At 66.1% G+C, this 57,214-nt stretch carries 55 protein-coding genes and 2 tRNA genes (2 of these 57 only partly in view); 47 read left to right on the top strand and 10 right to left on the bottom strand.

The window, feature by feature from the left end; all coding sequences use genetic code 11:
• The 8 genes from sufB to C8J46_RS13785 form a co-directional block, all read left to right on the top strand.
• Positions 1–471, top strand: the final stretch of a protein-coding gene (gene sufB, locus C8J46_RS13820) for a Fe-S cluster assembly protein SufB (RefSeq protein ID WP_132740234.1). 1,020 nt of this gene lie to the left of the window's left edge; the window shows 471 of its 1,491 coding nt (coding positions 1,021–1,491); the start codon falls outside the window, past its left edge; its stop codon occupies positions 469–471.
• A 151-nt stretch (positions 472–622) separates the two neighbouring features.
• On the top strand, positions 623–1,366 hold the full coding sequence (gene sufC / locus C8J46_RS13815) for a Fe-S cluster assembly ATPase SufC (protein WP_132740232.1): 744 nt from the start codon (positions 623–625) through the stop codon (positions 1,364–1,366).
• Positions 1,367–1,512: 146 nt separating this feature from the next.
• Positions 1,513–2,586 (top strand): SufD family Fe-S cluster assembly protein, encoded by a 1,074-nt coding sequence (locus C8J46_RS13810; RefSeq protein WP_132740229.1) that lies wholly within the window; start codon positions 1,513–1,515, stop codon positions 2,584–2,586.
• A 158-nt stretch (positions 2,587–2,744) separates the two neighbouring features.
• Complete coding sequence (locus tag C8J46_RS13805; RefSeq protein ID WP_243643424.1) at positions 2,745–3,923, top strand: cysteine desulfurase; 1,179 nt, start codon at positions 2,745–2,747, stop codon at positions 3,921–3,923.
• The gene (locus tag C8J46_RS13800; RefSeq protein WP_132740224.1) at positions 3,920–4,381 is read left to right on the top strand and encodes an SUF system Fe-S cluster assembly protein; all 462 of its coding nucleotides are present in this window, start codon (positions 3,920–3,922) and stop codon (positions 4,379–4,381) included. Before C8J46_RS13805 ends, C8J46_RS13800 begins: the two co-directional genes overlap by 4 nt.
• 134 nt (positions 4,382–4,515) lie before the next feature.
• Positions 4,516–4,869 (top strand): iron-sulfur cluster assembly accessory protein, encoded by a 354-nt coding sequence (locus C8J46_RS13795; protein ID WP_132740222.1) that lies wholly within the window; start codon positions 4,516–4,518, stop codon positions 4,867–4,869.
• Between the two features lie 306 nt (positions 4,870–5,175).
• Positions 5,176–6,567 carry an amino acid permease gene (locus C8J46_RS13790; protein WP_132740219.1) on the top strand — a complete coding sequence of 464 codons (1,392 nt, stop codon included), beginning with the start codon at positions 5,176–5,178 and terminating at the stop codon, positions 6,565–6,567.
• On the top strand, positions 6,564–7,427 hold the full coding sequence (locus tag C8J46_RS13785) for an S-methyl-5'-thioadenosine phosphorylase (protein WP_132740217.1): 864 nt from the start codon (positions 6,564–6,566) through the stop codon (positions 7,425–7,427). Before C8J46_RS13790 ends, C8J46_RS13785 begins: the two co-directional genes overlap by 4 nt.
• Before the next feature lie 36 nt (positions 7,428–7,463).
• Here C8J46_RS13785 and C8J46_RS13780 read toward each other — a convergent pair whose 3' ends face one another.
• Positions 7,464–7,799, bottom strand: coding sequence for a DUF6481 family protein (locus C8J46_RS13780; protein ID WP_132740214.1), 336 nt, complete (start codon positions 7,797–7,799; stop codon positions 7,464–7,466).
• Between the two features lie 298 nt (positions 7,800–8,097).
• Between C8J46_RS13780 and C8J46_RS13775 the strand changes: the two genes are divergently transcribed.
• Both C8J46_RS13775 and C8J46_RS13770 read left to right on the top strand, forming a co-directional pair.
• On the top strand, positions 8,098–9,696 hold the full coding sequence (locus C8J46_RS13775) for a hypothetical protein (RefSeq protein WP_132740212.1): 1,599 nt from the start codon (positions 8,098–8,100) through the stop codon (positions 9,694–9,696).
• Positions 9,697–9,785: 89 nt separating this feature from the next.
• Positions 9,786–12,506, top strand: a complete 2,721-nt coding sequence (locus C8J46_RS13770; protein WP_132740209.1) for a TonB-dependent receptor — start codon at positions 9,786–9,788, stop codon at positions 12,504–12,506.
• 160 nt (positions 12,507–12,666) lie between these two features.
• Here C8J46_RS13770 and C8J46_RS13765 read toward each other — a convergent pair whose 3' ends face one another.
• Complete coding sequence (locus tag C8J46_RS13765) at positions 12,667–13,323, bottom strand: 2OG-Fe(II) oxygenase (RefSeq protein ID WP_132740821.1); 657 nt, start codon at positions 13,321–13,323, stop codon at positions 12,667–12,669.
• A 157-nt stretch (positions 13,324–13,480) separates the two neighbouring features.
• On the opposite strand from C8J46_RS13765, the gene C8J46_RS13760 reads away from it, so the two are divergent.
• The 20 genes from C8J46_RS13760 to C8J46_RS13665 all read left to right on the top strand — a co-directional run bounded on the left by C8J46_RS13760 (position 13,481) and on the right by C8J46_RS13665 (position 31,198).
• Entirely contained in the window at positions 13,481–14,299 is an 819-nt protein-coding gene (locus C8J46_RS13760) for a type II secretion system protein N (RefSeq protein ID WP_132740207.1), read from the top strand.
• On the top strand, positions 14,296–16,503 hold the full coding sequence (gene gspD / locus C8J46_RS13755; protein WP_132740204.1) for a type II secretion system secretin GspD: 2,208 nt from the start codon (positions 14,296–14,298) through the stop codon (positions 16,501–16,503). Before C8J46_RS13760 ends, gspD begins: the two co-directional genes overlap by 4 nt.
• On the top strand, positions 16,500–18,164 hold the full coding sequence (locus tag C8J46_RS13750; protein ID WP_132740201.1) for an ATPase, T2SS/T4P/T4SS family: 1,665 nt from the start codon (positions 16,500–16,502) through the stop codon (positions 18,162–18,164). Before gspD ends, C8J46_RS13750 begins: the two co-directional genes overlap by 4 nt.
• A gap of 189 nt (positions 18,165–18,353) precedes the next feature.
• Positions 18,354–19,580, top strand: coding sequence for a type II secretion system inner membrane protein GspF (gene gspF / locus C8J46_RS13745; RefSeq protein WP_132740198.1), 1,227 nt, complete (start codon positions 18,354–18,356; stop codon positions 19,578–19,580).
• A gap of 8 nt (positions 19,581–19,588) precedes the next feature.
• Entirely contained in the window at positions 19,589–20,029 is a 441-nt protein-coding gene (gspG, locus tag C8J46_RS13740) for a type II secretion system major pseudopilin GspG (protein WP_243643388.1), read from the top strand.
• The gene (locus C8J46_RS13735) at positions 20,004–20,474 is read left to right on the top strand and encodes a GspH/FimT family pseudopilin (RefSeq protein ID WP_132740192.1); all 471 of its coding nucleotides are present in this window, start codon (positions 20,004–20,006) and stop codon (positions 20,472–20,474) included. Before gspG ends, C8J46_RS13735 begins: the two co-directional genes overlap by 26 nt.
• Positions 20,464–20,835: a type II secretion system minor pseudopilin GspI gene (gene gspI / locus C8J46_RS13730; RefSeq protein WP_132740189.1), complete on the top strand. Its 372-nt coding sequence runs from the start codon at positions 20,464–20,466 to the stop codon at positions 20,833–20,835. Before C8J46_RS13735 ends, gspI begins: the two co-directional genes overlap by 11 nt.
• Complete coding sequence (gspJ, locus tag C8J46_RS13725; protein WP_132740186.1) at positions 20,832–21,515, top strand: type II secretion system minor pseudopilin GspJ; 684 nt, start codon at positions 20,832–20,834, stop codon at positions 21,513–21,515. The genes gspI and gspJ overlap by 4 nt, the downstream gene beginning before the upstream one ends.
• Positions 21,502–22,527, top strand: coding sequence for a type II secretion system minor pseudopilin GspK (gene gspK, locus C8J46_RS13720; RefSeq protein WP_279388904.1), 1,026 nt, complete (start codon positions 21,502–21,504; stop codon positions 22,525–22,527). The genes gspJ and gspK overlap by 14 nt, the downstream gene beginning before the upstream one ends.
• Positions 22,524–23,609 carry a type II secretion system protein GspL gene (gene gspL / locus C8J46_RS13715; RefSeq protein ID WP_132740180.1) on the top strand — a complete coding sequence of 362 codons (1,086 nt, stop codon included), beginning with the start codon at positions 22,524–22,526 and terminating at the stop codon, positions 23,607–23,609. The genes gspK and gspL overlap by 4 nt, the downstream gene beginning before the upstream one ends.
• Positions 23,606–24,082, top strand: a complete 477-nt coding sequence (gspM, locus tag C8J46_RS13710; RefSeq protein WP_132740177.1) for a type II secretion system protein GspM — start codon at positions 23,606–23,608, stop codon at positions 24,080–24,082. Before gspL ends, gspM begins: the two co-directional genes overlap by 4 nt.
• Positions 24,079–24,804, top strand: a complete 726-nt coding sequence (gspN, locus tag C8J46_RS13705) for a type II secretion system protein N (RefSeq protein ID WP_132740174.1) — start codon at positions 24,079–24,081, stop codon at positions 24,802–24,804. Before gspM ends, gspN begins: the two co-directional genes overlap by 4 nt.
• A gap of 66 nt (positions 24,805–24,870) precedes the next feature.
• A tRNA-His gene (locus tag C8J46_RS13700) sits at positions 24,871–24,947 on the top strand.
• A 111-nt stretch (positions 24,948–25,058) separates the two neighbouring features.
• Positions 25,059–26,108: a Glu/Leu/Phe/Val dehydrogenase dimerization domain-containing protein gene (locus C8J46_RS13695; protein WP_132740171.1), complete on the top strand. Its 1,050-nt coding sequence runs from the start codon at positions 25,059–25,061 to the stop codon at positions 26,106–26,108.
• A gap of 224 nt (positions 26,109–26,332) precedes the next feature.
• On the top strand, positions 26,333–27,058 hold the full coding sequence (gene ccmC, locus C8J46_RS13690) for a heme ABC transporter permease CcmC (protein WP_132740168.1): 726 nt from the start codon (positions 26,333–26,335) through the stop codon (positions 27,056–27,058).
• A gap of 97 nt (positions 27,059–27,155) precedes the next feature.
• Positions 27,156–27,602, top strand: a complete 447-nt coding sequence (gene ccmE, locus C8J46_RS13685) for a cytochrome c maturation protein CcmE (RefSeq protein ID WP_132740165.1) — start codon at positions 27,156–27,158, stop codon at positions 27,600–27,602.
• The gene (locus C8J46_RS13680; RefSeq protein ID WP_132740162.1) at positions 27,599–29,512 is read left to right on the top strand and encodes a heme lyase CcmF/NrfE family subunit; all 1,914 of its coding nucleotides are present in this window, start codon (positions 27,599–27,601) and stop codon (positions 29,510–29,512) included. The genes ccmE and C8J46_RS13680 overlap by 4 nt, the downstream gene beginning before the upstream one ends.
• Entirely contained in the window at positions 29,509–30,036 is a 528-nt protein-coding gene (locus tag C8J46_RS13675) for a DsbE family thiol:disulfide interchange protein (RefSeq protein ID WP_132740159.1), read from the top strand. Before C8J46_RS13680 ends, C8J46_RS13675 begins: the two co-directional genes overlap by 4 nt.
• A 146-nt stretch (positions 30,037–30,182) precedes the next feature.
• Positions 30,183–30,554, top strand: coding sequence for a cytochrome c-type biogenesis protein (locus C8J46_RS13670; RefSeq protein ID WP_243643422.1), 372 nt, complete (start codon positions 30,183–30,185; stop codon positions 30,552–30,554).
• Complete coding sequence (locus C8J46_RS13665; RefSeq protein WP_243643386.1) at positions 30,470–31,198, top strand: hypothetical protein; 729 nt, start codon at positions 30,470–30,472, stop codon at positions 31,196–31,198. The genes C8J46_RS13670 and C8J46_RS13665 overlap by 85 nt, the downstream gene beginning before the upstream one ends.
• A 112-nt stretch (positions 31,199–31,310) precedes the next feature.
• Here C8J46_RS13665 and C8J46_RS13660 read toward each other — a convergent pair whose 3' ends face one another.
• Both C8J46_RS13660 and ald read right to left on the bottom strand, forming a co-directional pair.
• A complete protein-coding gene (locus C8J46_RS13660; protein ID WP_056058060.1) occupies positions 31,311–31,529 on the bottom strand; it encodes a DUF3072 domain-containing protein in 219 nt (72 codons plus the stop codon).
• Between the two features lie 51 nt (positions 31,530–31,580).
• Positions 31,581–32,687: an alanine dehydrogenase gene (gene ald / locus C8J46_RS13655; RefSeq protein ID WP_132740815.1), complete on the bottom strand. Its 1,107-nt coding sequence runs from the start codon at positions 32,685–32,687 to the stop codon at positions 31,581–31,583.
• 127 nt (positions 32,688–32,814) lie between these two features.
• Between ald and C8J46_RS13650 the strand changes: the two genes are divergently transcribed.
• From C8J46_RS13650 to C8J46_RS13635, 4 genes are all read left to right on the top strand, one after another.
• The gene (locus tag C8J46_RS13650) at positions 32,815–33,258 is read left to right on the top strand and encodes an Lrp/AsnC family transcriptional regulator (protein WP_132740153.1); all 444 of its coding nucleotides are present in this window, start codon (positions 32,815–32,817) and stop codon (positions 33,256–33,258) included.
• Positions 33,259–33,494: 236 nt separating this feature from the next.
• Positions 33,495–35,342, top strand: a complete 1,848-nt coding sequence (locus C8J46_RS13645; RefSeq protein ID WP_132740812.1) for a potassium transporter Kup — start codon at positions 33,495–33,497, stop codon at positions 35,340–35,342.
• A 2-nt stretch (positions 35,343–35,344) separates the two neighbouring features.
• Positions 35,345–35,860: a 2'-5' RNA ligase family protein gene (locus C8J46_RS13640; RefSeq protein ID WP_243643385.1), complete on the top strand. Its 516-nt coding sequence runs from the start codon at positions 35,345–35,347 to the stop codon at positions 35,858–35,860.
• 66 nt (positions 35,861–35,926) lie between these two features.
• Positions 35,927–36,003: transfer RNA gene (locus C8J46_RS13635), tRNA-Met, on the top strand.
• Here the strand turns inward: C8J46_RS13635 and fdhD are convergent.
• Genes fdhD through C8J46_RS13620 form a run of 3 tightly spaced genes read right to left on the bottom strand, consistent with a single transcriptional unit; the run spans position 35,982 to position 39,588 of the window.
• Positions 35,982–36,791, bottom strand: coding sequence for a formate dehydrogenase accessory sulfurtransferase FdhD (gene fdhD / locus C8J46_RS13630; RefSeq protein ID WP_132740150.1), 810 nt, complete (start codon positions 36,789–36,791; stop codon positions 35,982–35,984). The genes C8J46_RS13635 and fdhD overlap by 22 nt on opposite strands.
• A complete protein-coding gene (locus C8J46_RS13625; RefSeq protein ID WP_279388903.1) occupies positions 36,788–37,393 on the bottom strand; it encodes a molybdenum cofactor guanylyltransferase in 606 nt (201 codons plus the stop codon). The genes fdhD and C8J46_RS13625 overlap by 4 nt, the downstream gene beginning before the upstream one ends.
• Complete coding sequence (locus tag C8J46_RS13620) at positions 37,300–39,588, bottom strand: FdhF/YdeP family oxidoreductase (protein ID WP_132740147.1); 2,289 nt, start codon at positions 39,586–39,588, stop codon at positions 37,300–37,302. Before C8J46_RS13620 ends, C8J46_RS13625 begins: the two co-directional genes overlap by 94 nt.
• A gap of 126 nt (positions 39,589–39,714) precedes the next feature.
• On the opposite strand from C8J46_RS13620, the gene trxB reads away from it, so the two are divergent.
• Positions 39,715–40,683, top strand: coding sequence for a thioredoxin-disulfide reductase (gene trxB, locus C8J46_RS13615; RefSeq protein WP_132740144.1), 969 nt, complete (start codon positions 39,715–39,717; stop codon positions 40,681–40,683).
• Positions 40,684–40,798: 115 nt separating this feature from the next.
• On the opposite strand, the gene C8J46_RS13610 is transcribed toward trxB, so the two are convergent.
• Genes C8J46_RS13610 through C8J46_RS13600 form a run of 3 tightly spaced genes read right to left on the bottom strand, consistent with a single transcriptional unit; the run spans position 40,799 to position 42,542 of the window.
• Positions 40,799–41,575: a hydrolase 1, exosortase A system-associated gene (locus tag C8J46_RS13610; protein WP_132740141.1), complete on the bottom strand. Its 777-nt coding sequence runs from the start codon at positions 41,573–41,575 to the stop codon at positions 40,799–40,801.
• Complete coding sequence (locus tag C8J46_RS13605) at positions 41,563–42,234, bottom strand: hypothetical protein (RefSeq protein WP_132740138.1); 672 nt, start codon at positions 42,232–42,234, stop codon at positions 41,563–41,565. The genes C8J46_RS13610 and C8J46_RS13605 overlap by 13 nt, the downstream gene beginning before the upstream one ends.
• Before the next feature lie 29 nt (positions 42,235–42,263).
• Complete coding sequence (locus C8J46_RS13600; RefSeq protein ID WP_132740135.1) at positions 42,264–42,542, bottom strand: acyl carrier protein; 279 nt, start codon at positions 42,540–42,542, stop codon at positions 42,264–42,266.
• Positions 42,543–42,635: 93 nt separating this feature from the next.
• Here C8J46_RS13600 and C8J46_RS13595 point away from each other — a divergent pair, with 93 nt between their 5' ends.
• From C8J46_RS13595 to C8J46_RS13540, 12 genes are all read left to right on the top strand, one after another.
• Positions 42,636–44,276, top strand: a complete 1,641-nt coding sequence (locus C8J46_RS13595) for an acyl-CoA ligase (AMP-forming), exosortase A system-associated (protein WP_207894180.1) — start codon at positions 42,636–42,638, stop codon at positions 44,274–44,276.
• On the top strand, positions 44,273–45,499 hold the full coding sequence (locus C8J46_RS13590) for a pyridoxal-dependent decarboxylase, exosortase A system-associated (RefSeq protein WP_132740131.1): 1,227 nt from the start codon (positions 44,273–44,275) through the stop codon (positions 45,497–45,499). Before C8J46_RS13595 ends, C8J46_RS13590 begins: the two co-directional genes overlap by 4 nt.
• Before the next feature lie 140 nt (positions 45,500–45,639).
• Entirely contained in the window at positions 45,640–46,284 is a 645-nt protein-coding gene (locus C8J46_RS13585) for an XrtA/PEP-CTERM system exopolysaccharide export protein (RefSeq protein ID WP_132740128.1), read from the top strand.
• Positions 46,285–46,295: 11 nt separating this feature from the next.
• Complete coding sequence (locus C8J46_RS13580; protein WP_132740125.1) at positions 46,296–47,819, top strand: XrtA system polysaccharide chain length determinant; 1,524 nt, start codon at positions 46,296–46,298, stop codon at positions 47,817–47,819.
• Between the two features lie 5 nt (positions 47,820–47,824).
• Positions 47,825–48,865: an AAA family ATPase gene (locus tag C8J46_RS13575; RefSeq protein WP_132740122.1), complete on the top strand. Its 1,041-nt coding sequence runs from the start codon at positions 47,825–47,827 to the stop codon at positions 48,863–48,865.
• The gene (locus C8J46_RS13570) at positions 48,865–50,496 is read left to right on the top strand and encodes a hypothetical protein (protein ID WP_132740119.1); all 1,632 of its coding nucleotides are present in this window, start codon (positions 48,865–48,867) and stop codon (positions 50,494–50,496) included. Before C8J46_RS13575 ends, C8J46_RS13570 begins: the two co-directional genes overlap by 1 nt.
• 12 nt (positions 50,497–50,508) lie before the next feature.
• On the top strand, positions 50,509–51,588 hold the full coding sequence (locus C8J46_RS13565; protein WP_132740116.1) for an AAA family ATPase: 1,080 nt from the start codon (positions 50,509–50,511) through the stop codon (positions 51,586–51,588).
• 1 nt (position 51,589) lies between these two features.
• Positions 51,590–52,435 carry an XrtA system polysaccharide deacetylase gene (locus C8J46_RS13560; RefSeq protein ID WP_243643383.1) on the top strand — a complete coding sequence of 282 codons (846 nt, stop codon included), beginning with the start codon at positions 51,590–51,592 and terminating at the stop codon, positions 52,433–52,435.
• A complete protein-coding gene (locus tag C8J46_RS13555; RefSeq protein WP_132740113.1) occupies positions 52,432–53,472 on the top strand; it encodes a FemAB family XrtA/PEP-CTERM system-associated protein in 1,041 nt (346 codons plus the stop codon). Before C8J46_RS13560 ends, C8J46_RS13555 begins: the two co-directional genes overlap by 4 nt.
• Positions 53,469–54,755 carry a glycosyltransferase gene (locus C8J46_RS13550; protein WP_243643382.1) on the top strand — a complete coding sequence of 429 codons (1,287 nt, stop codon included), beginning with the start codon at positions 53,469–53,471 and terminating at the stop codon, positions 54,753–54,755. The genes C8J46_RS13555 and C8J46_RS13550 overlap by 4 nt, the downstream gene beginning before the upstream one ends.
• Positions 54,752–56,227 (top strand): exosortase A, encoded by a 1,476-nt coding sequence (xrtA, locus tag C8J46_RS13545; RefSeq protein WP_132740110.1) that lies wholly within the window; start codon positions 54,752–54,754, stop codon positions 56,225–56,227. The genes C8J46_RS13550 and xrtA overlap by 4 nt, the downstream gene beginning before the upstream one ends.
• Positions 56,228–57,214, top strand: partial view of an XrtA/PEP-CTERM system amidotransferase gene (locus C8J46_RS13540; protein WP_132740107.1) — the 5' portion only. Its footprint extends 900 nt past the window's final position; 987 of the gene's 1,887 nt are visible here — the first part of the coding sequence; the start codon lies at positions 56,228–56,230; its stop codon lies off the right edge, out of view.

The following is a 57,214-nucleotide window of genomic DNA, read 5'->3' as shown; positions in this document are numbered from 1 at the left end:
GTCGGCGAATTCTATTCGGTCGCGGTGACGAACAATCGCCAGCAGGCCGATACCGGCACGAAGATGATCCACCTCGGCAAGAACACGCGATCGACGATCGTGTCGAAGGGGATTTCGGCGGGGCGTTCGGACAACACCTATCGCGGGTTGGTGCGCGTTGCGCCGACCGCAGAGGGCGTGCGGAACTTTACGCAGTGCGACAGCCTGTTGCTCGGCGACCAGTGCGGCGCGCATACCGTGCCGTATATCGAGGTCCGCAACCCGTCCGCGCAGATCGAGCATGAGGCGACGACGTCGAAGATCTCCGAGGACCAGCTGTTCTACGCGATGTCGCGCGGGCTGGACCAGGAGGCGGCGGTCGCGCTGATCGTGAACGGCTTTGCACGGGAGGTGTTGCAGCAGCTGCCGATGGAGTTCGCGGTCGAAGCGCAGAAGCTGCTGGGGATTTCGTTGGAAGGCTCCGTGGGGTGAGCCCCCCGTTCCGTCATTCCCGCGAAGGCGGGAATCCACTCCGCCTTTCGCGCATGCGGATGGGTGGATTCCCGCCTTCGCGGGAATGACGGGGTAGGGTTGGCGTAATTGACGCCTCGCATTTTAGAGATTTGGAATTGGGCTACATTCGATGCTGAAAATTGAAAACCTCCACGCCGAGATCGACGGCAAGGAAATCCTCAAGGGCCTGTCGCTCGAAGTGAGCGCGGGCGAGGTGCACGCGATCATGGGGCCGAACGGCGCGGGCAAGTCGACGCTGGGCTATGTGCTCGGCGGGCGGCCCGGTTATGAGGTCACGGCGGGTTCGGTGACGTTCGACGGTGTCGATCTGCTCGAGCTGGAGGCGCATGAGCGCGCCGCGGCGGGCGTGTTCCTCGGCTTCCAGTATCCGGTCGAGATCCCCGGCGTGTCGAACGTCCAGTTCCTTCGCGAGGCGCTCAACGCCCAGCGCGCGACGCGGGACGAGAAGCCGCTGTCGGGGGGCGAGTTCCTCAAGCTCGCGCGTGGGCAGGCGGATCTGCTCGGCATGGACTACGACATGCTCAAGCGGCCGGTGAACGTCGGCTTTTCGGGCGGCGAGAAGAAGCGCAACGAGATGGTCCAGATGGGCATCGTCAACCCGAAATTCGCGATCCTCGACGAAACCGATTCGGGTCTCGACATCGATGCGCTGCGCGTCGTTGGCGATGGCATCAACCGCATCATGCGCGCGCCCGACAAGGCGGTGCTGCTGATCACGCATTACCAGCGGCTGCTCGATTACGTGGAGCCGGACTTCGTCCACGTGCTGGCGGACGGCAAGATCGTCCGCTCGGGCGGCAAGGACCTCGCCAAGCAGCTCGAGAGCGAAGGCTATGTGGGGATCGCCGCGTGAGTAGCTTGTCGCAAATCCTCCCCGGTACGGGGAGGGGGACCAGCGAAGCTGGCGGAGGGGGTTCTCCGCTGGACGTAGCGTCTGTGGAAGCCCCCCTCCACCCCGCCGCTACGCGTCGCGGTCCCCCTCCCCGTGCCGGGGAGGATTTGAGGGCCGAACTTCCCTCGACGCGTGAAGAGGCGTGGCGCTGGGGTGATCCGGCGGCGATTGCGGCGGCGGCTGAACTGCCGCGCGGTGTTGCGCTGGATGCTCGCGAGTGGTTTCTCGATCTGCCGGGTGCGCGGGCGGTGTTCGTCGATGGCGTGCTCGACGAGGGGCGCAGCGATCTGCGGCACGTCACGATCGTACCGATCGACGGCGGATCGCACGCGCTCGGACGTCGGACGACCGGCCTGGGCTGGTCCTTGCGCGTCGACGCGGATGCGACGACCGAACTGATCCAGATCGTCCACATCGCGACGGGTGGCGATAACCAGCTTCCCGCGGAGATCGTTCTCGTCGCTGGAGCGAGCGCGTCGGTGGTCGAGACCTATGTCGGGGCTGGCTGGTCGAACCGGTCGACGCGGATGATGCTTGGCAAAAGTGCGAAGCTGACGCGCGCGGTGCGGTTGCTTCAGGCCGGTGGTTTCGTGTCGTTGCGCGACGAGGTCGAGATCGGTGCCGAGGCGAGCCTGATCGTCACTGTGTTGGGCGCGGGCGATGCCGGGACGCGGATCGATGGGTCTATCACGGTGACGGGCGACGACGCGTTTGCCGAATATGGCGGGGCGTTGCTGACGCGGAACGACCAGCGGCAGGAGTGCGCGGTGTCGGTGCGACATGCGGCGCTGAACGGGCAGAGCAAGCAGATCTGGCGTGCGGTCGCGGCGGACAAGTCGACCGCGAGCCTTGCGGCGCGGGTCGAGGTCGCGCGCGATGCGCAGAAGACCGACGGGGTGCAGTCGCTCCGCGGGTTGCTGTTGCAGCGCACCGCGACGGTGAACCTGAAGCCCGAGCTGGAGATCTTCGCTGACGACGTGAAGTGCGCGCATGGCGCGACGGTCGGCGAACTCGACCAGCGTGCGCTGTTCTACATGCAGAGCCGCGGCATCCCGCATGCCAAGGCGCAGGCGCTGCTTACGCGCGCGTTCGTCGGCGATGCGTTCGTGCAGATCGCGGACGAGATGGTGCGCGAGGCTTTCGTGGCGGATGCGGACGCGTGGCTGGAGCGGGCGTTGTGAATGACGTGACAGAAATCCTCCCCGGCACGGGGAGGGGGACCAGCGCAGCTGGTGGAGGGGGTTCTCCACTGGGCGTAGCGTCTGTGGAAGCCCCCCTCCACCCCGCCGCTGCGCGTCGCGGTCCCCCTCCCCGTTCCGGGGAGGACGCGCTCAACCGCCTGTCGGACTTCCCCGCGATCCCAGAAGGTTGGGCGTATCTCGATACCGCCGCGACTGCGCAGAAGCCGCAGGTCGTGGTCGACGCGATTACGCGCGCGTATGGTGAGACCTACGCGACTGTGCATCGCGGCGTGTACCAGCGCTCGGCCGACATGACGGTCGCCTATGAGGCTGCGCGGAAGGCCGTTGCGCGCTTCATCGGCGCAGGTTCGTCGGACGAGATCGTGTTCGTGCGCGGTGCTACCGAGGCGATCAATCTGGTTGCGACCTGCTGGGCCGGAACGCAGTTAAAGGCTGGTGACCGCATCCTGCTCTCGATGCTCGAGCATCATTCGAACATCGTGCCGTGGCAGATGATCGCCGAGCGCCTCGGCGTCGCGATCGACGTGTTGCCGTTGACCCCCGACCACCGCATCGATCTCGACGCGATGGAGCGGATGATCACGCCGGCGCACAAGCTGGTCGCGCTCGGGCATGTCTCGAACGTGCTCGGGTCGGTGCTCGACGCCAAGCGCGCTACCGAGATCGCGCATTCGGTCGGGGCGAAGATTTTGCTCGACGGATGCCAGTCGGTGCCGCGGATCGCGGTCGACGTGAAGGCGATCGGCTGTGATTTCTATGTGTTCTCCGGGCACAAGCTCTACGGGCCGACCGGGATCGGCGTGTTGTGGGCCAAGCCCGAGCTGCTCGACGCGATGCCTCCCTACCAGGGCGGCGGGTCGATGATCGACAAGGTGTCGTTCGCCCGGACCACCTACGCGCCGCCGCCGGGTCGGTTCGAGGCGGGGACGCCGCATATCGTCGGCGCGCTCGGGTTGCATGCGGCGATCGACTATGTCGAGAGCATCGGCCTCGACGCGATCCACGCGCACGAGACCGCGCTGGTGACGGCGACGCGCGACGCGCTGTCGGGAATCAATTCGGTGCGCCTCTATGGCCCGGCGGACTCCGCTGGCATCGTGAGCTTCACGATCGAGGGGGTTCATCCGCACGACATCGGCACCATATTGGACGAGGAGCGCGTCGCGATCCGTGCCGGCCATCACTGCGCGCAGCCGCTGATGGAGGCGCTGGGCGTCGAGGCGACGGCACGCGCGAGCTTTGGCGTGTATAACGGGCCGGCGGACGTCGAGGCGCTGGTGCGCGGTATCGAGCGAGTAACGAGGATTTTTGGATGAGCGATCGGTTCGAGATCGAGGAAGTGGACTCTGTCGCATCGCCGCCCAAGGCGCGCGTCGTGATGGAGACGGACTCCGACGCAGACCGGAAGCGGGATTACCTGGCCGGTTTCCTGGCGCAGAAGCCGCAGGTGGACTCGCCGGTCGAGCCCGGCGGCGCTGTGTACGATGCGATCATCGAGGCGCTGAAGGAAATCTACGACCCTGAGATTCCGGTGAACATCTACGATCTGGGGCTGATCTACGGCGTCGAGGTGACCGAGGACGGGCATGCGGTGGTGGCGATGACGCTGACCACGCCGAACTGCCCGGTCGCGGAGTCGATGCCGGCGGAGGTGGAGATGCGGGTCGGGTCGGTGCCGGGGGTCGGGTTTGCGGAAGTGAACCTGGTCTGGGATCCGCCCTGGGATCCGCAGAAGATGTCGGATGAGGCTAAGTTAGAGCTCGGGATGCTTTGACTTTTCCCCTCCCGCAAGCGGGAGGGGGCAGGGGGTGGGCACGCGCTCACCTCGCGACCGACGGTTATGAGTGGCTGGCCGGGAGCCCACCCCCGGCCCCTCCCGCTTACGGGAGGGGGGAAGGAAGGACGATCATGGCGACGACATTGCGAGCACGGCCGGCGGCGCTGAACCTCACCGAGACGGCGCATGCGCGGATCGCCGACCTTATGGCGCGGGCTCCGGAAGATGCGATCGGGGTCAAGCTGTCGACGCCCAAGCGTGGGTGTTCGGGGCTGGCCTATTCGGTGGATTACGTCACCGAGACCAAGCCTTTCGACGAACGGATCGATACGCCAGGGGGGACCTTGTTCGTCGATGGTGGGTCGATCCTGTATCTGATCGGGTCGACGATGGATTGGGTCGAGGACGACTTCACCGCTGGGTTCGTGTTCCAGAACCCCAACGCCAAGGGCGCGTGCGGGTGTGGGGAAAGCTTTACCGTCTGAGAGCTGCCGTAAGGTAGCGTGTTTCCCCGCGAAGGCGGGGACCCAGACTGGGCTCCCGCCTTCGCGGGAGAACAAGGACGAGCGGATTGCCTTTCAATTTTGTCACCCCTTCTACCACCCCGGCGAAGGCCGGGGCCCAGTTGGTAAACGCTGCTGACATAGCGCTGCGCATCGTCACGATGGCCTTACCAACTGGACCCCGGCCTCCGCCGGGGAGGATATTGGCGCTCGGGTAGGTGGTTGGCTACTGGCCTTGCCCCCCGGTCCCGTCCTGTGCCACTTCCCGCGCAACAAAAGGGGATATCCGTGGCCAGTCTGTTTCGCCGAAAAATCGTCACCGAGCAGCCGCCCGAGCATCAACTCGCGCGCACTCTGTCGTGGCCGCATCTGGTGGCGATGGGGGTTGGCGGGATCGTCGGCACCGGCATTCTCACGCTGATCGGCGTGGGGGCAGGGCTCGCGGGGCCGGCGGTGATCCTCTCCTTCATCATCGCCGGTGGGATCTGCGCCTGCGCGGCGCTCGCCTATGCCGAGATGGCGACGATGATCCCGGCGTCGGGCAGCGCCTACACCTACAGCTATGTCGTGCTCGGCGAACTGATCGCCTGGGTGATCGGCTGGAGCCTCATCCTCGAATACTCGCTCGTCGTGTCGACCGTCGCGGTAGGCTGGTCGGGCTATGCCGCGCCATTGTTGCGCGGTGCGTTCGGCTTTCCCGAGGCGCTGACGCTCAGCCCCGAACTTGGCGGCATCCTCAACGTCCCCGCCATCTTCATCATCGCGGTCGTCGCTGGCGTGTTGTCGTTCGGCACGCGCGAAAGTGCGACGCTCAACGCGGTGCTGGTGGCTGTGAAGATGATCGCGCTGACCGTGTTCGTGTTCATCGCGTTGCATTATTTCAACAGCGCCAACCTCCACCCGTTCATGCCCTATGGCTTCCCCAAGGCGGTCCAGCCCGACGGCGCCGAGCGCGGCGTCATGGCGGCGGCGGCGATCATCTTCTTTGCGTTCTATGGGTTCGACGCGATCTCGACCGCGGCGGAGGAGACCAAGAACCCCGGCCGCGATCTTGCGATCGGGATCGTCGGGTCGATGGTCGCGTGCATCGCGATCTACATCCTCGTCGCGGTCGCCGCGGTCGGCGCGCTGTCGCACACCAAGTTCGCCGGCAGCGCCGAGCCGCTCGCGCTGATCCTGCGCGAGATCGGCCGGCCGGGGTTCGCGACCTTCCTCGGCGCCTCAGCCGTGATCGCGTTGCCGACGGTGCTGCTCGCGTTCCTGTTCGGCCAGAGCCGGATCTTCTTCACGATGGCACGCGACGGGTTGCTCCCGCTGAGCCTCGCCAAGGTCTCCAGGCGAGGTGCCCCCGTCCGCATCACCTGGATCACCGCGGCGATCGTCGCGGTGATCGCAGGCCTTTTGCCGCTCGCCGAGATCGCCGCGCTGGCCAACGCGGGCACACTCGCGGCGTTCGTCGCGGTCTGCGCCTGCATGCTCGTGATGCGCCGCCGTGCGCCCGACGCGCTCCGCACCTTCCGCGCGCCGGCCGCGACGCTGGTCGGTACGATCGGGATCCTCGGCTGCCTGTACCTGTTCTTCAGCTTGCCTTCGAAGACGCAGCTGTATTTCGGGCTGTGGAACCTGCTCGGCCTCGCGATCTACTTCGTCTACGCACGGCCGAGGGCGCTCGCTAAGTGAGCGGCTGGACGATTGGCATCATCGGCGGCTCCGGACTGTACGCGGTCGACGGTATCGAGGATGGGCGCTGGCAGACCGTCGAGACCCCGTGGGGCGAACCGTCGGACGCGATCTATACCGGTCGCGTCGGCCATGTCGGTGTCGCGTTCCTGCCGCGGCACGGCCGAGGGCATCGCATTTCCCCCTCGGAGCTCAACGCGCGCGCAAACATCGACGCGCTGAAGCGGCTCGGGGTCACCGACGTTCTTGCAGTATCGTCGGTAGGCTCGCTGGTCGAGGCCCGCCCGCCCGGCAGCTTCACTGTCGTCGACCAGTTCATCGACCGCACCAAGCGGCGACCGTCGAGCTTCTTCGGTACCGGCTTGGTCGCGCACGTCTCGATGGCCGTCCCGGTCTGCCCGCGGCTGTCGCGTTATGCCGCCGACGCCGCGCGAGAAGCCGGCGTGCAGGTCGACGACCGCGGCACCTATCTCGCGATGGAGGGCCCGCAATTCTCGACCCGCGCGGAAAGCCGGCTCTACCGGCAATGGGGCTGCGACGTGATCGGCATGACCGCGATGCCCGAGGCGAAGCTCGCGCGGGAGGCGGAGCTTCCCTACGCGCTGGTCGGGATGGTGACGGATTACGATTGCTGGCGCGACGACGAGGCCGGCGTCGACGTCGCACAGGTCGTGGCGCAACTCGGCGCGAATGCGGCAAAGGCCCGCGCGATGGTGATCGCGCTGCTGCGCAATTTGCCGATGGAGCGCGAGGCTTCGCCGATCGACACGTGTCTCGACACCGCGATCATCACCGCGCGCGATGCCCGCGATCCGTCGCTGGTGGCGAAACTCAGCGCGGTAGCAGGGCGCGCGCTGTAGTGGGCGGATCCGCCGAGACGGATCCGCGCACGCGACTTACTTCTTCTTATTCTTCCGCGCGGCATACTTCGCGTCGCGAATCGCCTTCTTCTCGGCGTCGGTTAGCTCGACCTTGGCTTCGGCCTCGCGCTTCTTTGCAGCAGCCGCTTCGGCCTCGGCCTTCTTGGCAGCCTTGGCTTCGTCCTCGGCGGCACGCTTGGCGGCGCGCTTCTCGCGCTCGGCCAGTTCCTTGGCTTCACGCGCGGCGAGGCGCTCGGCAACGACCGCCTCGTCGATCGGCGGCTTGGCCTTCAGCGCTTCGAGCGCTTTCTGCTTGGCGGCGGCTGCGCTGCTTGTGCGGTCCTGGAAGCTGGGGTCCTTGAAAGAGGCCATTGTCGTAGAATAATCCTGTAATATCGGTCTGACCGCCCCGACGCAGGAATGCGCGGGCAGTGACGCTGACGGCGCCTGTAAATCATCGCGCGCCGGATCGGAAGAGATGTGTTCGAAAGCGTAGGTTTCAACCCACGCTGCGCAAACGATGTCATCGATTCGTCACATCATGGTCATGCAAGCGTCATCCAAATCGCATCGTAACGTCACGCGCTCCGCATAGTCGCCTAATCGAGGTCGGCAGGGGGGAGCCTGAGTCGATCCATCAGATCAACGATTTCGACCGGGAGTCTCTCGAATGACCATCTTCAAGCGCACGAGTCTTGTTCTGCTCGCCGGCACTGCCTGCATGGCCCTCTCGGCCTGCGATGGCGCGGACAGCGTCGCGTCGCCGGGCGAAGGCGTGATCGTCGTACCGGGTACGCCGACGCCGAGCCCGACGCCCACGCCGACTCCTACCCCAACCGCAGGCACGCCCGCGACGTCGTGCCCGACCGGCACCACCGATGTCGGCATCCTCGGCAACTACCGCTCGTGCCGCCTGCCGTCGCTGATCACGTCAGCCTTGAGCCTGCCAAAGGCCGCGGGCGTCGCCTATGAAATCAACGGACGCGTCGACGTCGGCGTCGACATCGGCGGCGCAGGCAGCGCACCGGGCGGGATCGCGACCACGCTGACGATCGCAGCCGGCTCGCTGGTTTATGCCAACACGACCAATGCGGATAATGACTATATGGTCGTTAACCGCGGCTCGAAGCTGATCGCCGAGGGCACCGAGACGCAGCCGATCATCTTCACTGCGCAGGCGAACATCACCGGCGGAGTCACCGACGAATCGCAGGGCCTGTGGGGCGGCATCATCCTGGCCGGTCGTGCACCGATCTCGAACTGCAACAATACTGTCCCCGGTGGCAACGTGGCCTGCGAGAACGTCGTCGAGGGCACCAGCACCGCGCTGTACGGCGGCGCGACGCCGACCGACAGCAGCGGCAGCATCCGCTATGTCCAGATCCGCTATTCGGGCACCGTCATCAGCCCGAACAACGAGCTTCAGGGCCTGACGCTCGGCGGCACCGGCTCGGGCACGACGCTCGATCACATCCAGGTCCACAACAGCTCGGACGACGGCATCGAGATCTTCGGCGGCCGCAGCAATCTGCGCTATCTGGTGCTGACGGGTTCGGATGATGACGGCCTGGATACCGATGTCGGCTGGCAGGGTTTCGTCCAGTTCGTGCTGGCGATCCAAAAGCCGACCAACACGCAGACCGACAACTATTCGACCGAGATCGATTCGAACGGCTCGGAAGACGCGCTGCCGCGCCAGGCTTACACGCTCGCCAACTTCACCTTCATCGAGACGTCGACCGCGACCAACGCGGCGATCCGTCTGCGCGGTGGTGCCGATGCGACCTTCGTCAACGGCATCGTCAGCAACCCGAACAGCGCGTGCCTCAACGTCATCGCTGGCGCCGATGCGGGCGGCAAGACGACCATCCGTCCTGCCGACACGACGTTGCAGGACAAGGGCCCGCCGGTGTTCAACTCGGTCGTGTTCAGCTGCCTGACGCCGTATGCGACGACCACCGTCAACGGCATCACCGTGACGGTAGAAGAGCAGCAGGCGCTCTTCCGCGCCGGTACCAACAACACCGATAGCGCCGCGGTCGGCTCGGCCGTCACGGGCACCTTCCTCCCCGCGGGCGCATCGAGCACGACCACCGCGTTCAACGCCGCGACGCTCAACCCGACCGGGACGTCGTTCCTCGTCAACACCAACTATGTCGGCGCGGTCAACGGCAGCACCGACACCTGGTATCGCGGTTGGACCTGCAACTCGAACCGCGCGAGCTTCGGGACGACGAGCAGCGCCTGCACCGCGCTGCCGACCAGCTGACACCGACGCCAAGCCTGAGGCTGCGCGGGGGGCGGGGGCCCGCCGCGCAGCCTTGTACCTACCGAATTCCTCTTGTTGCCGGGGCAGCCATGAAGTCATCCGTTCTCGTCTCCGTCCTGCTCGCGACGACGACGTTCGTCCCGGCGCAGTCGTTCGCGCAAAGCGCTCCCGCCGGCAGCGTCGTCTCGCCGCAGGCAGGGACGCCGGTCGAACAGCGCACCGACCCCGCTGCTCAGGCCGAACAACAGCAGGAGCAGGTCGAGATTTCGACGCCTGGCGGCAGTGGCACCGGTGAGGACATCGTCGTCGTCGGCCGCAACGTCCCGAACGCGGTTCGCGCCACCGCTGCCGTCGTCAACGTGCTGTCCTCGGCGGATATCGCGCGGACCGGCGAAGGCGATATCGCCGGTGCGCTCCAGCGCGTCACCGGCCTGTCGGTCGTCGGCAACGGCCTGGTCTATGTCCGTGGTCTCGGCGATCGGTATTCGTCGTCGCTGCTCAACGGCTCGCCGCTACCGTCGCCGGAGCCACTGCGCCGCGTCGTCCCGCTCGATATCTTCCCGACCAACGTGATCGCCTCGGCGGTCGTCCAGAAGAGCTATTCGGTCAATTACTCGGGCGAATTCGGCGGCGGCGTCATCAATCTGACGACCAAGGCGGTCCCCGAAAAGACCTTCTTCCAGTTCGGCGGATCGGTCGGCGCGGACACCGTCACGACCAGCGAACTCGGCTATGTCTATGACGGCGGCAAGCACGACTGGACCGGTTTCGACAGTGGCGAGCGCAAGGTGCCCGGTTTCATCAAGTCGGCGGGCGCGAACGGCACGTCGCTGACTGGCGCGCAGATCACCGCATTGTCGAACGCCAAGACGACCTTGCTCCAGCAGAACAACCAGATCCCGGCCAACCTCTCGGGCGAGACGAGCTTCGGCACCTCGGCCGATATCGGCAGCACGCGCGTCGGCGTAATCGCTGCGGCGGGGATCAGCAACACGTGGCGGACGCGCGATACGCTGCAGCAGTCTACCGACGACGTCGGCGGCATCCTGACGCGCGATTTCCGCACCGTGCTGACCGACAACCGCTCGATCATCAACGGCCTGCTCGGCTTTGGCGCGGAGTTCGGCGAGAACAAGATCCGCTGGACCAACCTCTACATCCACGACACGCTGAAGCAGGGCCGCCTCAGCACCGGCTCGACCTCGAACATCGGCGATGTCGACGGCATCCAGCCGTTCATCGTCCAGAACACGAGCTGGTTCGAACGCCAGTTGATCGATACGCAGCTGGTCGGCGAGTTCAAGTTTGGCGATTTCGCGCTCGATACGCGCGGCAGCTACGCGAAAACCGAGCGCAACTCGCCCTACGAACGCCAGTTCACCTATCAGTACAATGCGAATGTCGGTGACTATACCAACAACCTCAGCGGCTTGCAGAGCGCGGCGGTGGCGTTCAGCGAACTCGACGAGACGCTCTGGTCGGGTCAGGCGAACCTCACCTGGAACGTGCCGTTCGACCGCCCGTTCGCGCTGTCGGTTGGCTATGCGTATAGCGACACCGATCGCACATCGAGCCGCTATACCTTCCGTTATCAGACCGCGGGCAACGTCGCGCTGAACGATGCGGTCGCGCAGGAACGCCCCGACTATCTGTTGTCGGACTTCAACCTCCAGACCTATGGCATCGGCCTCGCCAACACGTGCGTCGCGCCAAACTGCGCGCCGACCTACGACGCGTCGCTGCGCGTCCATGGTGCCTATGCGCAGGTCGAGGGCGAGATCCTCGACGGTCTGCGCGCCAATGTCGGCATTCGTTACGAGGACGCGCTGGAGACGGTGCTGCCGGGTGGCGGTGCCGGCGTCTCGTTCGCGCAGACCAATCTGTCGCGCGCGTATTGGCTTCCGGCGGTTACGGTGACGTGGAACTTCGCGTCCGACATGCAGCTGCGCGGGCATATGTCGAAGACGCTGGCCCGGCCGCAGTTCCGCGAACTCGCGCCGCAGCTGTATCAGGATTTCGAGAGCGATCGCCTGTTCTTCGGCAACCCGTTCCTGACCGACTCGCAGCTATATAACGGCGAGCTGCGCTACGAATGGTATTTCGCGCGCGACCAGAAGTTCAATCTGGCGGGCTTTTACAAGCGCATCGACAACCCGATCGAGGCGGTCGCGTTCTTCCCGGCGGGCAGCGACACGCTCCAGACCGGCTTCGCCAACGCACCGCGCGCAAACCTGTACGGCGGCGAGGTCGAGCTGCAGAAGTACATCCCGCTCGACGGCCTCGGCGGGGATTTCTTCGCGACCCGTCGTCTCGTCGCGATCGCCAACTACACCTACACGCACTCCGAGCTGCAGGTCGGCGACGAACTGATCGCCAGCCCGATCCAGAGCAACGGCACCACCGCCAGCCTGCGTCCCGCCAACGTGCTGTTCCAGGACGGCGCGGCGCTGACCGGGCAATCGGATCACCTCGTCAACCTGCAGCTCGGGATCGAAGACAAGGCGAGCCTGTCGCAGCTGACGTTGCTGTTCAATTACGCCAGCGACCGCGTGACGAACCGCGGTCCGGTCGGCGGCGGTGGTGGCGTTCGCCTGCCCGATCTGATCGAGAAACCCGGCATCCGCTTCGACGTCGTCGCGCGGCAGGGCATCGCCGTCTCGGGCAAGCAGATCGAGGTGAAGTTCGAAGCGCGCAACCTGACGGGGACGGGCTACCGAGAGTACCAGACCTTCTCGAACGGTGCCGAAGTCGATATCAACCGCTACAAGCTCGGTCGGGTGTTCACACTGGGAGCGAGCGTGCAGTTCTAAGGGCCGAAATACCTCTGCATGCTGCCACCCCGGCGAAGGCCGGGGCCCAATTGGCAAGGTGGACGTAATGGAGCGATGTGCCTCATTATCGCCGTCCCCCAATTGGGCCCCGGCCCCCGCCGGGGTGGTATGAGTTCATGAGGCTCGCCGACCTCAGCGCTCACCCCCAAGCCTTCTCCCGAAACCATTTGGTGATCACGTACTTGACCCCCGCGCGCACCTTCATCCCGTGATGCAGCGTCGCCGCATTCAAGCTCCCGTCCACGCGTCGGTTGTTCCATGCGAGCAGCTTGCCCGTCTCCGCCTGGACGATTTTGTCGACCACCTTGAACCGCGTCGCACCACCCGCCTCGGGCTGGTTGAGATAGATCATGACGGTCCACGTCCGGTTGCCGGCCACGCCGCAATAGCGATGATAATCGACGCCGTTCGGCTCGAAATAGTCGGTGTGCCCTTTGAACTCCTGCCCGACCGCATAGCGCTGTCCCTGCAACGGTTCGCCGTGCACCGGGTCGAGTCCGGTCAGCGCCGCGATCCGTGCCTCGACCTCGATCACGACCGGATCGTCCGCCGACAGATCGCCCGTCTCGCTCGTCCGATAACTTGCATCACCGTTCGAATCGGAGATCGTCGACGGACGCCGCACCGCATCGATCCGCTCGATCAACGCCGTGCACAATTCGGGCGGCAGGAAGTCGCGCCGTACGAACAAATCGAGCTTTGCGCTCGGCACGCGTTGCACGCCGGGCGCGGACAGTCGTGCGATGACCGGTTCGGGGGGCAGGCCGCAGCCACTGGACGGAAGAGGATCGGACATCTGCGTCTTCTGCCCATCGGCGACGTAATGCGCTACCCCAGCTGTCACGCGCATGGCCGGCATCAGATTTCGTATGTTTGACGCACAAGCCATTGACGCGGAATTGTAACATGGCATGCCTACGCGGCGAGATGCGGGAAATTGGGGTGGGTCGCGCATGCGATTGAAGCTGGACGCGAGGGCGCGCCGTATCTTGCGGCGTATGCCGGTCGTGAATGTCTATAGTGTCGTCGAGCTTGCGCTGCTGGCGGGGCTTGCGGTCCAGTGCGCGCGGCTGGCCTGGACCATCGTGACGCCGATCACGCCGCTCGGCGACTGGCGCCCGGCCGCGCCGATGGTAGTCGGTTCGCCCGCCGACATCTTGCGCGGCTTCGATCCGTTCTTCCGGCTCGGCGGTGTGCCCGGAGCCCCTGCGACGGTAACGTCGCTCCAGCTCACCCTGTTCGGCACGCGCATGGACGAGGCGATGGGGCGCAGTTCAGCGATCATCGCCGGTCCTGATGGCGTTCAGCAGAGCGTTGCGATCGGCGATGAAATCCAGCCGGGCGTTCGCCTGAAGGCGGTCGCGTTCGATCACGTCACAATCGATCGGGGTGGTGTCGACGAGGATCTCTTTCTCGACCAGTCGGGTGCGGTAGCGCCGGTCGTGCCGGGCGCCACTTCGGCCGGCGCGTCGTCCGATGCTGCCGGCATCCCGATCGCACAATTGCGGACCGAGATTGGCTTCATCCCGAGGATCGATGGTGGTCGGATCAGCGGGCTGACGCTCCGGTCGCAAGGGTCCGGTGCAGCGTTTCGCGCGGCCGGGCTGAAAGACGGCGACGTGCTCACGTCGATCGGTGGACGACCTGTCGCTGGGCTTGGCGATCTTGACCGGATCACCAAGGATTTCGCGGGCGGCGGCAACGTCCCCATCACTGTAGAGCGCGGACAGGATACTCTGTCGCTCGCCATCACGATTGCGCCTCCTCAATGAAAAAGCTTCTTCTCGGACCCGTCGTGGCCTTGGTCCTCGTGGCTAGCGCGCATGCGCAGACTACGCTGAACGTTCGCGATGCCGATATCCGCGCGTTCATCGCCGATGCCGCCAAGGTTACCGGGCGCACGTTCATCATCGACAACCGCGTCGCCGGCAAGGTGACGGTGGTGACCGATCGCCCGCTGTCGCGCTCCGAGTATTTCGAGGTCTTCCTCTCGACGCTTCGCGCCAACGGACTCGTCGCGGTGCCGACCTCGAATGGCGCCTTCCGCGTCCAACCGCTCGACAACGCCGCGTCGCAACCCAGCCGGATCGGCGTCGCGGGCGCCGCGCGCAACAGCTACGTGACAGAGATCGTTCGCCTCCGCGCGATCGACGCGCAGTCTGCGGTCGAAACCGTCCGCCCCTTGGTCAGCGCACAAGGCTCGGTCAGCGCGAACCGCGGGGGCAACAGCCTCGTCGTCGTCGATTTCGCCGACAACATCCGCCGCATCCGCGAAGTCCTTCGCCGGATCGACACCGACACCTCGTCCACCCGCGTCGTCGCGCTCAAGAACGCCAGCGCCAAGGAGATCGCGACCGCACTGCAGGGCCTGATCGGGACCGGCACCGGCGGCGGGCAGGGCGGTGCTCCCGCGACTGGGCCGAGCGCCTCGGTCGTCGCCGTCGAGGGCTCGAATGCAGTCGCCCTCCGCGGCGATCCGACCACCGTCGCCCGTCTTGCGCAGGTCGCGGTCGACCTTGATCAGAAGGCGCGCAACGGTACCGAGATCAAAGTCGTGTTCCTCGAAAACGCGGATGCCGAGCAGCTGTTGCCGGTGTTGCAGGAACTCGTTGGCCAGACCCCGACCCAGCCCGTCCAAACCGCGCTTTCCCGCTCCAACTTCGGATCGAGCAGCACCAACGGCGCGTCCGGCGGCCAGTCGAATATCTCGCAGCCACAGGTCAACCAGTCGGTACCGACGTCCGGTGGCTCAGCAGGCTCCGGACAGCCCGCGATCACCGCAGCCGGCGGCAAAACTGCCGCGGTCGTCACGCGCTTTGCCGGCGCCAACGCAATCGTCATCGCCGCGCCCGCCGAAATCCAGCGCCAGCTGAACGACGTCGTCCGCCAACTCGATACGCGCCGCGAACAGGTGCTGGTCGAGGCGATCGTCGCCGAAGTCTCTGACACGACCGCGCGCACGCTCGGTGCGCAGTTCATCGTTGGTGATCCCAGCGGCGGCGCGTTCGGCGCCTCGACTTTCTCGAACTCTGCGCCGAACATCCTGCAGATCGCCGGCGCGATCGGCGCGACGCAGCTCAACACGTCGAGCACTACGACGGTCAATACCGACGGCAGCACGACGACCACCAACACCACCAGCGACGCCGCGAACACGCTGCAACAGTCGGCGATCAGCTCGATCCTGGCCGCGACCGGCGGGTTCGGCGGGTTCGGCGGCAAGATCGGCAGCACCTTCTTCGGCGCGATCATCAACGCGGTGAAGAGCGATACCACCTCGAACCTGCTCCAGGTCCCGCACCTCGTCACGCTCGACAATCAGGAGGCGCACAGCCTCGTCGGCCAGGAGATTCCGATCACCACGGGGCAGGCGCTGAGTACCAATTTCGACAACGCCTTCCGCACCACGCAGCGCCAGAATGTCGGTATCGAACTGACCGTTCGGCCACAGGTGAACTCAAGCGGCACGGTGAAATTGAACCTGCGCCTGGAGGTCAGCTCGATCGCCGGCCCGGTATCGAGCGACAACAGCGACCTGATCCTCAACAAGCGCGAGGTCGAGACCGTCCGCACCGTCGACGACGGCCAGATCGCGGTGATCAGCGGCCTGCTCGACGACAACGAGCGCCGGACGATCGAGAAGATCCCGCTGTTGGGTGACATCCCCGTACTGGGGCACCTGTTCACCTCTAAGGCGAAACAGCGGTCGAAGACCAATTTGATGATCTTCATCCGCCCGACGATCCTGCGCACCGCGGAGGACAGTCGCAAGCTGACCGAACAGCGCTACGGCTATGTCCGCCTGCAACAGGGCCTGCAGGATCCGAAGGAGGAGCCGTCGATCGACCAACTGATCCGCGACTATATGGGCGCCGCGCCGCCGATCCCGTCCGGCCCGATCCCCGGCAGCATCGAGGACCCGCGCATCGCGGTACCGGTACGCACCTCGACGATCGTCGTCCGGCCCAAGAAATGATTATCCGCGAAGGCCATGCGATCGACGCTCTTCCTTCCCCCCTCCCGCTTGCGGGAGGGGGCGGGGGAGGGGCTGCCTTACTCACGGACGAAGCGATCGAGGGCTATGTCATTCCGTCCCCCGACCCCTCCCGCGAGCGGGAGGGGAGCAGTGAAGCGTTATCATCGACCGACCTGCCCCAGATCACCATCCCCTACGCCTTCGCCCGAAAGTTCGGCGTCGTCGTCGACCACACCGACACCGACTCCCACCTCACCATCGCCATGCGCGCCGGCGCGGACCCGAAGGTCCTGCTCGAACTCCGCCGCTACCTCGCGCGTCCGTTCGACGTGACCTTCGTCGAACAGGTCGCGTTCGACCGCCTCCTTTCGAACGTCTACGCAATGGACGGCCAGGCCAACGCACTCGCCGCGGTCGGGATGGGCGACGAACTCGACCTGCTCGCGGGTGACATGCCGACCGCGGAGGATCTGCTCGACACCGCCGACGACGCGCCGGCGATCCGCCTCATCAACGGCATCATCGCCGACGCCGCACGCAACGGTGTGTCGGACATCCATATCGAGCCGTACGAGACCGGCCTCGTCGTCCGGATGCGGATCGACGGCGTGCTGCGCGAGACGCTGCGCATGCCGCCCAACGTCGCGCCGGTCGTCGTCAGCCGCATCAAGGTGATGGCCCGCCTCGACATCGCCGAGCGCCGCGTGCCGCAGGACGGCCGCATGGGGCTGACGCTTGGCGGCAAGCTGCTCGACGTCCGCGTCTCGACGCTGCCGAGCCGGGCCGGCGAGCGGGTCGTTCTGCGTATCCTCGATAAGGAAAACGCCGGGATCGACCTCGAAGCGCTCGGCCTGCCGCCCGCCTTGTTCGCGCTGCTCAACGAAGCGCTGAGCGAACCCAACGGCATCATCCTCGTCACCGGCCCGACCGGTTCGGGCAAGACCACCTCGCTCTACGCCGCGCTGCGCTTGCTCAACGACGGCAGCCGCAACATCCTGACCGTCGAGGATCCGGTCGAGTATGCGGTCGATGGCGTCGGCCAGACCCAGGTGAACCCGAAGGTCGGCCTGACCTTCGCCGCGGGCCTTCGCGCGATCCTCCGCCAGGATCCCGACGTGGTGATGGTCGGCGAAATCCGCGACCGCGAGACCGCCGAGATCGCGGTGCAGGCGTCGCTCACCGGCCATCTCGTGTTGTCGACGGTCCACACCAACGACGCGATCGGCGCGATCACCCGCATGCGCGACATGAAGGTCGAGAGCTTCCTGCTCGCCTCGACGTTGCGGGCGGTGATCGCCCAGCGCCTGGTCCGCCGCCTCTGCCCGACCTGCCGCAAGGCCGTGCCAGCCTCGGACACGGTTGCCCCGTTGCTCGGCATAGCCCCCGAGGCGATCGTCTACGTCGCGCAAGGCTGCGAAGACTGCAACCAGACCGGCTACAAGGGGCGCATCGGCGTGTTCGAAGCCGTTCGCATCGACGACACCATCCGCCGCCTGATCAACACCGACGGCCACGAATCCGAGATAACCGCACACGCGTTTGCGAAGTCTCCGAACCTCGCCCAGTCCGCTCGCGACCTCGTCTTGTCCGGCCAGACCACGGCCGAAGAAGCCGTCCGCGTATCCCGCCGCGACACAACCGAAGTCGTGGAAAATGCGTAACGCCCAGAAAATCCTCCCCGGAACGGGGAGGGGGACCAGCGAAGCTGGTGGAGGGGGGGCACCGCGCGCGCGCCACCTGACATCATCCGCCACGGCTTCGCGCGCACGATCCCCACAGCTGGAACGTTCGCGGCACGCCCCCTCCACCACCGCTACGCGGCGGTCCCCCTCCCCTTGCAGGGGAGGATGATGGCGGATTTCGACTATATCGCGATCGACACCAAGGGTGCGGAACGTCGCGGCCACGTCGCCGCGGCCGACATCGACGTCGCGCGCGCCACCCTCGACGCGCGTAAATTCTATGTCGTGAAGATCACCCCCGGCGCCCCCCCGCAGGCAACCAAAGGCCGCCCGTTGTTTGGCCTCCAGCTCGGCACGCCGAAGATGTCTGGCAAGAACCTCACCCTCTTCACCCGCCAGCTTGCCACGCTCAACCGCGTCTCCCCGCTGGAGGAATCGCTCCGCACGATCACGCGGCAAACCGAACAGGACAGCGTCCGAACAATAGTCCAGCACGTCCATGCCGGTGTCGTCGAAGGCCGCCGCCTCGCGGACGCGATGGCGCGAGAGCCGAAAAGCTTCCCGCCGCTCTACCGCGCAATGGTCTCGGCAGGCGAAAGTTCGGGCTCGCTCCCGACCATTCTCGACCGCCTCGCCGCGCTGCTCGAACGCCAGGCAGAGATCCGCGGCAAGCTCATCACCGCGCTAGCCTACCCCTCGATTCTCGCGCTCGTCGCGTTCGGCGTCGTTACCGCACTGATGATGTTCGTGGTGCCGCAGGTGGTCGAGCAGTTCGACACAGTCGGCCAGCAACTCCCGCTGCTCACGCGGATGGTCATGGCGTTTTCGGCGTTCCTCGTCGGATACTGGTGGGTGATGCTGCTGATCGTCGTCGGCGGCGGCCTGGCCGGATGGCGGGCGCTGAAGGACCCGACGCTGCGGCTCGCCTTCGACGGCTGGCTGCTGCGTATCCCTTTACTCGGCCGCCTGATCCGAGACCTCCACGCGGCAAGGATGGCGCGCACGCTCGGCACGATGGTCGCGAGCCGCCTGCCGTTGCTCGACGGCCTCAACCTTACCGCCAGCACGATCCACAACCGCCGCCTCCGCCAGGCCTCGGACCAGATCGTCGACGCGATCCGCGGCGGTGGCTCGCTCTCCGCCGCGATGCGCCGCGCCGGCGTCTTCCCGCCCTTGCTGACCTATCTCGCAGCCTCGGGCGAAGCCGCCGGTCGCCTCGACGAGATGCTCGAACGCGCCGCCGACTATCTCGAGCGCGAGTTCGACCGCTTCACCGCCACGGCACTCTCGCTGCTCGAGCCGCTGATCATCGTCGTGATGGGCGGCATCGTCGCGACGATCGTGCTATCCATCCTGCTCCCGATCCTCCAGCTCAACACGCTGGCCGGACAATGAGGTTTCGTATGCGTCCCCAAGATAAGAAGAAGCGTCGTGACGCCGGCTTCACCCTCGTCGAACTGATGGTCGTGATCGTCATCATCGGCCTGCTTGCGACGATCGTCGCGCTCAACGTGCTCCCCTCGGGCGACACCGCGCGGATCCAGAAGGCGAAGGCCGACATCGCTCAGATCGAGGGCGGTCTGGAACTCTACAAGCTCCAGAACATGACCTTCCCCAACACCACGCAAGGGCTGAACGCGCTCGTCACTGCACCCGCGGGGCTGACCGATCCCTCGCGGTATCAGCGTGGCGGGTATCTGAAGAAGTTGCCGAACGATCCCTGGGGTCGCCCGTATCTCTATGCCTCGCCCGGCGCACATGGGGAGGTCGACGTCTGGACCTTCGGGGCGGACGGCAAGGAAGGCGGCGAGGGGATCGATGCCGATATCGGCAGCTGGCAGTAAGCGGGAGGCTGGCTTCACGCTGGTCGAGTTGATGGTCGTCGTCACGATCATCGGACTCGCATCCGCTGTCGCCGTGCTTGTCATGCCGGACCCGCGCGGCCGCGTGCTCGACGAAGCGACGCGCTTCGCGTTGCGCGCCCGCGCCGCGCATGATTCTGCGATCGTCGAGACACGCCCGGTCAGCGTCTGGGTTACCGGCGGCGGCTATGGCTTCGACCGTCGCATGGCGGGTGGCTGGACGCCGATCGCCGAGAAGCCAATGCGCGTCGAACGCTGGAACGACGGGACCAAGGCCAGCATCGGCGATACCAGCGGTCGCATGCGGGTGACGTTCGATCCGACCGGCCTCGTCGATCGCCCCGCGGAGATCCGCCTCGACCGCGGCGGCGTTGTGGCAACCGTGCACATCGACGCCGACGGCAGCGTGCGAGCCGATGCGGGCTGAGCGCGGCTTTACCCTCATTGAAATCATGGTCGCGCTGGCGGTGTTCAGCCTCGCGGCGATGGCGCTCGTGCGCCTGGAAAGCGCGACGATCCGCGGCGCCTCGATCCTCGACGAAACGCTCGTCGCGCAGATGGTCGCGCGCAACGTCGCGATCGACGCGGTCACCAGCGCGCAACCGCCGACCGCAGGCCGCGTCACCGGCGTCGAGACGAACGGCGGACAAGCCTGGACCTGGACCCGGCAGGTCAGCGCGCTCGGCGGGTCCAGCGTCCTGCGCATCGACGTCGCGGTCGCGGATCGCGCGGGCGCGCAACTTGGCCGCCTGACGATGGTCCGCCCTGCGCCACGGTCGGCGACATGACGCGATCAAGCGGAGAAGCCGGCTTCACGCTTGTGGAAGTCATGGTGTCGCTCATGATCTTCGGGATGATCGCCGCCGCTGGCGTCGCCATCCTGTCGTTCAGCGTGAAGGCGCAAAGCAGCACCGGCGCCAAGCTCGACGACATCAGCGCGCTCACCCGAACGATGTCGATCCTGTCCGCCGACCTCGCCCAGGCCTCGAACCGGTCGACGCGCGACGAAGCCGGCACCAGCGTTCCCGCGTTCGTCGGCGAGAGCGGGTCGGGTGTCACGCCGATGCTGCGGCTCGTCCGCGACGGCTGGAGCAACATCGACGGTGCCGCGCGGCCGAGTACGCAGAAGGTCGCCTACCGCGTCGATGCCGGCACGCTCCAGCGGATCGCCTACCCGATGATCGACGGTGCGCAGGGACTGCCCCCCGCCGCACTGCTGACCCACGTCCGCCAGGCCGCGTTGCGCTACCGGATCGCCGGCGCCTGGAGCGATCGCTGGGATGGCGCCAGTGGCAGGCCGTTACCCGATGCGATGGAACTCACCGTCCAGCGTGACGACGGCACGCAGTTCCGCCAGATGTTCCTCGTAGGGACGGGATATGTCCCCACACCGGCTGAAGGAACGGGCCCGTCGACCACGCCGCCGCCCGGCACGCCGTCGAAGGAGACGCCCGGTGCGCGGACCTGATCGCGGTTCGGACCGCGGGTCGGAACGGGGGCCAGAACGCGGGCCGGAACGGGGGGCAGCGCTGCTCACCGTGCTGATGCTCGTCGCGATCATCGCCGTCATGGCAGGCGCGGCGCTGGAGAAACTGCGCCTGTCGACCCGGCTCGCGGGCAACGCCGCGACCGGCGAACAAGCGCGCGCCTACGCGTTCGCCGCCGAGACGATGGCGCTGACCCGCGTCTCCAACCTGCTCGGCCAGAGCCCCAAGCGGGTCACGCTCGCCGGCAACTGGAGCAACACGCCGTTCGGCCTGCCGGTCCCCGGTGGCTTCGCGACCGCCCGCGTGCGCGACGGCGGCAATTGCTTCAATCTCAACGCGCTCGTCACGCAAGCGACCACGCCCGGCGTGTATGTCACCAACCCCGAGATCCGCCCGCAATTCGTCCGGCTGATGCGGTTGTTGAGCGTCCCGACGCAGGTCGCCGAACAGGTCGCATCGGGCACCGCGGACTGGATCGACAGCGACCAGGACCAGCAGGCGATGGGCGCGGAGGACGGCGCGTATCTCGGCCGCGAGACGCCGTACCGCACCGCCGGCACGCTCATGTCCGACCCGAGCGAACTCCGCGCAGTCGCCGGCATGACGCCTGAGATCTACGCCACGCTGCGGCCCTGGATCTGCACGCTGCCGATCGCCAAGCCGTCGCCGATCAACGTCAACACGCTGGCGCCCGAACAGGCGCCGCTGTTCGCGATGCTGTATCCCGATACGCTGTCGGTCGGCAGCGCGCAGCAGATGCTGTTGCGTCGTCCGCCGCAGGGCTATGCCGACGTCGGCGAGATCACCAAGGCGGCGGCGTTGCAGGGTGCGGCCACCCTCGCGCCCGGTGCCGAGGCGACGGTGCTGTCGAAATGGTTCACGCTCGATATCGACGTGACGCTCGGCCGCACGCAAATGCAGGAACGCGCGCTGATCGACGCGAACCGACTTCCCGCGCAGCTCGTATCGCGGCAATGGGGCGAGCCATCATGACGACTTTGCTATTCCTTCCCGCCGGCGAGACCGGGTTTCGCTGGATGCGCGTCGCCGATGCGCGCGTGGTCGGGGAGGGGGAGGGGATCCCCGACGCGATCGACGATGAGACGATTGCGGTGGCCCCGGCCGATGCGGTGACGCTGCACTGGGCGGAACTGCCTTCGCGTTCGGCAGCGCAGGCTACGGCGGCCGCGCGTATTCTCGCCAGCGAGGCCAGTGCGTCGCCGCTTGCCGAACTGCATGTCGCGGTCGGTGACGAAGGTGCGAGCGATCGCCCGATCGGCGTGGTCGGCGTCGCGACGATGCGCGACTGGCTGCGGATGCTTGCGGAGGCGGGTGTCGATCCGGTCGCGCTGATCCCCGCACCGATGCTTCTTCCGCGCCCCGACGAGGGCTATGCGAGGGCGGAGCTGGCCGGTAGCGGCGTCGTGCGTGGTACGTCGAGCGGGTTCGCCGACGAGGCGCGGCTGACCGAACTCATAACCGGCGGCACTGCGCCTGCGACGATCGATCGCGATACGCTGGAGGCGGCGATCGTTGCCGCCGCTGCATCGCCTACTCTTGACCTGCGACAGGGGCCGTTCGCGCGGCGACGCAGGTTTGCGATCGACTGGGGGCTGATCCGAAGGCTTGCGCTGTTGTCGCTGACGATCCTGGCAGTGACGCTCGCGATCTCGCTCGTCCGCATCGCCAAGTACAGCTTTGGCGCGGATGCGTTGGAGGCTGAGGCCGACACGGTCGCCGTGACCGGCCTGCCACGCGGCGAGACGGTGGTCGATGCCAGCCGCCAGCTCGATGAGCGCCTGTCGCGCGTGCGCGGGCCGGGGCTCGGTTTCACCAACACGACCGCCGCCGCGTTCGCCGCGATCCGTGCCACGCCGGGGACCGAAGTCACGGGGCTAGACTTCCAGGCGAACGGCGACCTGCGACTGTCGGTCGCGGTCGAACGTGAGGCGCTTGCGACCGACCTCAAGCGTGCGCTCGAAGCAGCGGGCTTCACCGTCCGCGCGGGCGTATTCCAGGCCGCCGCCGGTCGTGTGACGGGTGAACTCACGATCAGCCCGGGGAGCGGACGATGACCGGCTTGAAGACGTGGTTCGAAGGCCGCTCGCTCCGAGAACGTCGCCTATTGCTCGTAATGGCCGCGCTCGCGGTGCTGACCTTGCTTTGGGCGCTGATCATCCGACCGATCGGTGACGGGTTGTCGAGCGCGCGCGAACGCCACGCCAGCGCCGTAACGCGGCTGGGCGAAACGCGCGCGCAGGTCGCGACGTTGCGCGATATCCAGCGTGACCGAGCAAGGCCGCTGACGGGCACGCTGGCGGACACGGTCCGCGCCGAGGCTGACCAAGCCGGCTTCGCGCTCGCGTCACTCGATCAGGACGGCGCGAACCGGGTGCGTGTGGGTATCCAGTCGGCGCGACCGGCGGCGCTGACCGCTTGGCTCGCGCGGCTCGAACGGCTCGGTATCCTCGTCGATTCGGTGGCGATGACCGACAAGGGCGACAAGACCGTCGGCGTCGCGCTCACGTTGAAGGCGCGCGCGGCATGAGGCGGATCCGTTTGCGCACCGGACCCGCGGCGCTGTTCGGTGGGATGCTGCTGATCGCGCTGATCGTCTTCCTGCCCATGCGCGCGGTACTCGGCTGGGTCGGCGTCGGCGACGAAGGGCTGGTCGCGCGGCGCGTGTCGGGGACGATCTGGGGGGCGACGCTGACCGAGGCGCGGTTCGGCGATCTCGCGCTCGGCGACCTGCGCGCCCGGTTGTCGCCGCTGCCGCTGCTGGTCGGCCGCGCGACGATCGCCTTCGCTGGGCCCGATTCGGTGTCCGCCAGACCATTGCGCGGATCGGCGAGCGTCAGCCGCCATAGCTTCGGGGTCGACCACATGACCGCGACCGTCGCGACGGGGCGGCTGTTTGCGCCAGTGCCCGTTGCCGCGCTCGACCTCGACGACGTCTCGGTCCGCTTCCGCGATGGCCAGTGCGAAGCCGCCGAGGGCCGCGTCCGCGCGACGCTGGCAGGTGACGTCGGCGGGATCACCTTGCCGCAGTCGGTGAGCGGCACTGCCCGCTGCGACGGCACGGCACTGCTGTTGCCGCTGGCTAGCCAGGCCGGGACCGAGAGCATCGCGCTCAGGATCGAAGGGGCAGGCACCTACCGCGCCGAATTGTCGCTGCGACCGTCCGACCCGCTGGCAGTGCAAAAGCTCGAACAGGCCGGCTTCGTGCGCGGGCCGAACGGCTACCGGCTCGCGATTGAAGGACGTTTTTGACGTCTTTTTGGCAAGTCGACGGTTGACGCCGCCCGGCGACCCCCGCTAGGGGGCGATGCCTACGCGGCGGTCGTAGTTCAATTGGTTAGAGCGTCGGCTTGTGATGCCGGATGTTGCGGGTTCAAGTCCCGTCGGTCGCCCCATTTTCCCTTATTTTCGTAAGCCCCCGCAATGCGGGCGCTTTGGGCTGGTAAAACCGGTCGGAAAATAATATTTCGCGTCCCGGTAATTTTATTCCTCTTCAGGAGCCGGCGATGACAGCGGTTTGGGACCTTCCCGATTTCGACGACCACGAGGGCGTACATGCCTTCACCGATCCCGAGTCGGGCCTGCGCGCGGTGATCGCGCTGCACTCGACCAAGCTCGGGCCGGCGGCTGGCGGCACGCGCTTCTGGCATTATGCCGACAACGGCCGCGCCGTGACCGATGCGCTGCGCCTGTCGCGCGGCATGAGCTTCAAGAACGCGATGGCGGGGCTGGAGCTTGGCGGCGGCAAGGGCGTGGTCCTCGCGGCCAAGCCCGGCGACGTCATCACGACGGCACAACTTGAGGCGTTCGGCCGCGCGGTCGATTCGCTCGGCGGGCGCTACGTGACGGCGGAAGACGTCGGCATGTCCGAAGAGCGGATGAAGGTGATCGCCACGCAGACGCGCTACGTCTCCGGCCTGCCGGTTGCGAGCGGTGCGGCGGGCGGCGATCCCGGGCCGTACACCGCGCTCGGCATCTATCTCGGCGTGAAGGCGGCGGCGCAGCGTGGCCTCGGCGCGACCGACATGAAGGGCGTGCGCGTCGCGATCCAGGGCGTCGGCTCGGTCGGCGGCGGGCTCGCGCGGCTGCTGGCGAAGGACGGCGCGGTGCTGACGCTGGCGGACGTCGACGAGGGCCGGGCGCAGAAGCTGGCCGGCGAACTCGGCGCGACCGCGGTGGCGGCCGAGGCGATCCTGACGACCGAGGCGGATATCTTCAGCCCGAACGCGCTGGGTGCTATTCTGACCGAGATGTCGATCGCTTCCTTGAAGGCGAAGGTCGTCGCGGGTGGCGCGAACAACCAGCTGAGCGTTCGCGAGGATGGCGCGCGGCTTCATGCACGCGGTATCCTGTATGCGCCGGACTATGTGATCAATGCGGGTGGGATCATCAACGTCGGGCTCGAGTATCTTGGGCAGGGCGACGAGGCTGAGGTTAAGGCACGGATCGCCCGTATTCCGGAGCGCCTGATCCAGGTCTGGGACGAAAGCGACCGTTCGGGCGAGCCGTCGTCGGATGTCGCAGATTCGATCGCAAAGCGCCTGATCGGCCGCTGAATCCAAGCGGTCTTCGCTCGTGTTGAGGGCGGGCGCTCCGATTACTCCCGTCATCCTGACGAAAGTCAGGATCCAGAGTAACTAAGCGTCGCCCTCTGCGGCCCTGGATCCTGACTTTCGTCAGGATGACGGCGTACGGGGGAGGCGCCTCCCTCTCCCCGGCGGGGAGAGGGTTCGAAGTCCGAGGTGACAGCCTCGCGATGTTGCCATAATGGCTGTCCCCAGTGGCTACCCTACACGCCTTCGCAAACCCCGCGCGCTTCCTGAAGATCGCCAAGCCGTTGACGCCAGCGCTCTTCTGGCTTGGCGTCGCGCTGATCGTGCTGGGCTGCTGGGCGGGCTTGACGCAGACCCCGCCGGACTACCTCCAGGGCGAGACCGTCCGCATCCTCTACATCCACGTCCCCGCCGCCTGGCTCGGCATGGGCGGGTGGAGCGGGATCGCGATCTCCAGCATCATGTTCCTCGTCTGGCGCCACCCGCTGGCCAGCGTCGCGGCGCGTGCGATCGCGCTGCCGGGTGCGGTGTTCGCGGCGCTATGTCTCATGACCGGCTCGATCTGGGGGCGGCCGACCTGGGGAACGTGGTGGCAATGGGATGGCCGGCTGACCTCGATGCTGCTGCTGTTCTTCGTCTATCTCGGCTATATGGCGCTCGCGAAGGCCGATGCGGATCGTGGCGGCGATGGGCGCGTGCCGGCGCTGTACGGGATTGCCGGGTCGGTGCTGCTGCCGATCATCCGCTATTCGGTGGTGTGGTGGAATACGCTGCACCAGGGGCCGAGCATCGGTCTGACGCAGTCGACGATCGCGGGTTCGATCCTGTGGCCGCTGCCGATCATGCTGGCCGGGTTCACGTTCGCGTTCGCCGGAATCGTGCTGATGCGGATGCGGACGATGCTGGCGATCACGAAGACCGAAGCGCGTATGCGCAGAATGGCGAGATCATGAATCCCTGGCCGTTCGTGACTGCTGCTTATGCCGTGACGCTGGGCGGCGGCGCAGTCATCGCTCTCCTGAGCTATCTCGCGATGCGGAAGGCCGAAAAGTGAAGGCCAAACATCAACGCCTGACACTGGCGCTGCTGGCACTCGGTGCGGTCGTCGTCGCCGGGCTCCTCGCGCTGTCGGCGCTGAAGGATCAGGCATCATTCTTCTATGCGCCATCCGACGTTCGCCGCGACGGTCTCCCGCTTGGGCGCGCAGTGCGGCTCGGTGGAATGGTCGAGGGCGGTTCGGTCAAGCGCGCGGCAGACGGCATCACCGTGCACTTCGTCGTCACCGATGGGCAGGCGACCACCCCGGTCGTCTTCGCAGGGATCGTCCCCGACCTGTTCCGCGAGAAATCGGGCGTCGTCGCCGAAGGCCAGTTCCAGCCCAATGGCAGCTTCGTCGCGTCGAACCTGCTCGCCAAGCACGACGAAAAGTACATGCCGCCGGAGATAGCCGGCAAGATGCACGAGACCAAGACGCTCGAACCGGACGCAAAGCCGTGATCGCCGAAGCGGGCCTTGCCGCGCTCTGGTTCGCTGGCGCGCTGGCGGCGTTACAGCTGGTGATGGCGACGATTGGTATCGCGCGCGATCGTGAGGACGTTGCGGCAGCGGTGCGCCCGGTGGCGATTGTTCAAGGGCTGTTGGCCCTCCTCGCGATGGCGCTGCTGATCGAACTCTTTCTCGACTCCGACATGTCGGTGAAGCTGGTCGTCGAGAACAGTCATTCGGCCAAGCCGTGGCTCTACAAGTTCGCTGGCGCCTGGGGAAACCACGAGGGCTCGATGCTGCTCTGGGTGACGATCCTCGGACTCGCCGGCGGTGCTGTGGCGATCTTCGAACGCTCGTTGCCCGAACGCACGCTGACCGCGACGCTCGGTGCGCAGGCGACGATCGCACTCGGATTCTACGCGTTCCTGCTGTTCTCCTCGAACCCGTTCGCGCGGCTCAACCCCGCAGCGGCCGACGGCCTCGGGCTCAACCCGCTGTTGCAGGACCCCGGCTTGGCGTTCCATCCGCCGACGCTCTACACGGGGTATGTTGGCCTCTCGGTCGCGTTCTCGTTTGCCGTAGGTGCGCTCGTCACGCGAGACGTCGGGCCGGCGTTCGCGAAGGCTATGCGACCGTGGGTGCTGATCGCCTGGATATTCCTGACGCTTGGCATCACTGCCGGTTCGTACTGGGCCTATTACGAGCTCGGCTGGGGCGGCTGGTGGTTCTGGGATCCGGTCGAGAACGCCTCGCTGATGCCGTGGCTCGCCGCCACCGCATTGCTCCATTCGGTGACCGTGCTCGCGACCCGCGACGGTCTGCGAGCCTGGACGATCATGCTGGCGGTCGTCGCGTTCTCGATGTCGATGATCGGCACGTTCCTGGTCCGCTCGGGTATCCTGACGAGCGTCCACGCCTTCGCGGTCGATCCAGAGCGCGGTGCGTTCATCCTGGCGCTTCTCGCGATCTACATCGGTGGTGCACTTGCGCTGTTCGCCGCGCGGATCGGCACCGTCCGCGCGGGCACGACCTTCGATCCGGTCAGCCGCGAAGGCGGGCTGGTTGCGAACAACCTGCTGTTGTCGGTGATCCTCGGGATCGTCCTGATCGGCACGCTCTACCCGATCGTCGCCGCGAGCTTCGGCGTGCAGCTATCGGTCGGGCCGCCGTTCTTCAACAAGGCGGCGGGGCCGATCGCGTTGCTGCTGGTCGCGGTGATGGCGGTCGGGCCGCTGCTGCGCTGGAGGCGTGACGATGCGAAGGCGGTGCTGCGCCGCGTGATGCTGCCGATCGGCGCCGCGCTGTTGGCGGCAATCGCGTTGCTGTTCGTCTGGCCGGGCGTCCTCCCTTGGGCCGGGCTTTCGCTGGCCGCTGGGCTCGCCGTCGCCAGCGTAGCGCCTCTGTGGAAGCGCAACCTGAAGCGTACGCCGCTGTTCACATACGGCATGGTCATCGCGCATCTCGGCATCGCGGTCAGCCTCGCCGGGATGGCGTCGGACAGCGCCTTCACGAAGGAAACGCTGGTCGCAGTGCGCGCGGGCGAACCAGCACGGGTCGGGCCGTACACCGTGACGCTCGATGGAATATCGCCGGTGATCGGCGAGAACTGGTCGGCACTCGAAGCACGCCTGACCGCAACGCGGGGTGGCAGCGCGAGCATCCTGCGGCCGCAACTCCGCTTCTTCGCCAACCCGCCGACCAGCACCAATGAGTCCGCCATCCTGACGGTGCTCGACGGCCAGCTTTATACCGTGCTCGGGCAACCGGACGGGCAGGGGCGCTGGCAGCTCCGCCTCTGGTGGAAGCCGTTCGTGACGCTCATCTGGTTCGGGGGCGTGCTGATCGCGCTGGGTGGCGCATTGTCGCTGCTCGGCCGCGTGCGGCGCCAGCGACAAGTTGCAATACGGACGCAGTGGGCATGAAGCGGTTCGCACTCTGGGCGCCGCTGGCGATCTTCGCGCTGCTGTTCGCGGTGGTCGCGAGCGGGTTGTTCCGGCCCGCCGAGAAGGTGGTGCGATCGGCCATGGTCGGCAAGCCGCTCCCCGATTTCGCGCTGCCCGCGATGGTCCCTAGCAAGCCGGGCCTGACCAGCGCGTCGTTCCGGCAGGGTAAGCCGCGGTTGCTCAACGTGTTCGCGAGCTGGTGCATTCCGTGCATTGCCGAGGCCCCGCAACTGATGCGGTTGAAGGCGATGGGCATGCCGATCGACGCGATCGCGATCCGCGACACTGCTCCGGCTATTGCGGGGTTCCTTCGGCGTAACGGCGATCCCTACGAGCGAATCGGAAGCGACAAGGCCAGTCAGGTGCAGTTGGCGCTGGGGTCGTCGGGGGTGCCTGAGACGTTCGTGATCGACGGCCGCGGGATCGTCGTGAAGCAGATCATCGGCGATATCCGGCCTGAGAATGTGGCGGAGATCGTGCAAGCCGTGAAGGATGCGCGGTGAGCGGGCGCAACGTATTTCCCCTCACGCTTGCGGGAGGGGTTAGGGGAGGGGATTCTCCCTGCCAACCGAGCGCGCGTTCGCGTCATGCCCTCCCCCGACCCCTCCCGCGAGCGGGAGGGGAGATACTTGCCGCGCTGTTGCTCTGCATCTCGCCGGCCTTCGCCCAGCCGGTCACTCCACCAGCGCATTACGCCAACGTGCAACTCACCGACCCGGCCAAGGAAGCCTCCGCCCGCGCGCTCATGGAAACTCTGCGCTGCCTCGTCTGCCAGGGCCAGTCGATCGCCGACAGCGATGCCGACATGGCGGCCGACATGCGCGCGCTCGTCCGCGAGCGGATCGAGCGTGGCGAAAAGCCTGCCTCGATCCGCGACTGGCTGATCGCGCGCTACGGCGACTACGTGACCTATGATCCACCCCTATCCGGCCTCACATGGCCGTTGTGGCTAGCGCCGATCCTGCTGCTTGGCCTCGGCGGCTGGATCGCGCGGTCGAGCTTTCGGCGGAGGGCACGCTGATGGGGTATTTCTGGCTGGCCGCGATCGGAACGGGGGCGTTTGCGCTGCTCGCGGTATTGAAGGTGAACCGCGTTCTTTGGACGATGGTCGCCGCGGCGCTGATGCTTGGTGCGGCGGGGTATGCTTGGCAGGGCCAGCCAGGGCTTGCCGGCCATGAAGCGTCGCCCGGGCTTGCCGCAACGCCGGACGACAGCGCGATGCTCGAACTGCGCGACCAGATGCTCGAACGGTATACGGGCGCAGCGGCGTATCTGGTTGCGGCGGACGCGATGACGCGGGTCGGCGACCGTCGCGCGGCGGTGCAAGTTTTGCTTGGAGGTCTCAGAATAGCTCCGAAGAGCGTGGTAATGTGGACGGGGCTCGCCAACGCGCTCGCGGCGCATGACGCCAACCAGGTTTCGCCGCCCGCGTTGTTCGCCTTCCAGCAGGCTATGCGGTTGGCGCCGAAGCATCCTGCTCCGCCGTTTTTTCTGGGGCTGGCGTATGTGCGGGCGGGCGAGTTCGCGACGGCCCGGCCATATTGGGCAAAGGCGCTGGCGTTGACACCGGCCAACATCTCATACCGGGGCGAGATCGCCAATCGGCTCGCGCTGCTGGATCGGTTTCTAGCTATGCAGGATACGCCGGACGCCGGCCCAAGATAATCCTGTCATCCTGGGCTCGACCCAGGATCCAGAGCCATGAACGTTAAGCTATTTGGCTCTGGATCCTAACTTTCGTCAGGATGACGGGAAAAGGAGTAAGAGGAATATAGGCTTACTGCCCGCGGCCGGTCTTCGACTGCAACTCGTCGATCTTCTTCGACGCATCCGCCTTGGTCAGCGTCTCGTCGAATTCCTCATGTGCTTCCTCGGACAGCGTCTTGAGGTAGCTCGCCTGCGCACCGGTCATCTTCTCGTCGCCGGTGGTCCAGTCGTCCGGGTCCTTCTCGGCGTTCGAGAACGGTTCGGATTTGGGGTTCGGAGTGTCGGACATTGGGAATTCCTTTCCCCTGTCCAACACCCATGTTCCGCATCCGTTCCCGAGTCAGCCGGCCCAAGCTTCGTAAGGTAAACCTAGATCATCTGCGACCGCCTTGTACGCGATCTTGCCCTTGTAGACGTTCAGCCCGTTGGCGAGGTGCGGGTCGGCCTTCATCGCGGCCTCGGCGCCCAGATTGGCGAGCTTCAACGCGAATGGCAGCGTCGCATTGTTTAGCGCGAACGCCGAGGTGCGCGCGACCGCGCCCGGCATGTTGGCGACGCAGTAATGGATAACGCCATCGACCTCGAACACCGGATCTTCGTGCGTCGTCGCGTGCGACGTCTCGAAGCACCCGCCCTGGTCGATCGCGATGTCGACCAGCACCGAGCCGCGCTTCATCGTCTTCAGCATTTCGCGCGTGACGAGCTTCGGCGCCGCCGCTCCCGGCACCAGCACCGCGCCGATCACCAGATGCGCGTTCTTCACCGCCGCCGCGATCGCAGCCTTCGAGGCATAGGCCGTCTTGATCTGGCTGGAGAAGAACATGTCGAGTTCGGCGAGGCGATCGTTCGAGATGTCGTAGATCGTCACGTCGGCGCGCATGCCGACCGCCATCTGCGCTGCGTTGACGCCCGAGACGCCACCGCCGAGGATCGCGACTTTGGCAGGTGCGACACCGGGGACGCCGCCGAGCAGCACGCCGCGTCCGCCCTGCTCCTTCTCGAGATAATGCGCGCCGACCTGCACCGACATGCGGCCCGCGACTTCCGACATCGGCTTGAGCAACGGGAGCCCGCGGCGATTGTCGGTGACCGTCTCGTACGCGATGCAGGTCGCGCCGGACTTCATCAGCCCTTCGGCCTGCGGCTTGTCGGCGGCGAGGTGGAGATAGGTGAACAGCAGATGGCGCGGTTCGAGCATCGCGATCTCGCTCGGCTGGGGCTCCTTGACCTTCACGATCATGTCGGCGCCGGCGAACACCGCGGCGGCGGTCGGCAGGATCGTCGCACCCGCGTCGACATAGTCCTGGTCCTCGAAATCGATGCCCGATCCGGCGAGCGTCTCGACAACGACCTCGTGGCCCGCGGCAACCAGTTCGGCGACCGACGGCGGGGTCAGGCCGACGCGATATTCGTGGTTCTTGATTTCCTTGGGGACACCGACGCGCATTGATTCCACTCCATTATCGTTTGCGCCATACTAGCGCGCCTTGGACAGGAAGGGTTCGCAAACTGGTCGCGGTGCGATACCGCATCTGCAAGATGATTGCATCCTTTGCCCTCGAAACGGGATAATCTTGAGCATCACGATCGAACGCAGGATTCTGGACCTGCTCGCCGCCAATTCCGACCTGACCAGCGCCGAGCTTGGCGACGCGGTTGGTTTGTCAGCGAGCGCCGCCCACCGCCGCGTGGCGCAGTTGCGAGAAAGCGGGGCGATCGTCGGCTATCGTGCCGTCCTGTCCCGCGCAGCACGAGGCGACCCAAGCATCGTCCTCGTCAACGTCACGCTCCGGGATCAGCGCAAGGAGACGATGGCGGCGTTCGAGGCGGAGATCGTCGACTGCCCGCAAGTCGTGCAATGCTTCCTGATGAGTGGTGAGGCAGATTATATGCTCCATGTCGAGATCCGCGACGGCGAGACGTTCGAGCGCATCCACCGCGAAACGCTCTCGCAACTGCCGGGCGTGACGCGACTGGCGTCGCATTTCGTCATCCGCGAGGTCGTTACTCGCGGCTGATCAGGCGCGTCCATTCTGACCCGGTTAATCCACGTTGCCCGCCTCGCCGTTGCCGCCCTCTACCCCGCATGCTAAATGCGCGCGCTTGGGGCACAGGGTGAAATCGGAAATTCGATGAAGATTGCTGCACTTCCGGGTCGATTCACCGTCCAGTGAGCGTCGATCAGACCGCCGCGGCTTCGACCGTGCCACCCGCCAATCTCGATCTCGAGACGGGGCATCACAACTCCGACGGCATGCTGAAGCTCGCCTTCGGTGCGATCGGCATCGTCTTCGGCGATATCGGCACCAGCCCGCTCTACGCCTTCCGCGAGACCTTCGCCGGCCACCACAAGCTCGCGCTCGACGCGGCGCACATCATGGGCGTCATCAGCCTGATGTTCTGGTCGATGATGATCGTCGTGACGGTCAAGTACGTCATCATCATCATGCGCGCCGACAACAAGGGCGAAGGCGGCAGTTTGGCGCTGCTCGCTTTGGTCTCGGGCAAGACCAAGACGAAGCGCTGGAGCAAGGGCATCATCCTGCTCGGCGTGTTCGCGACGGCGCTGTTCTACGGCGACAGCATGATCACGCCCGCGGTGTCGGTGCTGTCCGCGGTCGAGGGTCTCGCCGTCGCCGCGCCCGCATTCGGCGGCCTGGTGCTGCCGATCGTGATCGTCATCCTGATCGGCCTGTTCTGGGTGCAGAAGAGCGGGACCGCGCGCATCGGCCTCGTGTTCGGACCGATCATGCTGGTGTATTTCAGCGTCATCGCGGTGCTCGGCATCCTCAGCATCGTGCAGACACCCGAGGTGCTCTGGGCATTGTCGCCGCACTATGCGGTCGAGTTCTTCATCATCGACCCCGAGCGGGCCTTCCTGGCACTCGGCTCGGTCGTCCTCGCGGTCACCGGCGCCGAGGCGCTGTACGCGGACATGGGGCATTTCGGCCGCAAGCCGATCGGCCTGTCGTGGCTGTTCTTCGTGCTCCCCGCGCTGATCCTCAACTATATGGGGCAGGGGGCGCTGCTGTTCCGCGACGGCCGCGAGGCGCTGGTCAGCCCGTTCTACAACCTGGCCCCCGAAAGCCTCCAGCTCCCGCTCGTCATCCTCGCGACGATGGCCGCCGTGATCGCGTCGCAGGCGGTCATCTCCGGCGCGTTCTCGGTGACGCAGCAGGCGATCCAGCTCGGCTTCATCCCGCGCCTGCGGATCGAGCACACCAGCGCCTCGACCGCCGGCCAGATCTACATCCCGCTCGTCAACGGCGCGCTGATGGTGATGGTGATCCTGCTCGTGCTGTTCTTCCGCACCTCGTCGAACCTGACGAGCGCGTATGGGATCGCGGTCACGGGCGCGATGTTCATCGACACGTGCCTGCTCGGCGTCGTGCTGTTCCGCCTCTGGAACTGGCCGAAGATCGCGGCGATCCCGTTGCTGGCGATCTTCTTTACGGTCGATGGCGCCTATTTCGCCGCCAACCTAACCAAGGTGCCCGCCGGCGGCTGGTTCCCGCTGCTGGTCGGGTTAATCATCTTCACCTTCCTGACGACGTGGTCGAAGGGGCGGCAGCTGATGATCGACCGGATGCACGAGGCGGCGATGCCGATCAAGGTGTTCATCGGTTCGGCCGCCAGCTCGGCGTCGCGCGTGCCAGGGACCGCGGTGTTCATGACCTCCACCGCGGACGGCGTGCCACATGCGCTGCTCCACAACCTCAAGCACAATAAGGTGCTGCACGAGCGCGTCATCCTGCTGACCGTCAAGATCGTCAGCCAGCCCTATTGGCCTGCCAACGACCGCGCGGTGCGCGAGGAGCTTGGCAGCGGCTTCCACCGGCTCGTGCTGCGTTACGGCTTCATGGAGGATGCCGACGTGCCCGCGGCGCTGCGGCAGGTCCATAATTGCGGCGCGGACTTCAAGATGATGGACACCAGCTTCTTCCTGTCGCGCCAGACGCTGCTCGCGTCGGACAAGCCCGGCATGATGATCTGGCGCGAAAAACTGTTCGCGTGGATGCTCCGTAATGCGGAAAGCGCGATGGAGTTCTTCCGCCTGCCGACCAATCGCGTGGTCGAGCTCGGCAGCCAGATCGAGATCTGATCGTGACGGATACGCTTCCAGCCCCGATCATCGTCACCGCCTTGTTCGGTCGCCAGGACACTGCGTTTTTCGACGCGATGCGCCGCGAACATTTCCCGCCCGAGCGCAACCAGCTCGATGCGCATCTGACGCTCTTCCACCACCTACCGCCCTCGGGGCTCGACGAGCTCAAGCACCGCCTGAGCCAAGAAACGCGCGGCATTCGTTCCCCGCAGGCGCGCGTCGGCGGCCTGATGTCGCTTGGTCGCGGTGTCGCCTACCGGATCGAGTCCCCCGAGCTCGTCTGCATCCGCGAGCGCCTCGCCGACACGTTCACCGGGATGCTGACGCCGCAGGACGCTGGCGGCTGGCGTCCGCACGTCACGATCCAGAACAAGGTCAGCCCGCAGGTAGCCAAGCTCCTGCTCGGCAACCTGCAACGCGATTTCGTTCCGAAGGACGTCGAAATCGCAGGTCTGGGCGCGTGGTGGTATCGTGGCGGACCATGGGAAGCGATTTCCCGGCACATGTTCGCTTGACCGCCTCGAATCCGCTTCCTATAGGCCGCGCCTCGCAGGGAAGAATGCTTCCCTGACGGACGGTACGGCGAAGTAGCTCAGTTGGTTAGAGCACGGGAATCATAATCCTGGGGTCGGGGGTTCAAGTCCCTCCTTCGCTACCATTTTCAAAGACATTCCACGGGTCGTTGACCACCAGGATCGCGTCGCTGCGGGCGAGCGCTAGCAATGTCAGCCCATGTTCGCGGGCGTGGTCGATCGCCAGGCTGGTCGGGGCGGAGATACCCACCAGCATCGGCGCGCCGGCGATCAGCGCCTTGTCGACCATCTCGAAGCTGATCCGCGACGTGACCAGGATGAAGCCGTCGACGGGCTGCGCAGCGATCGCCAGTCCGCCGACCAGCTTGTCGAGCGCGTTGTGGCGACCGACGTCTTCATAGGCCGCGATGACCTTTCCTGCGCGATCACAGGCTGCGGCCGCATGGATTGCCCCTGTAGCGGCGTTGAGCGGTTGATGGGCGCGTAACCCGGCCAAGGCGGCAAACAGCGCGGAGATGGGCGTGGCGGGCCTTAGCGGCGTTCTAGGCACCGGTTTGCGCAGTTGCTCGAGCCCTGAGATTCCGCAGAGCCCACAGCTCGTATCGCTGGTCCGGTGGCGGACGCGGTCGTGAATGCGGCCCTTGCAGCGCTCGGACAGCCCGACGCGGACGATCCACCCTGCCTCCGCCTGGAAGACATCGATGTCGCGGACGTCGTCGGCGCTGTCGGCAAGTCGCTCGGTCAGCAGGAACCCGGTGGTGAACTCGGCCAGATCGGCCGGGGTCATCATCATCACCGCATAGCCGAGCCCGTCGATCTCGATCGTGACCGGTACCTCGATCGCGATCGCACGCTCGCCCGCAGTGATCGAATCGGGGCGCAGGATCTTGATCGGCAATGTCCGTGAAATCATAGGAGGGCGAGGTCTTCCGGGGTGTTGATGTTGACGATCGGTCCGCCAGCCGGGATCGGCAGCGCGCCGATCGCCTCCGCCCAGCCACACACCGACCGTCGCTGCGATGCCGCGATATGCGCGATCAGCGCGGTGGTCGACGCGGTTTCCCAATGGCCTAGCACGGGCGCTTCGGGGCAATAGGCGGGCGCACGCCGCAATAGTGCGTCGAGCAGCCCACGTGGCAGTCGCGGCATGTCACAGGCGATCGTCAGGATCGACGTGAACCCGAGCCCCTTGGCATACTGGAGCGCCCCGGCGATTCCGCCCAGCGGACCAAGCCCGGAGCAGGGCAGGTCGGGGATCGCGCCGTCCGGCCCGACGATCACCGCCTGCTCGACATGATGCAACAGCAGTTCACGCGCATGTTCGGCGAGCGCACGGCCGTCGAACATCGCGCGCGCCTTGTCCGACCCGAACCGCGACGATCGTCCGCCTGCCAGGACGACACCAAGAGCATGCGGTTGGGTCAGCGCGTCTTCTCGATCCGCACAGGCACCGATTTCGCGGCGGGCACATGGCTTTCGCGGGCATGGTGAGCAACCGGCATGAGCAGATTGCACTCCGGGTAATACGCACCCAGGCAACCCTCGGGGATCGAATATTCGACCACGCGGAGCTTGTTCAGGCGACGGTCCGAATTGCCGCCGGCATCGCCGACCAGATCGACGTCGTCGCCATCGGTGATGCCCATCCGGATCATGTCGCTTCGGTTCATGAAGACGATGTCGCGCGTGCCCTTCACGCCGCGGAAGCGGTCGTGATAACCATAGACGGTCGTGTTGAACTGGTCGTTCGACCGCAGCGTCATCAGGCGGAAGCGACCCTCCGCCTCCTCGAATCCGGTGACGTTCAGCGCCTGTGGAATGTTGATTTCCGCCTTGCCGCTCTCGGTCTTCCATTCGCGATGTGCGGCCGGGACGCCCTTCCAGAAGCCGCCAGGCGTGAACATCTGGTCGTTGAAGTTCTTGAACAGGTCCGGATACGTCACCTCGATCGCATCGCGGACACGCGCATAATCGCGCACCCATGCATCCCAGTCGAGCTTCGGATTGGGCGCGAGCGTCGCCTTGGCGATCCCGGCGACGATCGCCGGCTCAGACAGCAGCGTCTCCGCGGCGGGCGTGGCCTTGCCCTTCGAGCCGTAGATCTGGCTGAACGAATCCTCGATCGACACGCTCTGCGGCCCGGTGCCCTGCATATCGGTCTCGATTCGCCCGAGGCAGGGAAGCAGATACGACGTCTCGCCCGGCAGCAGGTGCGAGCGATTGAGTTTGGTCGCGATATGCACGGTCAGGTCGAGCCCGCGCCATTTCGGCTCGATCCGCGCATGGTCCGGGATCGCGCGAACGAAATTGCCGCCGAGACCGATAAAGGCCTGCGCGCTACCATCGAGGACCGCCTCGCAGGCTTCGACCGTATCCCAGCCCTTGGCGCGCGGCGGCTCGAACCCGTATTGCTCCGCGAGTTTGTCGAGCGGCGCGAGTTCAGGCTTCTCGGTGATGCCAACGGTGCGCTGGCCCTGCACGTTCGAGTGGCCACGAACCGGGCCCATGCCCGCGCCGGGCTTGCCGATGTTGCCGCGGAGCAGCATCAGATTGACGACCATGTGGACGTTGTCGATCCCGCCGACATGCTGGGTCAGGCCCATGCCGTACACCGCGATGACTGCCTTCGACTTGGCATAGACCTTTGCCGCTGCCTCGATTTCGGTACGGGGCAGGCCGCTTTCATGCTCGATCGTCGACCATTCGGTCGCGCGTGCGACATCGGCGAACGCCTCGAATCCGGTCGTGTGTTCGGCGAGAAACGCATGGTCGAGGACGGGCAGGCCGTTGATCCGCTTGGCGTTATCGTCGGCCTCGATCAGGTATTTGCACATCCCCATGATCGCGCCGACGTCGCCGCCGGTCTTGAGCTGGTGATATTGCGAGGCGATTGGGGTCGACTTGCCGGTCACCATCTCGATCGGGTTCTGCGGGTCCTGGAATTTCTCCAGCCCGCGCTCCTTGAGCGGGTTGAACACGACGATCTCGACACCGCGCTTCGCGCAATCGCGCAGCGGATGCAGGAACCGCGGGCTGTTCACCCCGGGGTTCTGCCCGAAGTAGAAGATCGCGTCGCACTTCTCATAGTCCGACAGGTGAATCGTGCCGACCGCCGAACCGATCGCCGACTTGAGGCCGACCGAGGTCGTCTCGTGGCACATGTTCGAGCTGTCGGGCAGGTTCTGGCTGCCATACATCCGCGCGAGCAGGCTATACATGTACGACGTCTCGAGGCTGGCGCGGCCCGAGGCGTAGAAGATGACCTTGGTCGGATCATAGGTCTTCAGCTTGGCGCCGATGCCTGCAAACGCCTCGTCCCAGCTGCACGCCGCGTATTTGTCGGTCGTCGCATCGTACTTGAGTGGGTGCGTTAAGCGTCCGGCCTGTTCGAGATCATAATCCTTCCAGCCGATCAGTTCGCTGACCGTATGCTGCTCGAAAAACGCCGGCGTGACGCGGAACGAGGTCAGCTCCCATGCCGTTGCCTTCGCGCCGTTCTCGCAGAACTCGGCGACATGCGGATGCGCGGGTTTGCCCCAAGCACAGCTCACGCACGCAAAGCCATCCGGCTTGTTCTGGCGCGCGAGTTCGTGAATCACCTCCGGCCCGACCTTCTCGCGCGCGGAAATCTCGACCAGCGACTTCATCGAGCCCCAGCCGCCTGCTGGTGCCGTGTAATCCTCGATCTCTACGGTCCGGTCGTCGCTCATGCTCATCTCCGCTTTTGACCTCCAACGAAGCGGCAAAGCTTTCGATGCAGGCGGCACAGATTTACCGGCGGTTCAAATCCTTGCGCGCATCCCCTAGATGCAGTCTCGAATCTCCAAGGAACAATGATGACGACCCATACCACCCGCATGCTTATCCTCGGCTCGGGGCCTGCCGGGCTCTCGGCTGCGATCTATGGCGCGCGTGCCGGGATGGCGCCGATCGTCGTGCAAGGCATTCAGCCCGGCGGCCAGCTTACGACGACGACCGATGTCGAGAACTATCCCGGCTTCAAGGACGTGATCCAGGGCCCGTGGCTGATGGAGCAGATGCAGGCGCAGGCCGAGCATGTCGGCACGCGGATGATGTGGGACACGATCACGCAGGTCGATCTGACCAGCCGCCCGTTCCGCCTGATCGGCGACAGCGGCGACGTGTACGAGGGCGACACGCTGGTAATCGCGACCGGCGCGCAGGCGAAGTGGCTCGGCATCGACAGCGAGGAGCCAATGAAGGGCAAGGGCGTCAGCGCGTGTGCGACCTGCGACGGCTTCTTCTACCGGGGCAAGAAGGTGGCCGTGATCGGCGGCGGCAACACCGCGGTCGAGGAGGCGCTGTACCTAACCAACCATTCGCCCGACGTGACACTGATCCACCGCCGCGATTCGCTCCGTTCGGAGAAGATTCTCCAGGAGCGCCTGTTCGCGCACAAGGGTGTGACGGTGCTGTGGAACAAGGAGGTTCGTGAGTTCGTCGACGGCGGCGGAAACGCGGGGCTGGTCGCGCTCGAGCTGGAGGATACGGTGACGGGCGAGCGTTCGCGGCTTGCGGTCGATGGCGGGTTCGTAGCAATCGGTCATCACCCTGCGACTGAACTGTTCCGCGGGCATCTCGATCTCGATTCGGACGGGTATATCTCGGTCGAGACCGGTTCGACGCGGACCAGCGTCGAGGGCGTGTTCGCGTGCGGCGACGTGGCGGACAAGGTGTATCGGCAGGCGGTGACCGCGGCGGGCACGGGCTGCATGGCGGCGCTGGACGCCGAGCGCTTCCTGGCGGCGGCCGAGTTTGCGGAGCTTGCCGAAGCCGCCGAATAAAGTTCGCGCGCCCCTGTTGTCCTCCCCCGTCATCCTGACGAAAGTCAGGACCCAGAGCCAAGGGCGCAATCGCCTGTAACCCTGGATCCTGACGTTTGTCAGGATGACGAAATTGCTATTGTCCGGCGATCTCCGTGACGATCTTGCCGTACAGCGCGGCGGCATTCTCGACCCCGGCAAAGCTGTGCGACGCCGTGTCGAACCGCGTCACCCGCGCCCCGCCACGATACCGCGCAGCAAACGCCAACGCCGTGGCATCGCGCGCCGCGAGCAAAACGACAGCCCGGTCGCCCCAATCGTCGATCTCACCGCAAACCCGCGCCGCCAGCGCGTCCCCGTCTGCCAGCTTCGGGCGCGAGAGTTTCCTGACGCCGTTCACCAGTTTGCGCAGATCGATCTCCCCCCGGATCATTCGATACCAGGATCGGGGATCGCGCAATCGCTCGGCATAGCGGGCGCGGATCGCGGCGGCGGGGGGCAGGTCGTCGGTCGGTTCGATCACCCAGGGGTTGGCGAGCACGACCCGGTCGATCCCCGCAGATCGTCCGAACAGCGCGAGCGTACTGGCGGCGTCGCAATTGCCGAAGCCGATCATGCGGGTGATGTGCGGGGCTTGCGCTCGGAACATGGCGGCGGCGGCGATAAGGTCGGGCTCGGTGGTGAGATAACCGCCATTGTTCCCGGTCGAATCACCGACGCCGCGCCGGTCGTAGCGGAACACGGGCGTGCCGGTGGCGGCCAGGCGTTGGGCTAGCATCGCCATCCCGCGGTGTGCGCCGCCGCGGATTTCGTTGCCGCCGGATACTATGAGAAGTCCGGTCGTGCCGGGGGCTTCGTCTAGCGTAGCAGCGAGCGATTCGCCCTCGCAAGCGAACCCGATCAGCCTTCGCATGATGCGATCCAGTGCGAGATATCGGCTGCAAGTTGCTGTGCGAGGGCGATATCGTTGCCTGGTTCGGAGCGACGCCAGAGCGGTGCACCGGCGTAGGTCGCATCGGCCGCGCGGGGATCGGTGTACAGGCGAACGACCCGGTATGGTCCGCCCTCAAACGGCAAGGCATCTTGCAGTTCGGCAAGCATCTTGAGGGATAGGCGGTTGCCGGCGTACTCGCCTTCCCGAGCGGATTTACCCGCTGCGGCGCGCGTGCGTTCGAGGTCGCGGACGAGATCCGAGCCAGTGTGGGGGGCGAGGTGCCAGCGGCCAGCGAGGTCGGCGTCGGTATCGAGTAGCGCGCCGCTTCTTATCGAAAGAGCATAGCTATGGACGCCAAGCTGTTGTGTTAGCGCGCGATAGGCTCGGCGCTGCTCGGACAGTTTCGCATCAAGAGTTGTTACGACACTTTCGCCGGTGCCGGGGAAGTCGGGCAGCAGGCTGCCGATGCCGTGATCCGCGAGCGTGCGCAGGATGGTGCAGGTGAACTGTCGCGTCCGGTTCGCCTCCTCGAACAGGGGGAGCGCGGCGATGACGATCGGGCCGGTATCGGGCCCGAACCGCAGCATCGCTTCGCGGCCGCCGGGCCAGTCGTAGGTGTCGAAGCGGAGGCTGGTCATCCTGCTGGAGGCTAGACCCCCTATTAGGTTCAGACCAGCGCCTTGCCCGCGGCAAACTGGACGAGCGCACCGAACGTTTCGAGCATCTCGCCATCGATCTCGTCGTCTTCGATCAGGATACCGAGCCGGTCCTCGAGCTCGGTCAGCACGCTCGCCACCGCCATCGAGTCGAGTTCGGGCAACGCACCGAACAGCGGCGTGTCGGCGGTGAATGTGGCGACACGGTCGGCGCTGAGGCCGAGGATGTCGGCGAGGACGGCGCGTACCGTCGTTTCGACTTGGGAAGTACCTTCGAAGATCACGAGCATCGCCTGAACCGTTACGAACCGGGGTGCGCTAGCGTGTGGGGGTGAATTCGGCAACGGGTTCGCGCTTCGGGGGCTTGGCGCTATTAGGGGTGGATGATCGCGCTCGACCCCATTCCGTACCCTATCGACCATGTCGCCTTGCGCGGTGCCGCGGAGGACGTGGCGCTGATCGACAAGGCCGGGACGATGACCTTTGCCGAGCTCGAGACACGCGTGGCCGAGTTGGCGGGGTGGCTTGCGGGCAGGGGGCTTGCGGCGGGCGATCGGGTGGCGACGTGGTTGCCGAAGACGCGCACTGCCTGCCTGATGCCGCTGGCGGCGGCGCGCGCGGGGCTGGTGCATGTGCCGGTCAATCCGTTGCTCCGGCGGGCGCAGGTCGCGCATATTCTGGGCGATAGTGGCGCTCGGTTGCTGGTGACTCAGGGGTCGCGGGCCGGGACGCTGGAGAGTGACGATGTTCCGGACGGGTGTGTTGTTGTAGAAGAGAGCGACCTTCTTCAGTTCCCCCGCGAAGGCGGGGGACCAGGGTTACAAAGCGCAACGCCCGTGATTCCTGGGCCCCCGCTTTCGCGGGGGAACGGTGAAAGGATGGGGCCGTCCGATGCCGATCCCGACAGCCTCGCCGCGATTCTCTACACATCGGGGTCCACCGGCCGGCCGAAGGGCGTGATGCTCAGCCATGCCAACCTGTGGCTCGGCGCGGTCTCGGTCGCGCATTTTCTGAAGTTGGAGCCGTACGACCGCGTGCTCGGCGTACTCCCTCTGTCGTTCGACTATGGCCAGAACCAGCTCTTCTCGACCTGGATCGCGGGTGCGTCGGTGGCACCGCTCGACTATCTGGTCGCACGCGACGTCGTGAAGGCGGTCGAACGGGTCGAGGCGACGACGCTTGCCGGGGTGCCGCCGCTGTGGGTGCAGTTGCTCGAAGCGGAGTGGCCGGCGGAGACCGCGGCGCGGTTGAAGCGGCTGACCAACTCGGGCGGCGCATTGACGCCGCGGCTGGTGCGCGGGCTTCGCGAGCGCTTTCCGGCTGTCGACGTGTACGCGATGTACGGGCTCACCGAGGCGTTCCGGTCGACCTATCTCGATCCTGCGCTGATCGATTCGAAGCCGGATGCGATGGGCCGGGCGATACCGTTTGCTGAAGTCTTGGTGGTGAAGCCCGACGGAACGCGTGCGGCGCCGGGGGAGGCGGGGGAGCTGGTGCATTCGGGGCCGCTCGTTGCGCACGGCTATTGGGAGGACCCTGAGCGGACGGCGCAGCGGTTTCGCCCTGCGCCGGACGCCGAGGGTATGGCGGTGTGGTCGGGGGATACCGTGGTCGAGGGCGAGGACGGGCTGTTGCGGTTCGTCGGGCGTGATGACGAGATGATCAAGAGTGCGGGGAACCGGATCAGCCCGCTTGAGGTCGAGGAGGCGGTTCTGGCCGGCGGCGAGGCGCGCGAGGCGGTTGCGGTCGGCGTGGCGGACGAGCGGTTGGGGCAGGCGATCGCGGTGATGCTGGCGGGCGATGCGGCTGGGGAAGCGGGTTTGCGCACGCGACTGCGGACCACGCTGCCGAGTTTCATGCAGCCCGGTCTGTATCTCTGGCGGGATGAACTACCGCGCAATGCCAATGGGAAGCTGGACAGGTCTGCCATCGCGTCGGAGGTCCGGAGTTGTTCACCCGCGAAGGCGGGTGCCCAGACTGGGTCCCCGCCTTCGCGGGGAAACACGGAGGAGCGTACGTCGTGAAACCTATGGGTGCCCTTCCTCGGGAGTTCGCGCAGCAAGATGGTCTTCTGAAGATCGGCGGCCGGTCGGCTGACGATTGGGTCGCGCAGGCCGGCGACACACCGCTGTTCGTCTACGACATGGCGATCATCGCCGCCCGAATCGCCCGGTTCCGCGCGGCGATGCCGGCGATCGATCTGCATTATGCGATCAAGGCGAACCCGCATGCCGATTTGCTAACCGCGATTGCGCCGCTGGTCGATGGGCTCGACGTCGCCTCGTCGGGCGAACTCGCCAAGGCGCTGGTCGTCAAACCTGCCGCGTCGATCAGCTTTGCCGGCCCCGGCAAGCGCGATGACGAGCTCTCGGCTGCGATCACCACCGGCGCCACGCTCAACGTCGAATCGGAGGGCGAGGCAGCACGGGCATTCGCGATCGGCGATCGGCTCGGGCGGACGCCGCGGATGGCGGTGCGCGTGAACCCCGATATCGAACTGCGCGGGTCCGGGATGCGGATGGGAGGACGATCGTCGCCGTTCGGGGTCGATGCGGTGCGCGCCGCGGCCTTGGTGAAGGCGATCGTCGATGCCGGCGCGGACTGGCGTGGCTTCCACATCTACGCAGGCAGTCAGGCGCTCGATCCGGCTGCGATCGTCGAGACGCAGGCCGCGACGATCGCGCTCGCCGCGCGCTTGTCTGACGAGGTCGGCGTCGCCCCACCGCTCATCAACCTTGGCGGTGGCTTCGGCGTGCCGTATTTCGCGGGCGACGTGGCACTCGACGTCGAGCGGGTCGGCGAGGCGCTGGCCGAAGCGCTGGCATCCCGCCCGCCCATTCTCGCTGAAACCCGGTTCGCGATCGAACTCGGCCGCTGGCTCGTTGCCGAGGCCGGCGTCTATCTCACCCGCGTCGTCGACATGAAGCAGAGCCAGGGCGAGACCTTCGTCATCGTCGATGGCGGGCTCAACCACCAGCTCGCCGCCAGCGGCAATTTCGGCACCGTCGTCCGCCGCAATTACCCAATCGCGGCCGCCGCGCGGATGGGCGAGACCCCGACCGAAACCGTCTCCGTCGTCGGCCCGCTCTGCACCCCGCTCGACCGCCTCGGCGACAAGATCGCTCTTCCCCGCGCCGAGGTCGGCGATCTGATCGCGATCTTCATGGCCGGTGCCTATGGCGCCAGCGCCAGTCCTGTCGCGTTCCTCGGGCATCCACCGGCCATCGAGATCGTTACTGGTCCATAACCCCGACTGCCGACGGCGCGGGCGTGCATGGTTACGGGGCGCTCCTAACGCTATCTTCACCTGTTCCTTGCATAGCCGAGGCTGAGTTTAGCCGTTCGCCGGATGTCCGGTGGCCGGTGTGGCGCCAGGAGAAAGTGCCCATGCGTTCCGGATCCGTTTCGAAGACAGTGATGACCATCGGCCTCGCCGCAACCACGCTGAGTGCGTGCGCGACGACGTCGACGCGTCCCGCATTGCCGCCCGCGCCGTTCGTTGCGAACCAGGAGTTGCCGGGCGAGGAATATGTCATCGGGCCGCTCGATCAGCTCAACATCTTCGTCTGGCGCAATCCCGAATTGTCGTCGAAGGTCCAGGTCCGTCCCGACGGTCGGATCACGACCCCGTTGATCAACGATATGCCCGCCGTCGGCAAGACGCCTGCGATGCTCAGCGACGACATCAAGAAGGCACTCGGGTCCTATATCAAGGACCCGATCGTATCGGTGATCGTCGAGAATTTCAGCGGGACCTATAGCCAACAGGTCCGCATCGTCGGCGCGACCGAAAAGCCTGCCTCGATCCCCTATCGCGCCAACATGACGTTGCTCGACGCGATGATCGCGGTGGGTGGCCTGAGCCAATATGCCGCAGGGAACAAGGCGCGGCTGGTGCGGTACGATCGCACCACCGGCAAGCAGACCGAGTTCGCGTTGCAGATCGGCAATCTGCTCAAGAAGGGCGATTCGTCGGCGAACGTTCAGCTCGAGCCAGGCGACGTGATCATCATTCCCGAATCGATGTTCTGAGGCGCGCCCAGATGAACGGGATCTATGACGAGGTGCGCATCGCACTCCACACGATCTGGACGCGGCGTTGGCTGGCGCTCGCGGTAGCCTGGGGCGTGTGCGTGCTCGGCTGGCTGATCGTGTCGCAGATCCCGAGCCGTTACGAATCGACCGCGCGCGTGTTCGTCCAGATGCAGACGATCCTGCCCGCGGGAATGGATGGCGTACCGCAGACCGTGCCGATGACCGTCGACACGATCCGCACCACGCTGATCTCCGCGGTCAATCTCGAAAAGGTCGTCCGAGGCACCGATCTGGCGAACACCGTGTCGAGCGACCGCGACGTCGCGGACCGGGTGGCGAGCCTGGCGCCGAACATCAAGATCCTGTCGCAGCAGGATAACGTTTTTCAGATTACGACCAGCGCCTCCAGTCCCAAGCTCGCACGCCAGATCACGCAGAAGCTGATCGACCTGTTCGTCGAACAGAATCTCGCCGGCGATCGCTCCAAGACGTCGCAGAGCCTGACGTTTCTGGACCAGCAACTCGCGGCGCGTCAGAAGCAGCTCGCGGATGCCGAGGCCAAGCGTGCGGATTTTCAAAATCGCTATCTTGGTAGCCTGCCGGGGACCGGGTCTGTCAGCGACCGGATCAGTGCCGCGCGCTCGCAGATGTCGCAGGTCGACGGCGATCTGGCCGCGGCGCAATCGAGCCTGTCGGCAGTGCAGGGGCAGATGGCGGGAACGCCGGCGACCGTACCCGGTGCTGGCGGTATCGCGGGTGCAGCGGGTCCTGCGCGGGCCCGTCTCCAGGCGATCCAGGGCCAGCTCGCCGACGCCCGTGCGCGCGGCTATACTGAAAATCATCCCGACGTCATTGCGCTCAAGAGCCAGCTTGCGGCGGCAACGGCGGCCGCGCGCAGCGAACCTCTTTCGGGCGGCAGCGGCGCGGGTAGTGCGCAGAACCCGCTTTACGCCTCGCTCCAGTCGATGGTCGCGGATCGTACGGCGACGGTGGCGTCGTTGCGGATGCGCCGCAGCCAGTTGCAGGGCGATCTCGACCTGTTGAACTCGAAGCTGACCGGCGATCCCGAAGTCGCCGCCGAGCAAGGCGCGATCGATCGCGATTACCAGGTACTCAAGGATCAGTATGATGCGCTGCTGAAACAGCGCGAGCAGACCGCGATCATCGGCCAGGCGCAGTCGCAGAGCGATCATGTGAAGTTCAGCGTGATCGACCCGCCGACGATGCCGAGCACGCCGAGCGCACCCAACCGTATGCTGCTGCTGACGGGCGTTCTGGTGGCGGGGCTGGCCGCCGGGATCGGTGCGGCGTTTGCGATGGGCCAGTTGCGCGCGACGTTCGCGACCAGCAACCGACTTGAGAATGTGGCGGGGATGCCGGTCATCGGCTCGATCAGCGAAGTCGTTACGCGCGTGCAATCGAATCATCGCCGCCGTAGGTACAAGATGTTCCTGGGCGGCACCGCTGCATTGGGTGCCGCCTATGTGCTGCTGCTGGGGGTCGAGATCCTCCAGCGCGGTTTGGCGGCCTGAAGGGTATGACCGTGACGAAACCTGATCGCGAACCCTCGCTGCTCGAGCGCGCAGCCAAAGTGTATGACTTCAACGCACACGCGCGTGCTCGCAACATTGGGGCGGACGCGCCGATTACGCCCGAGCCAGCTGAAGTGCCGGCGGCTGTAGCGCCCGTCGTTGAACCTGCAGCGCCTGTTGTTAAACCAGATGTTGCGGCGCGTCCGCTCGATGTCACCGAGTCCACATTCCTGGCGATCCCCGAGGCGCTCCGCGCGCCGGTCGGCGATGAATTTGCCGACGACGTCTATTACCCGGAGGAGCCGGACGACACTGCGCGGATCGACCGCGGGATGTTGGCGGCGAATGGCATGATCGTGCCCGGCGCCCCGGTTGGTCCGCTGGCCGAGGAGTTCCGCCTGATCAAGCGCCAGTTGCTGATCGCCAGCGCGCGCATCGCCGAGAGCGACAGCCCCGACAAGGCGCGGATGATTCTTGTCTGTTCGGCTCGGCCCGAAGACGGCAAGACGTTCTGCGCAATCAACCTTGCGCTCTCGATTGCGGCCGAGCGCGATACCGAAGTGCTGCTCGTCGATGCCGATGTCGCAAAGCCGGACATCGTCAATCAACTCGGGCTGGTGGATAGCCCTGGCTTGCTCGATGCGCTCGGCGATGCGCGGATCGATGTCGAGGATCTCGTGATCCATACCGACGTGCCGCATCTGGCGATCCTGCCGGCCGGCACGAAAACGGCGATGGATACCGAGTTGCTTGCCAGCGCGCGTACCCGGGCGGTGATCACGCGGCTGCTCGCCGCCAATCCACGCCGGATCATCATCATCGATTCGCCGCCCGCACTCGCCGCCTCGGCAGCCTCGGTGCTGGCGATGCGCGTCGGGCAGGTAATGCTGGTCGTCCGCGCCGATCGCACGCCCGAGAGCGAGCTCCGTGCTGCGGTCAATATCCTCGACGGATGCGAGCATATTCAGCTCGTTCTCAATGCTGTATCGTTCGTTCAAGGCGGCGCGCGGTTCGGCAGTTATTACGGTCAGGACAATGTCCAATGATGCGTCACGCAACTCGCAGCCTCGCATGGGCTAGCGGTGCGGTGACGCTCGCTGCAGCTGCCATGCCAGCCGCCGCACAGGACACGCGCCGGGTCACCATCACGCCGTATATCGAGGCAAGCCAGATCCTCGACGCCGATCTGAGCGGTGGCGACACGCTGACCTATACCAGTCTCGCCGCGGGCATCGACGCGGCGATCGCCACGCCGCGTGTGGCTGGGCAGGTCAGCTATCGCTATGAGCGCCGGTTCGCATGGAACGGCGATGTCGGCGATAACGACATCCATTCGGGTCTCGCGCGCGTCGACGCGAAGCTGAACCGCAACCTGACGATCGAAGCGGGTGGCATCGCCACGCGCACGCGGTCGGATATTCGCGGCGCGGCGCCTGGCTTGCTCGTCGGCAATGTCGACAACGTCGCGCAGCTGTACGCGGTCTATGCGGGCCCCAGTTTTACGGGCACCGCCGGCCCCGTCACGTTCAACGCCAATTACCGGCTAGGCTATACCAAGGTCGAGACGCCGACCTTCGCCGATACGAGCATCGGGGGCCAGCGGCTCGACTATTACGACGATTCGATCGGTCATACGGCGACCGCCAATGCCTCCGTGGCGCCCGGTATGATCGCGCCGTTCGGCGTGACGCTGAGCGGCGCCTATGACCGTGAAACCGCCAGTCAGCTCAAGCAGCGCTATGAAGGCTATTACGGTCGTGGCGACGTGCTCCAGCCGATCTCTCCCTACGTCGCGCTGACCGCGGGGGTCGGTTACGAGAAGATCGAGACGAGCCAGAAGGATGCGTTGGTCGACGCGACCGGCGCGCCCGTGCTCGACAAGGATGGTCGTTTCGTGACCAATGCCGCGTCCCCGCGGCGGATCGCATACCGGACCGACGGCATCTATTACGATGCGGGCGTGGTCTGGCGGCCGAACCGCCGTACGTCGGTCGAGGGGCATGTCGGCAAGCGCTATGGCTCACTCAGCTATACCGGTACCGCCACCTATCAGGCATCGCAGTCGGTCGGTCTTGCGGTCAACGTCTATGACGGCGTCCAGACCTTTGGTCGCCAGCTCCGCACGGGCTTGAGCAATCTCCCGACCAGCTTCGTCTCGGGCCAGCAACAGGGCTTTGGCCAGCAGTTCAACGGGTGTGTCTTCGGCTCCAGCGGCGCGCAGCCGGGGGCGTGTCTCGACGACGTGTTCCAGTCGATCTCGACGTCGAGCTACCGCGCCCGCGGGATCGACGGTGTGCTGGTCGCGACGCGTGGCCGGTCGACCTGGGGCGCAGGCTTGGGCTATGCTAGCCGCAAGCTCTATGCGCCAAGACTCTCGCCGGGCATCGTCGTCAGCGGTCTCGATGACCAGAGCTATTACGGGCAGCTCTTCTACGCGCGGTCGTTGACCCCGGTATCGGGCATCAACGCCGATCTGTTCGCGAATTACTATGACAGTGGCGTCGAGGATAGCACCGGCGACAGTAACGTTTGGTCCTATGGCGGCACCGGCACCTATTATCACAATTTCGGACGACTCGGCACCACCGCGTCGCTCGGACTTTACAGCTTCAAGGTCGGTGACCTCGACAGCGACTGGTCGGCGCAGGCGCTGATCGGTGCGCGTTATCAGTTCTGAAGGCGAGAGCAGATGTACGACGAACATTACGGACTGACGGGTCAGCCCTTCCAGCTTACCCCTGATCCCAAATTCTGGTTCGAGACCGCCACGCACCGGAAAGCGATGGCGTATCTCGGCTATGGCTTGGCGCAGGGCGAGGGCTTCATCGTCATCACCGGCGATATCGGCGCGGGCAAGACGACGCTGGTCGGTCACCTGATGGACACGATCGACCACCAGCGGCTGAACGCGATCAAGCTGGTATCGACCGCGATTGAGGCGGACGACTTGCTGCGGATCGTCGCGACCGAATTGCACGTCGATCCGGCGGGGCTGACCAAGGCCGAACTGCTGACCGCGATCGAGCGTGGGCTCCATGCGGTCGCACGCACCGGCAAGCGTACGCTGCTGATCGTCGACGAGGCGCAGGCGCTACCAGTATCGGCACTCGAAGAGCTGCGGATGCTGTCGAACTTCCAGGCGGGCGGGCATGCGCTGTTGCAGATCGTCCTGCTCGGCCAGCCCGAGTTCCGCGATCGCCTGCATGGGTCGGAGCGCCTCGAACAGCTCCGCCAGCGCGTCATCGCGATCCATCATCTCGATCCGATGGAGGAGAGCGAAGTCTCGGACTATCTCGCGCACCGCCTGTCTGTCGTTGGCTGGACCGGCAATCCAGACTTTGCCGACGATGCATTTGCGGCGTTTTACGCAGGGTCGGCGGGTGTGCCCCGTCGCCTCAACCTGCTGGCGGGCCGCGTGATGCTGTATGCTGCACTGGAGGATCTTACGGTCATCGATGCCGCGGTGGTGCGGTCGGTACAACGCGATCTCGAGGGCGATCTCCCGACACTGGCCACCGATACGGGAAAGGGCGCTGTTGCCGCGGTCGCCCCCGCCGAGTCCACCGCACAGCCTGCGCCGACCGTCGAAGCACCGCGTACCGATCCGGCAACCGAAGACCGCATCGCTGCGCTGGAGGCACGGGTGGAGTTGCAGGATAAGGCGCTGCGGCGCGTCCTCACCTTGCTGGTCGATTGGGTCGAGAGCGATACGGATAAGCCCGAGTACGCGCCGATCCGCGGCGTAGCCGCCTGGCATGACGCTGCATAAGATGCCTGTTCTCAATGGCATGTCGGTCGATGTTGAGGACTGGTTCCAGGTCGGTGCCTTCGAGAAGGTGATCGACAAGGCCGACTGGGACTCGCTCCAGCCGCGTGTCGAGGCGAACACCGACGCCGTCCTTGCGCTGTTCGCCGAGCGCGACACGAAGGCAACGTTCTTTACGCTCGGCTGGGTCGCGCATCGCTACCCCGCGCTGATCCGCCGGATCGTCGATGCCGGGCACGAGATCGCCAGTCATGGCTGGGATCACCAACGCGTCTTCACGATGACGCCGGAGGTATTTCGTGCTGACCTAGTCCGCGCGCGTAAAGCGATCGAGGATGCGGCAGGGACGAAGGTCACCGGTTACCGCGCGCCGAGCTTCTCGATCGATCAGCGTACGCCTTGGGCGCATATCGAACTGGCGGAGGCGGGCTACACCTATTCTTCTAGCGTCGCGCCGGTGAAGCACGACCATTATGGCTGGCTCGACGCCCCGCGCTATGGGTTCAAGCCGCTCGCGGACAATGCGCTGATCGAGGTGCCGGTGACGGTCGCCAGGTTCGGAGAGCGCAAGCTCGCCACCGGCGGCGGGTTCTTCCGCCTGCTCCCCGCGGCGATCACCGACTTCGCAGTGCGTCAGGTCAACGGCGAAGATCGCCCGGCGATGTTCTATTTTCACCCCTGGGAGATCGATCCGGCGCAACCGCGAGTCGATGCGGCACCGATGCGCTCGAAGATCCGTCATTATTCGCGGCTGGGCGCGATGGCTGGGAAATTGCGCGGGTTGCTCGGCCGTCACGACTGGGGCCGCGTCGACGCGGTCGTCGCGCGCGAAGCGGCCCGACTGGCGTGACCGCGCCGATGCCCGTGGGCGTGCGCGAAGCGGACCTTCGCGATCCGGTCGAGTGTGCCAGGATCGCCGCTTTCGTAGCGGTGACCGAGGGCGCCACGCCATTCCACCTGCCGGCGTGGAGCCAAGCGGTCCAGGACGGATGTGGGCAACGCGCGCGTTACCTGCTCGCCGAGCATTCCAGCGGGGCGATTGCCGGGGTCCTCCCGCTGTCCGAAATGCGCTCACCGCTGTTCGGCCGCGCACTGGTGTCGACCGGGTTCGGCGTCGATGGCGGCATTTTGGGGACGTCGATCGAACCACTCGCAGCGGGGGCTTGGAACCTTGCGCTGAGGACTGGCTGCCCCTCGGTCGAACTGCGCGGCGGTCCCGCACCGGAGGGTTGGACGAGCGACGACACCAGCTATCTCGGTTTCGCGCGGGATCTGGCGGCGGACGACGACGCCGAACTGCTTGCGATCCCGCGGAAGCAGCGTGCAGAAGTCCGGCGTTCGCTTGGGTTCGACCTCGAGATCGTTACCGGCACAGACCGGAAATTGCTCGCCGAGCACTACCGGGTTTATGCCGAGTCGGTCCGAAACCTGGGCACGCCGGTGTTTCCCGCCAAGCTTTTCCGCAGCGTTGCCAGCATGATGGATGCGGATGTTCTGACCGTCCGGCTTGAGGGCGGGGCAGTCGCGAGCGTTCTCAGCCTGTATTTCGACGGCACCGTATACCCGTATTGGGGTGGCGGGACCGACGCCGCGCGCGGGCTTCGTGCCAACGACCGGATGTATTTCGCGCTGATGGCGCACGCCCGCGCGAGGGGGTGCACGCGGTTCGACTTCGGGCGTTCCAAGGCCGGCACCGGCGCGGCGGCGTTCAAGAAGAACTGGGGCTTCACGCCCGAGCCACGGCTTTATGCCAAGCGCAGCAGCGGCCCGGCGCGCGAGGTGAACCCGCTCAACCCCAAATATGCGCTGATGGTAAAGACGTGGAAGCGCCTCCCGCTATGGGCCGCGACCGCCGCAGGACCGTGGATTTCCCGAGGCCTGGGGTGAGCCTGCTCTTCCTCGCGCACCGCGTGCCGTTTCCGCCCGACCGCGGCGACAAGATCCGCAGTTTCCACATCCTCCAGTATCTGGCGCGACGTACGCCGGTGCATCTGGTGGCGTTCGCCGACGATGAAGCCGACTTCGATCCGCCGGCCGCGTTCACTGACCTTCTCGCGAGTTGCAAGATCCTGCCACGGAAGAAGTCGCAGAAGCGCGCCGCGATCGAAGCGCTGGCCACGGGTAAGCCGGTATCGCTGACCGCGTTCGCCAGCGCGGCGATGCAGGCTGCAGTCGATCGCGTCCTGCCTGAGGTCACGAGCACCTACTGCTTCTCGGGCCAGATGGCGCAGTATCTGCCGGTCGGCGGGCCGCCGGTCGTCATGGATTTCGTCGACGTCGATTCCGCGAAGTTCGCCGGATTCGCCGACGACGCGCGCGGCCCGATGCGCTGGATGATGCTCCGCGAAGCCCGTCTACTCGGTGCATTCGAGCACAATGTTGCGGCTCGCGCCTCTGCCAGCCTGTTCGTCAGCGAGGCCGAAGCAAGAGTCTTTCGGGAAGGTGGTGCCACCGGCCAGATACTTGCGGTCGAGAACGGTATCGATTCCGAGACGTTCGACCCGGACGGAAGCTATCGTAGCTTAAGCCGCCACCCCGGCGAAGGCCGGGGCCCAGTTGGAAAGGTCGCAGTAACCGCGTTTCGGCTTTCGTTATCGCCGTCCCCCAACTGGGCCCCGGCCTCCGCCGGGGAGGGGAATGGAGTTGGCGGGCAGGCCCCCCTCATCGTCTTCACCGGACAGATGGACTACCGCCCCAACATCGACGCGGTCACGTGGTTCGCGCGCGACATCCTCCCGCTGATCCGCAAACGCCACTCCGCGCATTTCGCGATCGTCGGCCGCGCACCGACCGCCGCAGTCAAGGCGCTGGCGGGTGACCACGTCACCGTCACCGGTGCGGTCGACGACGTCCGCGGCTGGCTCGCGGCTGCTGCCGTCTGCGTCGCGCCGTTGAAACTCGCGCGCGGCATCCAGAACAAGGTGCTCGAAGCCATGGCGATGGCGCGCCCTGTGGTCGCATCCACGGCAGCGGCGGAAGGTATCGACCACGCCGACACGATCCGCGTCGCGGACACCGCGCAGGACTTCGCCGACCGCATAGCCGCGCTGATCGAAACGCCTGGGACCGCCGCCGCGCTAGGCCAAGCCGCCCGCGCACAGGTCATCCGTCGGTACGGCTGGGACGCCCGGCTCGCCCCGCTCGACGCTCTGCTGGGCCTCGCACCGTGACCGCATGGCGCCGCCACGGCCTCGCGCTCGCGCTGGTGGCGGCGCTGATCCTGCTGACGTTCCGCAGCGATGTCGTCGATCTTGCGCATATCTGGTGGACGAGCACCACCTTTGGGCACTGCCTCTTCATCGGCCCGGTGATCGCCTGGCTCGTCTGGCAACGCCGCAGCGAACTCGGTGAGCTCACGCCGACGGGGTGGTGGCCCGGCCTGGCCCTGGTCGCGGTTGGAGGACTTGGCTGGCTGATGGGTGATGCCGCCTCGGTCGGCTTCGCACGCCAACTGGGCCTCGTGATGATGCTGCAAGGCGCGGTCGTGACGATCCTCGGCCCCTATGTCGCGCGGGGGCTGCTGTTCCCGCTCGCCTACGCCGTATTCCTGGTGCCGTTCGGCGAGGGACTCGAGCCACCGTTGCAGGCTGTGACGGTCGCGATCGTCATGCCGCTGCTCCACCTCGTCGGCGTGCCCGCAGTCGTCGACGGCGTGCTGATCCACGCCGGACGCTATTATTTTGAGGTCGCCGAAGCGTGTTCGGGGGCCAAGTTCGTCATCGCGATGGTCGCGTTCGGGGTGCTCGTCGCCAATGTGTGCTTCGTGTCGTGGCGCCGCCGCGTGGTCTTTCTCGTCGTTTCGGTGGTCGTGCCGGTCATCGCCAACGGGTTTCGCGCGTTCGGGACGATCTGGGCGGCGGACCTGACCTCGGTCGAGGCCGCGACCGGGTTCGATCACATCGTCTATGGCTGGGTGTTCTTCGGCTTGGTGATGGCGGGGGTGCTCGCAATCGGCTGGCGCTGGTTCGACCGCGCGCCCGACGATCCCGCGTTCGATCCGGCAACCCTCCAGACGCCGCCCCGCCACCGCACCGATCTCGCCATCGCCGCTGCGCTGACCCTGGCGACGGTCGCGCTGTTCCCCGCTTGGAGTGCGGTCGTCGCCAGCCGAGCGCAACAGCTGCCCGCGTATATCGACCTGCCCGAAATCCCCGGCTGGCACCGCGTGCGCGTCAGCACGCGCGCGCCGTGGACGCCCTATTATCCCGGCGCGGACCACTATCTGTTCGGCCGCTATGCCGATGCCTCGGGCGCGACCGTCGACATGAGCATCGCAGTCTTTGGCAGCCAGCATGAAGGCAAGGAGCTGATCGCGTTCGGCACCGGGGTGCTACGGCAGGAGGATCGCTGGGTACGCGTCGCCGACCTTCCCGCGATCGCCGGCGGCAGCGTAATGCGGATCACCGCGCCCGGCCCCGTGGAGCGGATCGTCGCGACGTGGTACCGGGTTGGCGACGCAACGACGAACGACGAGACGCTGGTGAAGATCGAGACGATGAAGGCGCGGCTGTTCGGCGGTCCGCAACGCGCGGTGGCGATCCACCTGTCGACCGAGGGTGCGGATCCGCGTCCGATCGTCCGGTTTCTCGGCGCGCTCGGACCGCTCGACCGGGTCGCCGATCACGCCGCAGGGATGCGCTGAATGTGCGGCATCGCCGGGATCTTCCATCCGGGCACGCCCAAGCCGGTCGAGCCCAACCGCATCCTGGCGATGATCGCCGCACAGGCGCATCGCGGCCTCGATGGCGATGGCATCTGGACTGCGCCCGGCGTCGGTCTCGGCCATCGCCGCCTGTCGATCATCGACCTCGAAGGCTCGCCGCAGCCGATGTCGGACGGCACGCTGACGATCACCTATAATGGCGAAGTCTATAATTTCGCGGAGCTGCGGGCCGAGCTGACCGCGAAGGGCGCGCGCTTCCGGACCGAGGGCGATACCGAAGTTCTGCTTCACGCCTGGCGCGCGTGGGGACCGTCGATGCTCGACCGGCTGAACGGCATGTTTGCGTTCGCGATCCACGATTCGGCCGCGCACACGCTGTTCCTCGCGCGCGACCGGATGGGCGTGAAGCCGCTCCACTACGTCGAACTCGCGGACGGTTCGCTCGCCTTCGCGTCGGAGCTGAAGGGCCTGCTCGCCCACCCGCAGCTCCGCCGCGTACCCGATCTAAGCGCGGTCGAGGACTACCTCGCTTTCGGGTATGTCCCCGATGACGCCTGTCTGGTCGCAGGCGTGAAGAAACTCGCCGCCGGCCATTTCTTGCTCGTCGAGCGCGGACGGCCGGTGCCGAGTCCGCGCAAATGGTGGGACCTGGATTTCTCCAACCGCGCGACCGGCTCGGCCAAGGCGTTGGGCGAGGAACTGGTCGACCGGATGCGTGCGGCCGTGCGCTCGCGGATGGTCGCGGACGTGCCGCTTGGCGCATTCCTGTCGGGCGGCGTCGACAGCTCGGCAGTGGTCGCACTGATGGCGGAGGCGAGCCCCAAGGCGGTTCGCACCTGCACGATCGGCTTCGACGAGGCGGGCCATGACGAGCGGGAATACGCCGACACCGTCGCGCGCCGCTTCGCCACCGATCACCGCGAACGCGTGGTGCAGTCGGGCGATTTCGGGCTGATCGACACGCTG

It is taken from the genome of Sphingomonas sp. PP-F2F-A104-K0414 (assembly GCF_004340945.1).
Lineage (GTDB): Bacteria > Pseudomonadota > Alphaproteobacteria > Sphingomonadales > Sphingomonadaceae > Sphingomonas.
This window is presented reverse-complemented; position numbering and strand designations above follow the sequence as displayed.

Excerpts from the sequence above, each read along its gene's own strand:
- C8J46_RS13575 (WP_132740122.1), top strand. The coding sequence starts at position 47,825 with ATGACCGTGACGAAACCTGATCGCGAACCCTCGCTGCTCGAGCGCGCA.
- C8J46_RS13765 (WP_132740821.1), bottom strand. The coding sequence starts at position 13,323 with ATGTCCGATCCTCTTCCGTCCAGTGGCTGCGGCCTGCCCCCCGAACCG.
- gspD (WP_132740204.1), top strand. The coding sequence starts at position 14,296 with ATGAAAAAGCTTCTTCTCGGACCCGTCGTGGCCTTGGTCCTCGTGGCT.
- C8J46_RS13570 (WP_132740119.1), top strand. The coding sequence starts at position 48,865 with ATGCGTCACGCAACTCGCAGCCTCGCATGGGCTAGCGGTGCGGTGACG.
- C8J46_RS13760 (WP_132740207.1), top strand. The coding sequence starts at position 13,481 with ATGCGATTGAAGCTGGACGCGAGGGCGCGCCGTATCTTGCGGCGTATG.
- fdhD (WP_132740150.1), bottom strand. The coding sequence starts at position 36,791 with ATGATTTCACGGACATTGCCGATCAAGATCCTGCGCCCCGATTCGATC.
- C8J46_RS13645 (WP_132740812.1), top strand. The coding sequence starts at position 33,495 with ATGCTGAAGCTCGCCTTCGGTGCGATCGGCATCGTCTTCGGCGATATC.
- C8J46_RS13665 (WP_243643386.1), top strand. The coding sequence starts at position 30,470 with ATGGCCGTTGTGGCTAGCGCCGATCCTGCTGCTTGGCCTCGGCGGCTG.
- C8J46_RS13580 (WP_132740125.1), top strand. The coding sequence starts at position 46,296 with ATGAACGGGATCTATGACGAGGTGCGCATCGCACTCCACACGATCTGG.
- C8J46_RS13600 (WP_132740135.1), bottom strand. The coding sequence starts at position 42,542 with ATGCTCGTGATCTTCGAAGGTACTTCCCAAGTCGAAACGACGGTACGC.
- gspM (WP_132740177.1), top strand. The coding sequence starts at position 23,606 with ATGACCGGCTTGAAGACGTGGTTCGAAGGCCGCTCGCTCCGAGAACGT.
- C8J46_RS13800 (WP_132740224.1), top strand. The coding sequence starts at position 3,920 with ATGAGCGATCGGTTCGAGATCGAGGAAGTGGACTCTGTCGCATCGCCG.
- C8J46_RS13750 (WP_132740201.1), top strand. The coding sequence starts at position 16,500 with ATGATTATCCGCGAAGGCCATGCGATCGACGCTCTTCCTTCCCCCCTC.
- C8J46_RS13620 (WP_132740147.1), bottom strand. The coding sequence starts at position 39,588 with ATGAGCGACGACCGGACCGTAGAGATCGAGGATTACACGGCACCAGCA.
- C8J46_RS13585 (WP_132740128.1), top strand. The coding sequence starts at position 45,640 with ATGCGTTCCGGATCCGTTTCGAAGACAGTGATGACCATCGGCCTCGCC.
- C8J46_RS13610 (WP_132740141.1), bottom strand. The coding sequence starts at position 41,575 with ATGCGAAGGCTGATCGGGTTCGCTTGCGAGGGCGAATCGCTCGCTGCT.
- C8J46_RS13770 (WP_132740209.1), top strand. The coding sequence starts at position 9,786 with ATGAAGTCATCCGTTCTCGTCTCCGTCCTGCTCGCGACGACGACGTTC.
- C8J46_RS13660 (WP_056058060.1), bottom strand. The coding sequence starts at position 31,529 with ATGTCCGACACTCCGAACCCCAAATCCGAACCGTTCTCGAACGCCGAG.
- C8J46_RS13595 (WP_207894180.1), top strand. The coding sequence starts at position 42,636 with ATGATCGCGCTCGACCCCATTCCGTACCCTATCGACCATGTCGCCTTG.
- sufC (WP_132740232.1), top strand. The coding sequence starts at position 623 with ATGCTGAAAATTGAAAACCTCCACGCCGAGATCGACGGCAAGGAAATC.
- gspJ (WP_132740186.1), top strand. The coding sequence starts at position 20,832 with ATGACGCGATCAAGCGGAGAAGCCGGCTTCACGCTTGTGGAAGTCATG.
- gspI (WP_132740189.1), top strand. The coding sequence starts at position 20,464 with ATGCGGGCTGAGCGCGGCTTTACCCTCATTGAAATCATGGTCGCGCTG.
- C8J46_RS13605 (WP_132740138.1), bottom strand. The coding sequence starts at position 42,234 with ATGACCAGCCTCCGCTTCGACACCTACGACTGGCCCGGCGGCCGCGAA.
- C8J46_RS13795 (WP_132740222.1), top strand. The coding sequence starts at position 4,516 with ATGGCGACGACATTGCGAGCACGGCCGGCGGCGCTGAACCTCACCGAG.
- trxB (WP_132740144.1), top strand. The coding sequence starts at position 39,715 with ATGACGACCCATACCACCCGCATGCTTATCCTCGGCTCGGGGCCTGCC.
- C8J46_RS13775 (WP_132740212.1), top strand. The coding sequence starts at position 8,098 with ATGACCATCTTCAAGCGCACGAGTCTTGTTCTGCTCGCCGGCACTGCC.
- C8J46_RS13695 (WP_132740171.1), top strand. The coding sequence starts at position 25,059 with ATGACAGCGGTTTGGGACCTTCCCGATTTCGACGACCACGAGGGCGTA.
- C8J46_RS13735 (WP_132740192.1), top strand. The coding sequence starts at position 20,004 with ATGCCGATATCGGCAGCTGGCAGTAAGCGGGAGGCTGGCTTCACGCTG.
- C8J46_RS13560 (WP_243643383.1), top strand. The coding sequence starts at position 51,590 with ATGCCTGTTCTCAATGGCATGTCGGTCGATGTTGAGGACTGGTTCCAG.
- gspL (WP_132740180.1), top strand. The coding sequence starts at position 22,524 with ATGACGACTTTGCTATTCCTTCCCGCCGGCGAGACCGGGTTTCGCTGG.
- gspG (WP_243643388.1), top strand. The coding sequence starts at position 19,589 with ATGCGTCCCCAAGATAAGAAGAAGCGTCGTGACGCCGGCTTCACCCTC.
- C8J46_RS13565 (WP_132740116.1), top strand. The coding sequence starts at position 50,509 with ATGTACGACGAACATTACGGACTGACGGGTCAGCCCTTCCAGCTTACC.
- C8J46_RS13780 (WP_132740214.1), bottom strand. The coding sequence starts at position 7,799 with ATGGCCTCTTTCAAGGACCCCAGCTTCCAGGACCGCACAAGCAGCGCA.
- gspF (WP_132740198.1), top strand. The coding sequence starts at position 18,354 with ATGGCGGATTTCGACTATATCGCGATCGACACCAAGGGTGCGGAACGT.
- ald (WP_132740815.1), bottom strand. The coding sequence starts at position 32,687 with ATGCGCGTCGGTGTCCCCAAGGAAATCAAGAACCACGAATATCGCGTC.
- gspN (WP_132740174.1), top strand. The coding sequence starts at position 24,079 with ATGAGGCGGATCCGTTTGCGCACCGGACCCGCGGCGCTGTTCGGTGGG.
- C8J46_RS13675 (WP_132740159.1), top strand. The coding sequence starts at position 29,509 with ATGAAGCGGTTCGCACTCTGGGCGCCGCTGGCGATCTTCGCGCTGCTG.